The organism is Erwinia sp. MMLR14_017 (assembly GCF_033657285.1).
GTDB lineage: Bacteria > Pseudomonadota > Gammaproteobacteria > Enterobacterales > Enterobacteriaceae > Erwinia.
In genome coordinates this window covers 56,460-114,130 of sequence record NZ_JAWVWP010000008.1, presented here as the reverse complement: position 1 = coordinate 114,130, position 57,671 = coordinate 56,460, and the positions used below count along the sequence as shown (strand labels likewise).

At 54.2% G+C, this 57,671-nt stretch carries 52 protein-coding genes (1 of these 52 only partly in view); 10 read left to right on the top strand and 42 right to left on the bottom strand.

Annotation, left to right across the window (positions count from 1 at the left end):
- From SD961_RS14540 to ndk, 12 genes are all read right to left on the bottom strand, one after another.
- A protein-coding gene (locus tag SD961_RS14540; protein WP_318791056.1) for a ShlB/FhaC/HecB family hemolysin secretion/activation protein crosses the window boundary here: on the bottom strand, positions 1–958 show its 5' portion. 743 nt of this gene lie to the left of the window's left edge; the window shows 958 of its 1,701 coding nt (coding positions 1–958); it begins with the start codon at positions 956–958; its stop codon lies beyond the left edge, outside the window.
- Positions 959–1,554: 596 nt separating this feature from the next.
- Complete coding sequence (locus tag SD961_RS14535; RefSeq protein WP_318791055.1) at positions 1,555–3,987, bottom strand: glucose/quinate/shikimate family membrane-bound PQQ-dependent dehydrogenase; 2,433 nt, start codon at positions 3,985–3,987, stop codon at positions 1,555–1,557.
- A 523-nt stretch (positions 3,988–4,510) separates the two neighbouring features.
- Positions 4,511–4,738 (bottom strand): zinc ribbon domain-containing protein, encoded by a 228-nt coding sequence (locus SD961_RS14530; RefSeq protein WP_318791054.1) that lies wholly within the window; start codon positions 4,736–4,738, stop codon positions 4,511–4,513.
- A 57-nt stretch (positions 4,739–4,795) separates the two neighbouring features.
- Entirely contained in the window at positions 4,796–6,289 is a 1,494-nt protein-coding gene (gene der / locus SD961_RS14525; protein WP_318791053.1) for a ribosome biogenesis GTPase Der, read from the bottom strand.
- Between the two features lie 155 nt (positions 6,290–6,444).
- Positions 6,445–7,626: an outer membrane protein assembly factor BamB gene (gene bamB / locus SD961_RS14520; RefSeq protein ID WP_318791052.1), complete on the bottom strand. Its 1,182-nt coding sequence runs from the start codon at positions 7,624–7,626 to the stop codon at positions 6,445–6,447.
- Between the two features lie 46 nt (positions 7,627–7,672).
- Positions 7,673–8,293: a YfgM family protein gene (locus tag SD961_RS14515; RefSeq protein ID WP_318791051.1), complete on the bottom strand. Its 621-nt coding sequence runs from the start codon at positions 8,291–8,293 to the stop codon at positions 7,673–7,675.
- A 30-nt stretch (positions 8,294–8,323) separates the two neighbouring features.
- On the bottom strand, positions 8,324–9,598 hold the full coding sequence (gene hisS / locus SD961_RS14510) for a histidine--tRNA ligase (RefSeq protein ID WP_318791050.1): 1,275 nt from the start codon (positions 9,596–9,598) through the stop codon (positions 8,324–8,326).
- Positions 9,599–9,692: 94 nt separating this feature from the next.
- A complete protein-coding gene (ispG, locus tag SD961_RS14505; protein ID WP_318791049.1) occupies positions 9,693–10,814 on the bottom strand; it encodes a flavodoxin-dependent (E)-4-hydroxy-3-methylbut-2-enyl-diphosphate synthase in 1,122 nt (373 codons plus the stop codon).
- Positions 10,815–10,852: 38 nt separating this feature from the next.
- Positions 10,853–11,839 (bottom strand): cytoskeleton protein RodZ, encoded by a 987-nt coding sequence (rodZ, locus tag SD961_RS14500; protein ID WP_318791048.1) that lies wholly within the window; start codon positions 11,837–11,839, stop codon positions 10,853–10,855.
- Entirely contained in the window at positions 11,829–12,560 is a 732-nt protein-coding gene (gene pilW, locus SD961_RS14495; protein WP_318791047.1) for a type IV pilus biogenesis/stability protein PilW, read from the bottom strand. The genes rodZ and pilW overlap by 11 nt, the downstream gene beginning before the upstream one ends.
- A gap of 83 nt (positions 12,561–12,643) precedes the next feature.
- Positions 12,644–13,813, bottom strand: a complete 1,170-nt coding sequence (locus SD961_RS14490) for a bifunctional tRNA (adenosine(37)-C2)-methyltransferase TrmG/ribosomal RNA large subunit methyltransferase RlmN (RefSeq protein WP_318791046.1) — start codon at positions 13,811–13,813, stop codon at positions 12,644–12,646.
- 181 nt (positions 13,814–13,994) lie between these two features.
- On the bottom strand, positions 13,995–14,426 hold the full coding sequence (ndk, locus tag SD961_RS14485) for a nucleoside-diphosphate kinase (RefSeq protein WP_013203396.1): 432 nt from the start codon (positions 14,424–14,426) through the stop codon (positions 13,995–13,997).
- Between the two features lie 422 nt (positions 14,427–14,848).
- On the opposite strand from ndk, the gene sseA reads away from it, so the two are divergent.
- Positions 14,849–15,694 carry a 3-mercaptopyruvate sulfurtransferase gene (sseA, locus tag SD961_RS14480; protein ID WP_318791045.1) on the top strand — a complete coding sequence of 282 codons (846 nt, stop codon included), beginning with the start codon at positions 14,849–14,851 and terminating at the stop codon, positions 15,692–15,694.
- A 211-nt stretch (positions 15,695–15,905) separates the two neighbouring features.
- Here the strand turns inward: sseA and sseB are convergent, their stop codons facing one another.
- From sseB to trmJ, 5 genes are all read right to left on the bottom strand, one after another.
- Positions 15,906–16,685 carry an enhanced serine sensitivity protein SseB gene (gene sseB, locus SD961_RS14475; protein ID WP_318791044.1) on the bottom strand — a complete coding sequence of 260 codons (780 nt, stop codon included), beginning with the start codon at positions 16,683–16,685 and terminating at the stop codon, positions 15,906–15,908.
- A 142-nt stretch (positions 16,686–16,827) separates the two neighbouring features.
- Positions 16,828–18,111, bottom strand: coding sequence for an aminopeptidase PepB (gene pepB, locus SD961_RS14470; RefSeq protein WP_318791043.1), 1,284 nt, complete (start codon positions 18,109–18,111; stop codon positions 16,828–16,830).
- A gap of 164 nt (positions 18,112–18,275) precedes the next feature.
- Positions 18,276–19,490, bottom strand: coding sequence for an IscS subfamily cysteine desulfurase (locus SD961_RS14465; RefSeq protein WP_318791042.1), 1,215 nt, complete (start codon positions 19,488–19,490; stop codon positions 18,276–18,278).
- 137 nt (positions 19,491–19,627) lie between these two features.
- Positions 19,628–20,125 (bottom strand): Fe-S cluster assembly transcriptional regulator IscR, encoded by a 498-nt coding sequence (gene iscR / locus SD961_RS14460; protein WP_318791040.1) that lies wholly within the window; start codon positions 20,123–20,125, stop codon positions 19,628–19,630.
- A 167-nt stretch (positions 20,126–20,292) separates the two neighbouring features.
- The gene (trmJ, locus tag SD961_RS14455) at positions 20,293–21,021 is read right to left on the bottom strand and encodes a tRNA (cytosine(32)/uridine(32)-2'-O)-methyltransferase TrmJ (RefSeq protein WP_318791039.1); all 729 of its coding nucleotides are present in this window, start codon (positions 21,019–21,021) and stop codon (positions 20,293–20,295) included.
- 118 nt (positions 21,022–21,139) lie between these two features.
- Here trmJ and suhB point away from each other — a divergent pair, with 118 nt between their 5' ends.
- Both suhB and SD961_RS14445 read left to right on the top strand, forming a co-directional pair.
- On the top strand, positions 21,140–21,943 hold the full coding sequence (gene suhB, locus SD961_RS14450) for an inositol-1-monophosphatase (protein WP_318791038.1): 804 nt from the start codon (positions 21,140–21,142) through the stop codon (positions 21,941–21,943).
- Between the two features lie 28 nt (positions 21,944–21,971).
- Positions 21,972–22,139 carry a hypothetical protein gene (locus SD961_RS14445; RefSeq protein ID WP_318791037.1) on the top strand — a complete coding sequence of 56 codons (168 nt, stop codon included), beginning with the start codon at positions 21,972–21,974 and terminating at the stop codon, positions 22,137–22,139.
- Positions 22,140–22,145: 6 nt separating this feature from the next.
- On the opposite strand, the gene SD961_RS14440 is transcribed toward SD961_RS14445, so the two are convergent.
- Both SD961_RS14440 and SD961_RS14435 read right to left on the bottom strand, forming a co-directional pair.
- Complete coding sequence (locus SD961_RS14440) at positions 22,146–23,144, bottom strand: nickel/cobalt transporter (RefSeq protein WP_318791036.1); 999 nt, start codon at positions 23,142–23,144, stop codon at positions 22,146–22,148.
- A complete protein-coding gene (locus SD961_RS14435; RefSeq protein WP_412916685.1) occupies positions 23,135–23,782 on the bottom strand; it encodes a DUF1007 family protein in 648 nt (215 codons plus the stop codon). Before SD961_RS14435 ends, SD961_RS14440 begins: the two co-directional genes overlap by 10 nt.
- 136 nt (positions 23,783–23,918) lie before the next feature.
- Between SD961_RS14435 and csiE the strand changes: the two genes are divergently transcribed.
- On the top strand, positions 23,919–25,187 hold the full coding sequence (gene csiE, locus SD961_RS14430; protein WP_412916686.1) for a stationary phase inducible protein CsiE: 1,269 nt from the start codon (positions 23,919–23,921) through the stop codon (positions 25,185–25,187).
- A 5-nt stretch (positions 25,188–25,192) separates the two neighbouring features.
- Here the strand turns inward: csiE and SD961_RS14425 are convergent, their stop codons facing one another.
- Both SD961_RS14425 and glyA read right to left on the bottom strand, forming a co-directional pair.
- A complete protein-coding gene (locus tag SD961_RS14425) occupies positions 25,193–26,329 on the bottom strand; it encodes a 3-phenylpropionate MFS transporter (RefSeq protein ID WP_318791034.1) in 1,137 nt (378 codons plus the stop codon).
- Positions 26,330–26,438: 109 nt separating this feature from the next.
- Entirely contained in the window at positions 26,439–27,692 is a 1,254-nt protein-coding gene (gene glyA, locus SD961_RS14420) for a serine hydroxymethyltransferase (RefSeq protein WP_318791033.1), read from the bottom strand.
- 334 nt (positions 27,693–28,026) lie between these two features.
- Between glyA and hmpA the strand changes: the two genes are divergently transcribed.
- On the top strand, positions 28,027–29,211 hold the full coding sequence (gene hmpA / locus SD961_RS14415) for an NO-inducible flavohemoprotein (RefSeq protein ID WP_318791032.1): 1,185 nt from the start codon (positions 28,027–28,029) through the stop codon (positions 29,209–29,211).
- 68 nt (positions 29,212–29,279) lie between these two features.
- Here hmpA and glnB read toward each other — a convergent pair whose 3' ends face one another.
- The 6 genes from glnB to purL all read right to left on the bottom strand — a co-directional run bounded on the left by glnB (position 29,280) and on the right by purL (position 38,471).
- Positions 29,280–29,618 (bottom strand): nitrogen regulatory protein P-II, encoded by a 339-nt coding sequence (gene glnB, locus SD961_RS14410; protein ID WP_013203412.1) that lies wholly within the window; start codon positions 29,616–29,618, stop codon positions 29,280–29,282.
- Between the two features lie 140 nt (positions 29,619–29,758).
- A complete protein-coding gene (gene glrR, locus SD961_RS14405) occupies positions 29,759–31,093 on the bottom strand; it encodes a two-component system response regulator GlrR (protein ID WP_318791031.1) in 1,335 nt (444 codons plus the stop codon).
- Positions 31,090–31,797: a two-component system QseEF-associated lipoprotein QseG gene (gene qseG / locus SD961_RS14400; RefSeq protein ID WP_318791030.1), complete on the bottom strand. Its 708-nt coding sequence runs from the start codon at positions 31,795–31,797 to the stop codon at positions 31,090–31,092. The genes glrR and qseG overlap by 4 nt, the downstream gene beginning before the upstream one ends.
- A gap of 2 nt (positions 31,798–31,799) precedes the next feature.
- A complete protein-coding gene (locus tag SD961_RS14395) occupies positions 31,800–33,227 on the bottom strand; it encodes a HAMP domain-containing sensor histidine kinase (protein WP_318791029.1) in 1,428 nt (475 codons plus the stop codon).
- Positions 33,228–33,259: 32 nt separating this feature from the next.
- Positions 33,260–33,925 carry an epoxyqueuosine reductase QueH gene (locus SD961_RS14390; protein WP_318791028.1) on the bottom strand — a complete coding sequence of 222 codons (666 nt, stop codon included), beginning with the start codon at positions 33,923–33,925 and terminating at the stop codon, positions 33,260–33,262.
- Positions 33,926–34,580: 655 nt separating this feature from the next.
- Entirely contained in the window at positions 34,581–38,471 is a 3,891-nt protein-coding gene (gene purL, locus SD961_RS14385) for a phosphoribosylformylglycinamidine synthase (protein WP_318791027.1), read from the bottom strand.
- A gap of 265 nt (positions 38,472–38,736) precedes the next feature.
- Between purL and mltF the strand changes: the two genes are divergently transcribed.
- A complete protein-coding gene (gene mltF, locus SD961_RS14380; protein ID WP_318791026.1) occupies positions 38,737–40,194 on the top strand; it encodes a membrane-bound lytic murein transglycosylase MltF in 1,458 nt (485 codons plus the stop codon).
- Between the two features lie 187 nt (positions 40,195–40,381).
- On the opposite strand, the gene tadA is transcribed toward mltF, so the two are convergent.
- Both tadA and yfhb read right to left on the bottom strand, forming a co-directional pair.
- Positions 40,382–40,894 (bottom strand): tRNA adenosine(34) deaminase TadA, encoded by a 513-nt coding sequence (gene tadA, locus SD961_RS14375; protein ID WP_318791025.1) that lies wholly within the window; start codon positions 40,892–40,894, stop codon positions 40,382–40,384.
- Between the two features lie 39 nt (positions 40,895–40,933).
- The gene (gene yfhb / locus SD961_RS14370) at positions 40,934–41,572 is read right to left on the bottom strand and encodes a phosphatidylglycerophosphatase C (protein ID WP_318791024.1); all 639 of its coding nucleotides are present in this window, start codon (positions 41,570–41,572) and stop codon (positions 40,934–40,936) included.
- Positions 41,573–41,873: 301 nt separating this feature from the next.
- On the opposite strand from yfhb, the gene SD961_RS14365 reads away from it, so the two are divergent.
- Entirely contained in the window at positions 41,874–42,713 is an 840-nt protein-coding gene (locus SD961_RS14365; RefSeq protein WP_318791023.1) for a MurR/RpiR family transcriptional regulator, read from the top strand.
- A gap of 57 nt (positions 42,714–42,770) precedes the next feature.
- On the top strand, positions 42,771–43,025 hold the full coding sequence (locus SD961_RS14360) for a YfhL family 4Fe-4S dicluster ferredoxin (protein WP_318791022.1): 255 nt from the start codon (positions 42,771–42,773) through the stop codon (positions 43,023–43,025).
- 136 nt (positions 43,026–43,161) lie between these two features.
- On the opposite strand, the gene acpS is transcribed toward SD961_RS14360, so the two are convergent.
- The 11 genes from acpS to rpoE form a co-directional block, all read right to left on the bottom strand.
- Positions 43,162–43,542 carry a holo-ACP synthase gene (gene acpS / locus SD961_RS14355; RefSeq protein WP_306211241.1) on the bottom strand — a complete coding sequence of 127 codons (381 nt, stop codon included), beginning with the start codon at positions 43,540–43,542 and terminating at the stop codon, positions 43,162–43,164.
- Positions 43,542–44,273, bottom strand: coding sequence for a pyridoxine 5'-phosphate synthase (gene pdxJ, locus SD961_RS14350; RefSeq protein ID WP_318791021.1), 732 nt, complete (start codon positions 44,271–44,273; stop codon positions 43,542–43,544). The genes acpS and pdxJ overlap by 1 nt, the downstream gene beginning before the upstream one ends.
- A gap of 67 nt (positions 44,274–44,340) precedes the next feature.
- Positions 44,341–45,075 carry a DNA repair protein RecO gene (gene recO, locus SD961_RS14345; RefSeq protein WP_318791020.1) on the bottom strand — a complete coding sequence of 245 codons (735 nt, stop codon included), beginning with the start codon at positions 45,073–45,075 and terminating at the stop codon, positions 44,341–44,343.
- A 5-nt stretch (positions 45,076–45,080) separates the two neighbouring features.
- Entirely contained in the window at positions 45,081–45,986 is a 906-nt protein-coding gene (gene era / locus SD961_RS14340; RefSeq protein ID WP_306211235.1) for a GTPase Era, read from the bottom strand.
- Positions 45,983–46,663, bottom strand: a complete 681-nt coding sequence (rnc, locus tag SD961_RS14335; protein WP_306211233.1) for a ribonuclease III — start codon at positions 46,661–46,663, stop codon at positions 45,983–45,985. The genes era and rnc overlap by 4 nt, the downstream gene beginning before the upstream one ends.
- A 136-nt stretch (positions 46,664–46,799) precedes the next feature.
- Positions 46,800–47,762: a signal peptidase I gene (gene lepB / locus SD961_RS14330; protein ID WP_318791019.1), complete on the bottom strand. Its 963-nt coding sequence runs from the start codon at positions 47,760–47,762 to the stop codon at positions 46,800–46,802.
- A 26-nt stretch (positions 47,763–47,788) separates the two neighbouring features.
- Positions 47,789–49,588 carry a translation elongation factor 4 gene (lepA, locus tag SD961_RS14325; RefSeq protein ID WP_306211229.1) on the bottom strand — a complete coding sequence of 600 codons (1,800 nt, stop codon included), beginning with the start codon at positions 49,586–49,588 and terminating at the stop codon, positions 47,789–47,791.
- A gap of 315 nt (positions 49,589–49,903) precedes the next feature.
- Positions 49,904–50,368, bottom strand: a complete 465-nt coding sequence (gene rseC / locus SD961_RS14320; protein ID WP_318791018.1) for a SoxR-reducing system protein RseC — start codon at positions 50,366–50,368, stop codon at positions 49,904–49,906.
- Positions 50,365–51,321: a sigma-E factor regulatory protein RseB gene (rseB, locus tag SD961_RS14315; protein ID WP_318791017.1), complete on the bottom strand. Its 957-nt coding sequence runs from the start codon at positions 51,319–51,321 to the stop codon at positions 50,365–50,367. Before rseB ends, rseC begins: the two co-directional genes overlap by 4 nt.
- Entirely contained in the window at positions 51,321–51,980 is a 660-nt protein-coding gene (rseA, locus tag SD961_RS14310) for an anti-sigma-E factor RseA (protein WP_318791016.1), read from the bottom strand. Before rseA ends, rseB begins: the two co-directional genes overlap by 1 nt.
- Before the next feature lie 30 nt (positions 51,981–52,010).
- Positions 52,011–52,586: an RNA polymerase sigma factor RpoE gene (gene rpoE, locus SD961_RS14305; RefSeq protein WP_318791015.1), complete on the bottom strand. Its 576-nt coding sequence runs from the start codon at positions 52,584–52,586 to the stop codon at positions 52,011–52,013.
- A gap of 464 nt (positions 52,587–53,050) precedes the next feature.
- Here rpoE and nadB point away from each other — a divergent pair, with 464 nt between their 5' ends.
- A complete protein-coding gene (gene nadB / locus SD961_RS14300) occupies positions 53,051–54,655 on the top strand; it encodes an L-aspartate oxidase (protein WP_318791014.1) in 1,605 nt (534 codons plus the stop codon).
- Here the strand turns inward: nadB and trmN are convergent.
- The gene (gene trmN, locus SD961_RS14295; protein WP_318791013.1) at positions 54,652–55,389 is read right to left on the bottom strand and encodes a tRNA(1)(Val) (adenine(37)-N(6))-methyltransferase TrmN; all 738 of its coding nucleotides are present in this window, start codon (positions 55,387–55,389) and stop codon (positions 54,652–54,654) included. The two genes, nadB and trmN, sit on opposite strands and share 4 nt — an antisense overlap.
- A 132-nt stretch (positions 55,390–55,521) precedes the next feature.
- Between trmN and srmB the strand changes: the two genes are divergently transcribed.
- Positions 55,522–56,850, top strand: coding sequence for an ATP-dependent RNA helicase SrmB (srmB, locus tag SD961_RS14290; protein WP_318791012.1), 1,329 nt, complete (start codon positions 55,522–55,524; stop codon positions 56,848–56,850).
- Between the two features lie 245 nt (positions 56,851–57,095).
- Here srmB and grcA read toward each other — a convergent pair whose 3' ends face one another.
- Positions 57,096–57,479 (bottom strand): autonomous glycyl radical cofactor GrcA, encoded by a 384-nt coding sequence (gene grcA, locus SD961_RS14285; RefSeq protein ID WP_306211214.1) that lies wholly within the window; start codon positions 57,477–57,479, stop codon positions 57,096–57,098.
- Positions 57,480–57,671 lie beyond the last annotated feature (192 nt).

Below are 57,671 nucleotides of genomic sequence, written 5' to 3'. Positions count from 1 at the left end.
AGCGGTAATCTTCCGTCAGGCCAGCGACCGTCTGATGATAGTGATAGTCGCTGCCGGTTAAAGAGAGCGACCACCAGCCCACCGGGACAGACCACCAGGCGCTGAGGTTCTGGTTGCTTTTCTCCCCTCCGGGCTGTAAATCGTGGGTGAGTGAAAACCAGAACAGATCGCTGAGCGCCAGTGGATTATCAAGAGAGAGCGTCAGCCCGCCCTGATAGCGTCCGGTAGCGACGGTGCCGGAATCATCCAGCGACAAACCAAGCCGCCAGAACTTACTCTGCTGGCGGGAAATAATAATATCGCTCTCGCCCGGCTGCTCAGCCGGAACAATTTCCATCTGCGCCTGAACGGTTGGCAGGCGCTGCAGGTTTTCCAGCCCCTGTTCAATATCACGCAAATCAAGCAAATTGCCGTCATGAGGGGGAAAAGCGCTGTAGGGCCAGAACCATCGGCTGCTATCCGGCGTCATGACCACATAGCGAATTTTGCCGGGTAGTATGGCCAATTGCAGATAACCGCTTTTCAAATCCTGCGCGGGAGCGAGTACACGAGTTGTGGTCCAGCCATGATAAATAATCCGGTTCTGCAGCGAGCTCATCAGCAAGTTAATCCCCCGACTGCCGAGGCATTTTCCAACCGCCTGATCAGCCAGTTTTTGCAACGGCAACCAGTACGGCAGCGCATCCTGGCCTTTCAGCGTCACATTATTAATCCTGAAACAGGGCGTTTCGGCGGGAAAGGTAATCTTACCGTAAGCCGTCATGGGCACAGATAAGCGTACATCGGGCACGGGCGGAGTCAGTTGCTCTTCCAGCGCCTGCTGGCGCTGCTGCTGCAGAAGGAATTGCTCATCGCCGGGGGCGGCACAGACAGGCGGCAAAGCGGCAAAAAAACCCAAAACCGAAAATAAAAACAGCAGAAAATAGTTATTACTGCGGGATACTAAGTTGAATTTCATTCTTGACGTCATCCGTGACAGACAATAATAGTTCTAAAAAAACCAACAAATCCTGTATATACCAGGGAATTATTAATATATAGCCCTGTAAAAACAAGTAGAAAAAACCTAAATTGTCTTAGAAAGCAGCATTAGGTAATAACTATTCCGCTGCCGCCCCAATAATTTAAAAAAAATAAAAATCAATATTGACCTTATTTTCATAATAAATCACCTGGCCGTATAAAATACATGGAGATTCGAGCGCAGCTCAAAAAAATCAATAACTTATTATAAATTCAGGGTATTAAAGGATAATGCGGGTATGGAAAAAATAAATAATATAAATTTATCTTATCGAAATTGCTAAAGCTTTCCTAAGGCAAACAGACTGACAGTCTTTGCGCGGCATACGCGCAGAGATTCCTTTTATATTAATCCTTTACGCAGTAATTTTGAGGAGAATTTTTCTGTCTAAAGGTTACTACGTCAATAGTGTAGCGACTACTATCGCTTCACTATAAAAAACTGCACCTTATTCAGTTGGGAACCCAACTTTTGGGGTGCAGTTCAACTCATGAAAGCATTTTGTGTTTCAATAAAGTGCTTTTACGCGCTTACTTATCCAGTGCGTAGGCGATCACATAATCACCGCGATCTGGCGACTGACGCGCACCGCCAGCAGAGATCAGGATGTACTGCTTACCTGTTTTCGGCGACTTATAGCTGACTGGTCCGCCCTGGCTACCGACTGGCAGACGGGCTTTCCATACCTCTTTACCGGTTGCGGTATCGAATGCACGCAGATAGTAGTCCTGCGTACCCGCGATAAACACCAGCCCACCCTGCGTTGCCAGTGAACCACCCAGTGATGGCATACCAACTGGCATTTGCGCGTGCATCTTAATACCAAACGGACCGGTATCCTGCACGGTGCCCAGCGGAACCTGCCACACCAGCTTCTGCGTTTTCAGGTTAATTGCTGAAAGCGTTCCAAATGGCGGTTTCTGGCAGGGAATGCCCAGCGGGGACATAAAGCGGTTTTTGTTCACGGCATAAGGCGTCCCTTTCAACGGCACAGCGCCCATACCGGTATTGATTGCTTCACCGCCGTTGCTGCCACGAGCGATAGCACCCGTGTTCGCCGGGATCATCTGTACCCAGAGGCCCAGACGCATATCGTTCACAAAGATCAGATTGTTGTTAGGGTCAGTAGAGAGGCTGCCCCAGTTCATCCCACCCAGTGAACCCGGGAAGCTCAGCGATTTATCTGTGCCCGGCACGGTGTACAGCCCGTCATAACGCATTGATTTGAACGCGATGCGACACACCAGCTGATCAAATGGCGTTGCGCCCCACATATCAGACTCTTTCAGCGTTTCCGCGCCAATCTGCGGCATGCCCACGGATTTAGGCTGAGTGGCAGGATACTCTTCGCCCGGGATAGTCCCTTTTTTAACAGGAACTTCTTTGACTTCCGTCAGCGGCTTGCCGGTCATACGATCCAGTACATAGATCTGACCCGCTTTGGTGCCAAAGACCACGGCAGGTTTAGTGCTGCCATCTTTTTGTGGGAAATCGATCAGGCTTGGCTGCATCGGGATATCAAAATCCCACAGATCGTTATGAACGGTCTGATAAACCCATTTCTCTTTACCTGTTGTGGCATCAAGAGCAAGGATAGAAGCACCATATTTGTGATCTAACGGTGTCCGGTTAGCTCCCCACAGGTCTACTGATGAGCTACCCATTGGCATGAATACCGTATTCATTGCCGCGTCATAGGACATTGGAGCCCAGGAGTTTGGCGTACTGCGGACGTAATGCTCACCTGCTTTCAACTTGTAGTTGGGATCTTCATTACCGGCATCGAATGCCCAGCGCACCTCTCCGGTGATGACATCGAAACCACGCAGCACCCCGCCCGGCATATCAGTCTGAACGTTATCTGCAACACGGCCTCCTACCACAACGGTAGTTCCCGCTAAGGTTGGGGCAGAGGTCAGCTGATATTTAGGATCCTGAGCATCACCCAGACCCGCTTTCAGATCGACCACGCCTTTGTTGCCAAAGCTCTGACACAGTTCGCCATTATCTGCGTTAACGGCGATCAGACGCGCATCAATGGTATTCATCAACAGGCGACGCTGACAGGTTTCACCTGCAGGCAGTGACACTGCGGTCACTGGCGTTGAATCAGGCGCGGTAGGCTGCGTCAGCGGTTTCGTTGCGTCGAAATAAGCCAGTCCCCGGCAGCGGTTCCACACTTCTGCCTGGGCATTTATTTCACGTTTCCAGATCTCTTTACCGGTATCGGCATTGACCGCTATGACATTGTTATGCGGTGTACAAAGGTAAAGCACATCTCCGATTTGCAACGGCGTCTGCTGATCTTCAGCACCATTGCCGGTAGGGCTTTCCGGGATATCGCCAGTATGGAAAGTCCAGGCTACTTTCAGATCTTTTACGTTGTCGCGGGTAATTTGATCCAGGGCGACAAAACGGCTGCCGCCAGGAGTATTACCGTAGTTGTCCCAGTTTTTCTGCTCAGAGGCTTTATCAACCGGCTTCAGCGGCAGCTCCTCGCCGTTAGCCACCACAGGATGCGGCTGGAACATGCCCACCAGGGTGGCGACCATGCCCACAGCTAATGCGGCAGAAATTGCCCAGGCTGGTTTAGCCGCAGAGGGCTTGCCTTCGCGCTTACGCAGCGCAGGCAGCGTGATCAGCGCCAGCAGCAGCAGGCCGGCAAGCGTCATCAGACGCGATACCAGCGGCCAGAAATCCATTCCGACCTCCTGCACCGCCCAGATCGCCGAGCCAATAAACACCAAGGCAAAAATCAGTACGGCTGAGGATTTACGGCGGAAGAACTGAATAGCGGAAAGCACGGTGAAGAGACCGGCAATAACGAAATACCAGCTGCCGCCCAGTGAAACCAGTTTTCCACCAGCAATCACAAAGAAAAGGCCGGTTGCCAGTAAGACTAACCCCAGCACGACGCACCAGAGGCTCAACCCTTTCGAGGGTCGGGCATTCATTTGAGACATGGTAAAAATACTCCTGACTGAATAGGGCTTCAGCACAATCTTCGCTCTGGATCTCTACCAATTTTGCCAGGGTTGACCGGAAACGGAGGGAGAGGAAAATTATCTTTAGACGCTAAATTCATTAACAATTCGCTACGGGCTCACCCCGTCCATTGTCAACCAAAGCCACGGTTGCCGCGCCATGCGGCGGTTTAATAGCTCTGGTTAACCAAAAAATTGTACCACGTGGTTCATAAATAAATAAACAGAAAGTTAACAACTCTTATTCTTTCGCCATGTTTTGCCAAAACCGTTCAGCGCTATAAAAACGATAAGAAATCATTACTTAAGAAAATTATTTATTTTTATTAATAGAGAGAAGCCAATAACGGCAAAGAGTGCAGGGTTTTATTTATAGTGAAAAAGCGGACTTTCCAGTAGAAATAAGACAATTAAACAGGAGGTAACTTAATAAGAATAGTGCCGGGCAGCTAAAAAGAAAGAGACGATGGAAGATTAATTGCTGGCGAGGAAATATCAGCACTCATAACGTTTCAGATAACGGCACAAATTCTATTCGTTTTTTTGAAATCAGGCCATGACCCGCAGGACAAAAATAGTCCACGGCTCCGCAGGCTTTGAGGATCTGAACCGGCTGCCTGCAGTCGGGACATATGGCCTGCTTCGCAAAATCGTGATTGCACTCTGCACAATGGAAATGCGTAGCCATCGACGTCAGGGGCTGGTGGCACAAGGGACAGGGTTGGCTCATTTTATTCTCCAGGGTTGAAATCCTGAAACAAAGGGGGCCTGAAGGCCCCCTTACGGATTAACGTTTGTTTTTCTTTAAATGACTCATCAAACGCTTACGTTTGCGCTGCTGGTTTGGTGTCAGCAGGTTACGCTTGCCTTCATAAGGGTTATCCCCTTCTTTGAACTGAATGCGAATTGGCGTTCCCATTACTTCCAGCGAGCGGCGGAAGTAGTTCATCAGGTAGCGCTTGTAGGAATCCGCCAGATCTTTCACCTGGTTACCGTGAATAACCACTATCGGTGGGTTATAGCCACCCGCGTGAGCATATTTCAGCTTCACGCGGCGGCCACGCACCAGCGGTGGCTGGTGATCATCGGCTGCCATGTTCATGATACGGGTCAGCAGAGAGGTGCTGACGCGGCGCGTGGAACAGTCATAGGCTTCCGTGACTGACTCAAACAGGTTGCCCACGCCGCTGCCATGCAGGGCAGAGATAAAGTGAATACGGGCAAAGTCGATAAAGCCCAGACGGAAGTCCAGCGTCTCTTTCACTTCGTCACGCACTTCCTGTGACAGGCCATCCCATTTGTTGACCACGATCACCAGCGAACGTCCGCTGTTAAGGATAAAACCAAGCAGGGAGAGATCCTGATCGGAAATCCCTTCATGGGCATCGATAACCAACATCACCACATTAGCGTCTTCTATCGCCTGTAGCGTCTTGATAACCGAGAATTTTTCTACCGTTTCCGTGATTTTTCCGCGCTTACGCACGCCAGCAGTATCGATAAGGATATATTCGCGACCATCGCGCTCCATCGGGATATAGATACTGTCACGCGTGGTGCCGGGCATGTCATACACCACCACCCGCTCTTCACCAAGGATTCGGTTGGTCAGCGTTGATTTACCGACGTTTGGCCGGCCTACTATTGCCAGCTTGATCGGCAGATCCAGCGGGTTAAAATCATCTTCCGCTTCGGCGGCTTCCTGCTCGCCCTTCTCTGCGGCTTCCAGATCGGCCCAGTAAGCGGCGTTCTCTTCTTCTTCCGTCAGCGGCGCGGCTTCAACAACCTTATCCATATAGGGGAGCAGCACCGTTTCCAGCAGGCTGGTTACGCCACGGCCGTGAGAGGCCGCGATGGCATGGATATCGCCTAACCCTAATGAATAGAAATCGGCAACGGCAGAGTCAGGATCCATGCCATCGGTTTTATTGGCGACAAGGAAGGTGGGTTTCTGACGCGAACGCAGGTGCTGTGCAATTGCTTTATCGGCTGGCATCAGACCTGCACGGGCATCAACCATAAACAGCACCACGTCAGCTTCTTCAATCGCCAACAGAGACTGCTCGGCCATGCGCGTTTCCACGCCCTCTTCGTTACCATCGATACCGCCGGTATCGATGCAGATAAACTCCTGCCCTTCCACTTCAGCACGACCATACTTACGGTCGCGCGTTAGTCCGGGAAAATCCGCCACCAGCGCATCTCGCGTGTGCGTTAAACGGTTAAACAGGGTGGATTTTCCCACATTGGGACGCCCGACCAGCGCGACCACAGGTACCATATTGAAGCCTCATTACAAAATTAAGCGCCTGATGTGCACAGGCAAAAACGCGATGCACACACTGGCTGAAGGCGTAAGAATACCACGCCCGGAGAAAAACGAAACGGCCCCTGACGAATCAGGAGCCGTTGCAGATAAGTTCAGACTGGAAAAAGTTAGCGTGTGAACGCGTAAACTTCGCCGCCTTTAGCCTGAATTAACAACTTATCACTGGCCACAACAGGCTCAGTCTGGAAGCCGGAACTGTCCACTTCCTGCTGGGCAACAAAGCGTCCGTCGTCTGTGTTGAGCCAGTGCAGATAACCTTCGCCATCACCCACGACCAGGTAGCCATTATAGAGCACTGGCGAAGTCAGATTGCGGTGCAGCAGATCGCTCTGACGCCACACTGTTACGCCGCCCTCGGTGCTCAGCGCTATCACACGGTCATCCTGATCAATCAGGTAGATGCGACCACCGTCAACAATCATGTCATGGACGGAGCCGATTTCACGCTTCCACATAATCTGGCCTGAACGCAGATCCATCGCCGTCAGGTTGCCGTTATAGGCCAGAGCGTAGACCACTCCGTTGACCACAACTGGCGTGGTATCCACATCGGACAGACGATCGATTTCTGTTGCGCCGCTCGGCTGAGAAATACGCTGCTGCCAGATAATCTGACCCTGATTCATCATTACCGCGCTTACGCGTCCGTTGTCACCACCCACAATAGCCGCGCCGAAAGCAGCGGTAGGGGCAGATTCACCACGCAGAGAGAGCGCCGGCACGTCCAGGTTAACGGACCACTTCACTGCACCGCTGGTTTGATCCAGACCCTGCAGCATGCCGTTGCTGGTATGAACCAGCACCAGGCCGTCGCTGACTACCGGACGGGAAAGCACTTCTCCGGCCGCTTTGGTCTGCCAGGCAATGGAACCGTCGCTGCTATTCAGCGCATAAACCTGCGCACGTTCGCTGCCCAGGTAAACATGCCCACCATCAACGGTTACGCCGCCAGAAATCAGCGCCGGACGGTTGCTGGAGAAGAAGCCGGTTTTTTCCGAAAGGTCGACTTTCCACTGCTCTTTACCGTCGCCCGCATTCAGCGCTTTCACGATACCATGGCGATCGGCCGCATAGACGGTATTCTCTGCCCAGGCCGGATGCAGGTTGGAGTAGTAATCACCTACGCCATCCCCTACTGAAGTGCTCCAGACTTTTTCCGGGGTAAACTGATTTTCAACTTTTGGTAACGGCGACATTTTGACCACGTCTTCTTCACCGCTGAACCATGAACATCCGCTGAGTAGTGTGACTGAAATCAGTCCCGGCAGAAGTATCTTACGCAATTCCATGAAATCCCTCTTGAGCCTGTTGAGGCAAATTTATACCGCGGGGTGCTTAACCGGGTAAATTATTCATTTTCATCTGCAGCATCTCTTTCAGCGCCGGAGACGCGTCAGAGGCAATGCCTTTACTCCAGGCATCACGCGCGCCTTTCGCATCACCCTTGCTGAGCAGGGCTTCACCGCGTACGTCGGCAACGATCGCCGTCCAGCCGTCACCTTTGATCTGGTCGAGCGTTTTTACCGCGTCATCCGGTTTCTTCTGCTCAAGCTGAATACGCGCCAGACGCAAATTTAATACCGCCTGCAGATTCGCGTCCTGAGTAGCTTTCAGACCGCTTTGCAGCTGGCTGGCGGCTTTATCCAACTGGTTGCCATCAACATAGCGTTTAGCCAGATCCAGAGAGGCAAGCGCACCGTAAGTATTGCTGTTTTCGCTGGCAAATTTGGCGGCGGCATCCAGCGTTTCAGGCTTGCTGGTATCAAGTGCGCTGGAGATCTGCTGATAGGTCGCAGAGGCCTGACGGCTGCTGCCATCTTCATGGCTGCTCCAGTAGCGCCAGCCAGCCAGAGCACCAATGCCGATAATCACGCCTATAACTAATGCCTTACCGTTTTGGGCAAAAAAGCCGCGTAACGCATCTACCTGTTCGTTTTCATTGCTATAAACTTCCACGCAAACCTTCTCCTTTAAAACGCGACTGGCCTACTTCAGCATTGCTGCAAGCGTTGCGGCAGCATCACGCTGTGCCAGCGTTTGTTGCTCGCCATTACGTAAATCTTTAATCGTCACTTCGCCTTTAGCCACTTCATCTTCACCCAGCATCAGGGCCACACGGGCGCCCCATTTATCTGCACGGGCAAACTGCTTCTTGAAGTTGCCGCCGCCAAAGTTGCTCATCAGCTTCAGTGACGGATCCGCATCACGAATTTGCTCAGCCAGCAGCATGGCGGCAGACTGCACGCCCTGCCCTGAAGCGATAACATAGACATCGACAATGCGCGTCGGTTCAAATTCCGGATTAACGGCCTGAACCAGCAGCACCAGGCGTTCAAGCCCCATCGCAAAACCAACCGCTGGCGTGGCACGCCCGCCAAGCTGTTCTACCAGACCGTCATAACGACCACCGCCACACACGGTTCCCTGGGAACCCAGACTGGAGGTGACCCATTCAAAGACAGTGCGGTTGTAGTAATCCAGGCCGCGCACCAGACGCTGATTTACGGTGTAGGCAATTCCTGCCGCATCCAGCAGCTGGCAAAGGCCAGCAAAGTGTTCACGCGATTCCTCATCAAGGTAATCGCTTAATTCAGGCGCTGAGTTAAGCAGCGTCTGAATATCGGGGTTTTTACTGTCAAGTACCCGCAGTGGGTTGGTGTACATGCGCCGTTTGCAGTCCTCATCCAGCACATCCTGATGCTGCTCCAGGAAAGCGATCAGCGCCTCACGGTACGCTGCACGTGCTTCCAGCGATCCAATAGAGTTCAGTTCCAGATTAACGTGCTCTGCAATGCCCAACGCTTTCCACCAGCGAGCCGTCATCATGATCAGCTCTGCATCAACGTCCGGCCCCTGCAAGCCAAAGACCTCCACGCCCATCTGGTGAAACTGGCGATAGCGCCCTTTTTGTGGACGCTCATAGCGGAACATGGGGCCAACATACCAGAGACGCTGTTCCTGATTGTACAGCAGACCGTGTTCGATACCCGCACGCACGCAGCCAGCGGTGCCTTCCGGACGCAGCGTCAGGCTTTCGCCGTTGCGGTCCTCAAAGGTATACATCTCTTTCTCAACCACGTCAGTGACTTCACCGATAGCGCGTTTGAATAACGGGGTCTGCTCTACAATCGGCAGGCGGATTTCGCTGTAACCGTAGCCGGCCAGCACCTGCTTGAGGATCTGCTCAATGCGTTGCCACACAACGGTTTCCGCAGGAAGGTAATCATTCATGCCGCGGATAGCCTGGATATTTTTAGCCACTTTATTCTCTTCTTAACTCAGGGGCGGGATAAGTGAGGAAACGGGCAACATAAATTCCGTCACCCTGCTTGCTACATCCGCCCAAAATAGCGATTTATTTTTCTAAATGCTGGATAGCAATGCGGCGGCTTTCGTCCATCATCGCGGCTTTCGCACGGATTCGGGCTTCCAGCTGGTCGATCATGTCGTCGTTATCCAGACGTTCACGCAGACGGACACCATCTTCATAGAATCCACTTTTCTTGTTGCTGCCGGTAACACCCAGTGTGGAAACCAGCGCTTCGCCCGGCCCATTCACCACGCAGCCAATGATGGAGATATCCATTGGCGTAACAATGTCTTCGAGCCGCTGCTCAAGCGCATTCACCGTACCGATGACGTCAAACTCCTGGCGCGAACAGGTTGGGCAGGCAATAAAGTTGATACCGCGTGAACGGATACGCAGCGATTTAAGAATATCGAAACCAACCTTAACCTCTTCTACCGGATCTGCCGCCAGCGAGATGCGCAGCGTATCGCCGATCCCTTCAGAAAGCAGCAGCCCCAGGCCGATCGCGGATTTTACCGATCCCGCACGTGCGCCGCCGGCTTCGGTGATACCCAGGTGCAGAGGTTGATCGATCTCTTTAGCCAGCAGACGATAAGACTCTACGGCAAGGAAAACGTCGGAGGCTTTAACGCTGACCTTAAACTGATCGAAGTTAAGACGATCGAGATGATCGACATGACGCATCGCGGATTCAAGCAGAGCCTGCGGCGTAGGTTCGCCAAATTTCTCCTGCAGATCTTTTTCCAGCGATCCGGCATTCACGCCGATACGGATAGGAATGTTGTAATGCCTTGCGCAATCCACCACCTGGCGAATACGCTCTTCATTGCCGATGTTACCGGGGTTGATGCGCAGGCAGTCAACGCCATATTCGGCCACTTTCAGGGCAATGCGGTAGTCAAAATGGATATCGGCCACCAGCGGGACGTTAACCTGCTGTTTAATGAGACGAAAAGCCTCTGCGGCGTCCATAGTAGGAACGGACACGCGAACGATATCGACACCGACACGCTCAAGCGCTTTGATTTGATTGACCGTCGCCGCAACATCAGTAGTGCGCGTGTTGGTCATTGACTGAACGGCGATCGGGGCTCCGTCGCCTACCGGCACCTTGCCGACGTAAATACGGGTAGATTTGCGACGGGTAATGGGGGCCTGGTTATGCATATTCTCTCTCCACAATTCTTCGCGACCAGAAAGAGGCGTTATTGCGCACCGACTGACAGGCGAGCTACCTGATTAGTCCGGATGAAACGACTCAGATCAACCGGCTGTCCCTGATACTGGATATGGACGGCACCCGGAGCACCAATTTTCAGGCGATAAGGGGCGGTACCAGCCAGGCTGAGTTTACCACCACTACGCTGCATTCCGCTGAACAGTTTTTTGCCGGTGGCATCGCTGACTTCCAGCCAGCAATCTTTATCAAAGTTCATCACCAGCGCGTTAGCATCGGCCGCAGGCGCACTCACGCCTGCTGACCCGGTTGGCATCTGACTGTTAGCCATATTGTCTACCGGTGCCTGAGAAGGCGAAACGGCAACGGGCTGAGCGTTGGTTGCAGCGTTACTGGCTGGAGCCTGCGGCGCAGCGGATGCGGATGGAGCCGCAGTTTCAACAGGCGTCTGGGCTGAGGTATCAGCAGGCGCGCTTTGTGCGGCCGTGTTATCGGCCGACATAGCATCATTGCTGCTGTTATCCCCCAGCGGGATCGACTGGCTGTTATCGCCGCTGCTTGCCGAATTTTGATCGGCCATTGATACCAGATCGTCCTGCGCGGCCTTATGATTCTGCCACCACCAGGCGCCAGTCAACCCAACCACCACAAACAGGACCAGCCAGGTGAAAATCATTAGCCAGCCATCGCGCTTTTTACGGCGTTTGCCCAGTGAAAAGCTCTGCATCGGTGCCACTTTCGCGGCACGAACAGGGGCCTGCTTCTCCATCATCGGCAGCAGTTCCTCTTCAGGAACATGAACCAGACGGGCATAAGAACGGATATAACCCCGCAGGAAAGTCGATGCCAGATCGGCTGGTGACTTGTCCTCTTCAATATCGCGGACGGTGGAAAGTTTCAGGCAGAGGCGTTCAGCAACGTTCTGCTGTGTCAGTCCCATTTGCTCACGGGCACCGCGCAGGCGCTCGCCTGTTGAATTTATTGCTGATTTATCTTGAGTGGCTTCAGTATTCATTAGCTAAATAGTGCAGGTGCTGTATCGATTGTGGAAAATTTCGCGCCAGTTGCTCTCCCGCAAGCTTTACGCCTTCGGGATGCTGCGCCAGCGCGGCGAAGCGAATCTCTAACCACAAACTTTCTGCCGAAGCAGCAAAGTTGTGTTGATAAGTATCTAGCAGAAGACGCGCTATCTCCTGCTCATGCTTTCCAAATCGCCTTTCGGCTTCTGCCAGCAGTGCTCTGCCCCTGGCCTCAGCGTGTTGTGTCGCTTCGACCAGCGCGGCCCGTGCCTTATCCTGTTCTCCGGCCAGCAGATAACAGTATCCGGCATTTTCCCTTGCGTCAGCGCGAGCGCCGATTTCAGGCAATTCAGCCGCTTTGCTGAACTGCTGCTGAGCCGCATCATACTGCCCTAAACGACAGAGAAACGCACCGTAATTATTGAATACATCACGGTTTTGTCCCGCCAGCCGCAGTGCTTTTTGATAACGTCCGCCTGCTTCAGTCCAGTCTCCCGAACGCTGGTAATAACGTGCCATCGCCAGCTGTACCCGATAATCTTTTGGTGCCAGCTCCTCCGCCTGCTGCAAATTACGCTGGGCGGCGGGTAGGTTATCAAGTAACAGATAATCAAGCCCCAGCTGAAGCCGGGTCTGAACCCGTTCATTACGTTGCGGCACTGTCACGCAGCCTGCCAGCACAACAACGGCCAGCCAGCATGGGAATCCTTTACCCATATTACCTCCTGATAAGTACTCAGCGTTATGGTACGCCTTTCACATCAGGGCTGACAGCGCCAGTGATAGCAGAAGCTCAGGTTTCAGAGCGCTTTCACAGAAATGGCTTCACCCGCCATCTTTTTGCGCAGCGTACGCTTGGTACGGTCAATAACCTCACCGGCAAGCTGTCCGCAGGCGGCATCGATGTCATCACCACGCGTCTTACGCACAATAGTGGTAAAACCGTAATCCATCAACACTTTAGAAAAACGATCGATGCGGCTGTTGGAACTGCGGCCATAAGGTGCGCCCGGGAAGGGGTTCCAGGGGATCAGGTTGATTTTACATGGCGTGTTTTTAAGCAGCGCAGCTAACTCATGGGCATTATCCGTGCTGTCGTTAACGTGATCGAGCATGACATACTCAATAGTTACACGGCCCTGATTAGCGTTAGATTTGGCAATATAACGGCTCACTGCCGCTAAAAAGGTCTCAATATTGTATTTCTTATTGATCGGCACGATTTCGTCACGAATGGCGTCATTGGGCGCATGCAGAGAGATGGCCAGCGCGACATCAATCATATCACCGAGTTTATCCAGCGCAGGCACCACGCCTGAAGTGGAAAGCGTCACGCGTCGTTTTGATAAACCAAAGCCGAAATCATCCAGCATGATTTCCATCGCTGGCACCACGTTATTCAGGTTGAGCAGAGGTTCACCCATACCCATCATTACCACATTGGTAATGGGACGCTGGCCGGTGATTTTAGAGGCGCCAATGATTTTAGCCGCACGCCAGACCTGCCCGATAATTTCGGAAACACGTAGGTTACGGTTAAAGCCCTGCTGTGCGGTGGAGCAGAATTTGCACTCCAGTGCGCAGCCCACCTGGGAGGAAACGCACAGGGTGGCACGATCTTTTTCGGGAATGTAGACCGTTTCAACCTGCTGCCCGCCTACGGTGATCGCCCATTTGATGGTGCCATCGGCAGAACGCTGCTCTTCTGCAACTTCGGGAGCACGGATTTCGGCCAGCTCTTTCAGCTTGCCACGGAAAACTTTGTTGATGTCCGTCATTTCATCAAAATCATCACAGCAGTAATGATAGATCCACTTCATCACCTGATCGGCACGGAACGGCTTCTCGCCCAGGCTGGCGAAAAATTCGCGCATTTGCTGGCGGTTCAGATCAAGCAGGTTGATTTTTTCTTTTTTTGGCGTGGCAACAACAACGGATGCGGACGACGGACTCACAATAGATTCAGACATAATTTTCTCTGGCCTCGTTATTACACGTTATGGCTCTGGGGAATGGGAAGTAGATAAAACGCCCCTGCTGAGCAAGCTCAGGTCAGGGGCGCATTATCATACAAGCGTGTGGCTACAGGTTAAAGTGCGTCACGGAAATAAATTGTAAACGCCCTGCGCTTCACGTCAGGCAATTATTCTCTTAGCGAGTGCGTGGGCACACTTCGCCTTCGCCGAAGAAATAGGCGATTTCGCGCGCAGCGGACTCAGCAGAGTCAGAACCGTGGGTTGCGTTTTCAGTGAAGCTGTCTGCGTAATCTGCACGCAGAGTGCCTGCCAGAGCGTTAGCTGGGTTAGTTGCACCCATCAGGTCACGGTGACGCTGAACGGCGTTTTCGCCTTCCAGCACAGAGACCACAACCGGGCCAGAAGTCATGAACTCTACCAGACCGTCGAAGAACGGTTTGCCCTGGTGTTCAGCGTAGAAACCTTCAGCCTGTTCTTTGCTCAGGTGCAGCATTTTGCTGCCGACGATTTTGAAGCCAGCGCTTTCAAAACGGTTGAAGATGGCACCAATAACGTTTTTTGCCACCGCGTTCGGTTTTACGATAGAAAAAGTACGTTCGATAGTCATATGGACCCCTGTTTGATGTCGAGTTTGACCGGTGAAAAGGCTCTCCGGCCTGGAAAATGGCGCCGATTATAGGGGGCATCGCCGCCCTTGCCTACCGGATATTCAACAATTTAGTAAAAAACGCGATCTTAAAATCCACAATATTGCAGTGGCTTATTAAATTCTTACCTGTTACTGCAACCCACCATTGGATTCAAGCCGAAAGATTACCTGGCCCGCAGCCCCGCGGATAGCCCGTCAAGTGATCTTTCAGAACTGTGCCGTAATATTATGCTGTTTTGCGGTGTATTTGCGCTGATATTTGCGTAGTGCGTTCAACTTCATAAGGAATATCAACCGGCCAATCCGGAACACCTTGTGATGGCGCATAAGATGGTTAACACTGACGTTCATCTCTTTTCATTCCTTCAAGCGAGGCCGTTATGTCATCCTCCTTCTTTGTCACCGTCGGGTGGCTTGCTGAACACCTTACTGACCCGGATCTGCAAATTTTAGATGCGCGCATGCTGCCGCCGGGACAGGAAAGCGTGAGAAATATTCAGGCTGAATATCTGGCTAAACATCTGCCGGGCGCGCCGTTCTTTGATATTGAAGCGCTGTCGGATCACACCAGCCTTTATCCCCATATGTTACCCAGAGCCGAAACCTTTGCCGTAGCAATGCGGGAGCTGGGCGTAAACAGTGACAAACACCTTGTGGTTTACGATGAGGGAAATCTGTTTTCGGCCCCCCGAGCCTGGTGGATGCTGCGCGAGTTTGGCGTGGCTAAGGTTTCGATTCTGGCGGGCGGCCTTAAAGGTTGGGAAGAGGCAGGACTCACGCTGGATAGCGGTGCTGTTGAGCTTCCGGAAGGGGAATTTGAAGCCCGCTTTGATCAGAGAGTGGTGAAGCGGTTGACGGACGTACTGTTGATCAGCCATGAGGGCGGTGCGCAGATTGTGGATGCCAGAGCGGCAAACCGCTTCCGGGGTGAAGTGGATGAGCCTCGTCCGGGTCTGCATCGTGGCCGCATTCCCGGGAGTCTTAATGTCCCCTGGAATACGCTGGTAGAAAACGGAGAGCTTAAGCCTGCCTCGGCTCTCAGAGAGATTTTCAGCCAGCAAGGCGTTGACCTGACGCAGCCGATTGTCACCAGTTGCGGTTCGGGCGTCACGGCCGTTGTGGTGATCCTGGCGCTGACCACACTGGGTGTTGAAAACGTCAAGCTGTATGACGGCTCCTGGGGGGAGTGGGGAAGCCGTGATGACCTGCCCATCGCCACAGGCTGAGCAAACAGCAAAGAAAAAGGCGTCTCCTTGCAGGATACGCCTTGCTGAGTACGGCTGCGATTCGCATTTCCCGGATTAACGCTACTTCCGGCCAGCTCACTTTTCACTGGCTGCCACTCAGTTACTCAGTTACTCAGTTACTCAGTTACTCAGTTACTCAGTTACTCAGTTACTCAGTTACTCAGGAAAAGAGTGTGTCAGCACTGATGGGCTACGAAGGGATATTTTTTACCTTGAATTCCCGCAGGAAACTTCCCCATTTACGCTCATAAAACGGCGTAATGTGTGCGGTAAAAAAGTGGCTGATGCCTTTCTCATTCTCTACCACTTCGCAAATATCAACCGGCTCATCTTCTAACAGCGTATCCGTTGCCACGCTGCCTGCCGCCTGAATAATCGTCTCTATATTACTCTCGGCCTCAATGCCGATCAGCAGGTTCGGCTTCTCTTCAGAAGACTCTTTAATATGGGCAACATAGGCTCTGCGCACCTGCTTGTATTTGGCAAACAGCTGGGTCAGGGAGTCGATCATCTGTGCTGGCGGTTCAGCAATTTCTGACAACAGCAGTGAGGTTCCGCCTTCCAGCACAGTTTGCTGGCTCAGGGCATTAGCGCCTTCCCCTAACAGACTGGTGATTTCCCGTGGAGAGAACTCTTTGCCGGCGGGCAATTTCGGGTTGAGAAACAACGTTTCTCCCATCGTCATTTCAAACAGCGTGCGTACCGGCATCACCAGAAACGACTGTTCCTCTGTCACCGCCTGTTCCAGCGCCTCTACAGAGGTGAAAAAGGGAATGATGCTGGTGCCGTCATCTTTTTCCCAGTGCTGCAGGTCAACCGGAGTCTCTGCTGTCACCTGCGCCTGCTCCGGGCTTTCACCCGGCACCCAGACGCTGGCATCCATGAGCAGAGTGAAAAACTCAGGGCGGTGGGCGGGTTCAGTTGCCGCCAGTTTAAGCACCTCTTCAAGGCGCTGGTTGGATTGGTTCATTTATTCGTTCCGCTCATCACGCGGGCGGGAATGCCCCGCCTCATAAGGTAGCTCAGCGCTGCCTCAAATTGTTTGCTGCGATTTTGAGAGCAGCCATAAGCTGCTCGTCTGTTTTCTGCCGCTCAAGCCGTCAGAGCGACCTCTATTTCAGCAGCAGATCCGCAACGGTACGCACGCCCAGCCCCGTTGCGCCAGCTGACCACTGGTCAACGGCGCCTTTACGATAGGTCGCTGAACAGTCGATATGCAGCCAACCTTTCTGATAATTTTTCACAAAATGTGACAAAAAGGCTGCCGCTGAGCTGGCACCAGCCGTATGGGAAGGTGCAGCAATATTATTCAGATCGGCAAAGTTAGAAGGCAGATAGCTGCGATGGAATTCTGCCAGCGGCAGGCGCCAGAATGGCTCATTTTCACTCTCGGCACTGCTCAGCAACGACCGGGCAAGCTCATCATCAAAGCTGAACAGCGCGTGATAGTCATTGCCCAGCGCCGTTTTAGCCGCACCGGTCAGGGTCGCAGCATCGATCAGCAGTTCAGGATTTTGTTCACTGGCATCAATCAGGCCGTCGGCCAGCACCAGTCGCCCTTCTGCATCGGTGTTCATCACTTCAACGGTTTTACCATTGCGATAGCTGATGATATCCCCCAGGCGGAACGCATTGCCGCTGACCATGTTGTCGGCACAGCAAAGGTATAACTTGACGCGTTTGGTTAAACCACGGTTGATAGCTAACGCCAGCGAGCCTGCCAGAGTAGCAGCGCCACCCATATCAGACTTCATGGAATCCATTGAACCACTGGGCTTCAGGCTGTAGCCGCCAGTATCAAAAGTAATGCCCTTCCCTACCAAACAGGCAAAAACGGGCGCATTTTCATCCCCTGTCGGGTTGAAATCGAGCGCCAGCAGCGCCGGGCTACGGGTTGATCCCCGGCCTACGGTGTGCAGTCCCATATAGCCTTGTTGACGCAGGTCATCCCCTTTGGTGATGCGATAGCTCACCGCCTCACCACCTGCCTCACTGAGCAAATCTACGGCTCTCTGCGCCAATTGCGAAGGGCTGAGATCTTCCGCTGGCAGATTGATGGTATCGCGCACCCAGTTGATGATTTTCATCCGGCGGTCAAATTCTGCGCGATCGCTCTCATTCAGTGTGGCCCACTCAACGGTACGCTCCCCTTTCGGGCTGCGATAGCCTTGCCAGAAAGCCCAGCTTTTTTCTAAATCCCACTCTCCGTCGAGCGCAACGTGGCGAATGCCCTGGGCATCAATTTTGCGTGCTGCACGCTGAATGGTAATGAGGGGATCGCTGCCGGTGAGATGAATAGTCATTCCGTTGTCGTTACTGGTCAGGGTCGCTTTTTCGCCCCAGCGTGCGTCTGCCGCTGCCGTTGACAGTGTTATTTTCATTGGTGTGGTTGTCATCGCATGGCTCCTTACAGGGTTCAATGATTATCCGTCCTTAAAACGGTCGGTCACTACAATAAACCTTTATTGGCGTTCGTCTAACTCAGACTTTCAGAAAACAGGGAAAAACGGGCTGAATCAACATTCAGCCCGCAGGAGGTTTCGTTTACAAAGTATTAAAATCAGGCGTGAACAGCAAGATTATGGCTGTCTCGTCCGGAGGATTTGAACGCCAGCCACTCGGGAGAAAGCGCCCGCAGGCGGCCTATCGATTTCTGCAGCAGCTGAATGGCATAGTCGATCTCCTCTTCCGTGGTGAATCGTCCCAGCGAGAAACGCAGCGAGCTGTGGGCCAGTTCGTCGTTGATACCCAAAGCGCGTAACACGTAAGAAGGCTCCAGGCTGGCTGAGGTACAGGCAGATCCTGAAGAGAGCGCCAGATCCTTAAGGGTCATGATTAGCGATTCGCCGTCCACAAAACTAAAGCTGACGTTGAGAATATTTGGCGCGCCAGCAGCCAGATCGCCATTGAGACTGACTTCCTCTATAGCTGAGAGACCCTGCCAGAGTTTGAGGCGAAGTTCACCCAGACGGGCCATTTCACTCTGCATCTCTTCTTTCGCAATACGAAAAGCTTCGCCCATCCCTACAATCTGATGCACAGGCAGCGTGCCGGATCGCATTCCGCGCTCGTGTCCGCCACCGTGGATCTGCGCTTCCAGCCGGATACGTGGCTTACGCCGCACGTATAATCCGCCGATCCCTTTTGGGCCATAGAGCTTATGCGCGGAGAAAGAGAGGAGATCGACCGGGATCGTGCTGACATCCAGCGGCAATTTACCGACGCTTTGGGTAGCATCAGAGTGAAAAAGGACTCCCCGCGACTGGCAAAGTTCAGCGATTCTGGCCAGATCCTGCACCACGCCGGTTTCATTATTCACCTGCATAATGGAGACCAGAATGGTCTCTTCACGTATCGCGGCCTGTAGCTTTTGCAGATCAATCACGCCGTTGCTTTCCGGCGCAAGATAAGTTACTTCAAATCCTTCGCGCTCAAGCTGAATGCAGGTGTCCAGCACCGCTTTATGCTCGGTCTGGCTGGTGATGATGTGGTTGCCTTTCTCTCGCAGGTTGTGCGCTACCCCTTTGATAGCAAGGTTATCCGATTCAGTTGCGCCAGAGGTAAAGACAATTTCACGTGGATCGGCACCAATCAGATCGGCGACCTGATTACGGGCAACATCCACCGCCTCTTCAGCCTGCCAGCCAAAACGGTGAGAACGCGAAGCGGGATTTCCGAAGGTGCCGTCCAGGGTCAGGCACGCCATCATTTTGGTGGCAACACGAGGATCGACAGGGGTTGTGGCGGCATAATCGAGGTAAATCGGTACTTTCATTGCGCTTGAACTCCATACATCAGGGCAAAATGTAAGTCATTCACTGCGTACCGATTATAAAGTTATTCCGCCGCCACGGGCGGTGACTGTCACCTGAGTCCGCAGGCTACAGGTGACAGGTTCGCCTCAGGCGACAATCAGGCACGCAGATTGACGTTAATGGTTTCATGTACGCGGCCAGTAGAGACGCGCGCTTTTTCAGTGTTGTTCTGACGATCGGCCACATCCAGAATATCCTGGTTGTTGACCAGCTCGGCAAGGGTGATATTGTTAAGGAAGTCGCTAATGCGCTCGCTCAGGTCACGCCAGAGCACGTGAGTCAGGCAACGTTCGCCACCCTGACATCCCTCTTTACCCTGACATTTGGTCGCATCAACGGATTCATCAACGGCAGTGATCACCGCGCCAACAGCAATGGCATCCGATGCTTTACCCAACAGATAACCACCGCCCGGACCACGAACGCTGGCTACCAGGCCGTTTTTACGCAAACGAGAGAAGAGCTGCTCCAGATAAGAGAGGGAGATGCCCTGACGCTCTGAAATATCAGCTAATGGCACAGGCCCCTGGTGAGAGTGAAGTGCAACATCAAGCATAGCAGTAACGGCATAACGGCCTTTGGATGTCAGTCTCATGGCGTAAACGACCTCAGTTGTACCCTGGTGGGGTGTTAACAAAATATGGAGGCAAGTCTGACATTCCCGAGTAAATTGGTCAAGTATTTAACCTGGTAAAACACTCAAGTATTTAACCAAGTGTTTTACTCAACTATTCACTCACTTTTAGCTGGCCGTTGAAGGCGTTACTTATTGCTTCCAGGCTTTTCCAGAGAAGAAAGCATGCCCCGGAGGATATTCAACTCATCCCGCTCCGGGCGCGCCCGGGTATAGAGACGGCGCATTTTGCTCATCACCTGGCCCGGACTGCCTTCACGAATAAAGCCGCTGTTGATCATCATTTTTTCCATGTGCTGATAGAAACGTTCAAGATCGTCCACCAGCGGATAGGGTGACTCTTCATACTCGGGCTGCGCGGTTTCCTGCGACTGCAGAAACGCCATCCGTACCTCATAGGCGATGATCTGCACGGCCATAGCCAGATTCAGCGAACTGTATTCCGGGTTAGCGGCAATAGCCACATGATAATGGCACTTCTGCAGCTCCTCGTTGGTCAGGCCAACACGCTCGCGGCCAAACACCAGCGCAACAGGCGCCTGCTGCCCTTCCTCTACACTCTTGATACCGCATTCACGCGGATCGAGCATGGGCCAGGGTAGCGAACGGGAACGGGCACTGGTCCCTACTACCAGACTACAGCCGCTCAGGGCTTCGTCGAGCGTGTCCACGATATGCGCTTCGCCAATCACATCACTGGCGCCAGCAGCCAGCGCTATTGCCTGAGAGTCAGGCTTCACAAGCGGGTTAACCAGATAAAGGTTGGTCAGGCCCATGGTTTTCATCGCGCGTGCGACGGAGCCCATGTTGCCGGTGTGAGAAGTTTCCACCAGCACAATACGAATGTTCTGCAGCATAGGAGTTCATGTCTGTGAGATAATTTGAAGATGCTATCATATTTTCAGGACATTTTACGATCTCCCTGCTATAATCCGCGCCGTTTTCCCGTTCTTTAACATCCAGTGAGAGATAACGATGCATCCAATGCTCAACATTGCCGTGCGCGCTGCGCGCAAGGCCGGAAATTTAATTGCCAAGAATTATGAAACCCCGGACGCTGTCGAAGCGAGCCAGAAAGGCACCAACGACTTCGTTACCAATGTTGACCGCGACGCCGAGCGCCAGATTATTGAGGTGATTCGCAAGTCCTATCCGAAACACACCATTATTACTGAAGAGAGTGGTGAGTTAGCCGGTGAAGACCCGGATGTACAATGGGTTATCGATCCACTGGATGGCACCACCAACTTCATCAAACGTCTTCCTCACTTCTCCGTCTCTATCGCCGTGCGCATTAAAGGCCGCACTGAAGTCGCCGTGGTTTACGATCCAATGCGCAATGAGCTGTTCAGCGCGGTTCGTGGCCAGGGCACACAGCTTAACGGTTATCGCCTGCGCGGCAGCACCGCACGCGATCTGGACGGCACCATTCTGGCGACCGGTTTCCCGTTCAAACTGAAGCAGCACGCCACGCCTTACATCAACATCGTAGGTAAGCTGTTTACGCAATGTGCAGATTTCCGCCGTACCGGGTCAGCCGCGCTGGATCTGGCTTACGTAGCGGCAGGCCGCGTTGATGGCTATTTTGAAATTGGCCTGAAGCCGTGGGATTTTGCTGCTGGCGAACTGCTGGTTCGTGAAGCTGGCGGTCTGGTGACGGACTTTGTCGGTGCCCACGGTTACCTGACCTCTGGCAACATCGTTGCCGGTAACCCACGCGTGGTTAAAGCGATGCTGGCAACCATGCGTGAAGAGTTGAGCGAAGCGCTGAAGCGCTAAGCCTCACCTGCGGCCGAAGCGATTCGGAGTGCGCAGCAGAGTCTGCGCACTGGAGAGGGGCTGTTATCTGCTGGACGAAGCGATTCGTCCGTTGCTCTCCACATGGCTGCACTATTTTACCGGGAGCGGTGTTATTCGCTCCGGTTACTCCCTTCCTGTCACCGCCCTGCCTTTCTGCTACCTCTGTTTCCAATAAAACCTGTTATAAGAACATCGGTCTGATACCACCGGAGATCGCCGGTTGCGCACTCAGCCATAGCATTATGCCAGCCGCCACCAGCATTACGCCTCCAGCCAGAGATAATCCTGACCAGCACACTTTTTGCCAGCCCGCAGGCGGCGTCCCCCGGCTCAGCTTCAGCGCCAGCGCTCTGGAAACCTGAACTACCAACGCCATAGCCGATACGGTCAGCGCCGTGCCGGTAGCCATCGCCAGCGCCGACAGAATGCCCCAGCCGTAGACGCCAATCACCTTTGAAAACAACAGCATCATGATTGCGCCTGAACAGGGGCGAAGCCCCATCGACAGCACCACCATGGCTTTGGTTTTTGCCGTAACCGCTTTATCCAGCATCTGACTGTCGGGCACATGCTGATGCCCACAGCCACAGCTTTCGCTGTGCTGATGGGTCGGTATGATGCGCTGGAACCTGACTGGCGGTGAGGGGCGCAGCGCCTGCCAGATAGTGCGTAAGGCGCGCCAGCAAAGCCACAAACCCAGCCCCACTACCAGCAAATAGCTCGCTTTTTCCAGCCAGAAACTGCTGAGATGTAGCTGACGGGATGAAAGCCCCAGTACAACCAGCATCACGGTGACCAGCAGAATAGCCACCAACCCCTGAACCAGCGCGGCCGCGAGCGTTAGTTGCAGACTGGTTTTTACTTTTGTCGGATGCGTGGCCAGAAAGGTCGCTATCACCACTTTCCCATGCCCTGGTCCCAGCGCGTGCAATATGCCGTAAACCAGGCTGAAGCCCATCAGCGTCAGCCCCGCCTGCTGTGGATGGCTGGCTACCTGCTGAAGTAGGGCCGTCATTTGTTGATGCAGCGTTTTCTGCCACAGCACGCTCTGCAACAGGATCTGTGGCCAGTGCTGCCAGACGGCAAAACCCGCCGAACTAAACGCCAGCACTAATACAAACAGCGGCCAGGCCTGCAGCCAGCTTCGTCTGGCGCGAGAGGGAGAAAAGTTTACCGACATGTCAGGGTTACCGTCTGCGCGAACTGCCTTCCCAGATCCATCTCCTCTGGCGGCGCGTCAGCCTTATCCAACGAGAGCGCATACGCCTGCATGGAGGAATCAGGCTTCGGCGTGTTTAAAGTGAACTGGCAGCGGTTAGCCAGTTCTGGCGGCATATGCAAAGATTTTTCAGAGTCGTAATACATATCAACAAAGTAGGTTGGGTCAAAAGTCGAAAACGTATAGCGCTTTCCCGTCAGGGGCTGCGGCTCGGCCAGCGGCAGGATAAAGTCCAGCACCGCCTGATGTCCCTGGCGTGAAAGGTGATATTCCGGCGGCAAATTATCAAATTTCACCGGTTTCCCCTGATGCCAGAACTCGCTGAAATAATGCTGTCCCAGCACGTTGGCCATCACTTCCGCAGCCAGCTTTTTCCATATCACGGAATCAGGCTTTGCCTGACCAGCGTCATAAAGTAGATCGGCAGAAGTTATCTCATCCATCACCCAGTGCATTTTCAGGCCGGTGAGGCGATCTTCCTTATGCACCGGCGTCACTTGCATATCAATAAAGCTGTGCGGATGCCCCCAGGCGAAGGGCACCAGCCCCAGCGACAATAGCGCTGTCGCCAGCTTAATGGAAAGGTTATAACGTAACAATTTAACTTCCTTCTCCTGCTAAGGCAAAAATTCTGTGATCTGGCTGGAAAGCTATAAAAAAAACTGGCTGCTTTTCTCTGACAGCCGGTCAGGCAGGCTATGCTAAGCGATGTCACTTTTACTGGGATTGCAGATGATGAGCTTACCCTCACCCGAGCCTTCTGCCCTTTCCAGTCCGCAACGTCATTGCCATTTGCTTTTACTGCTTTATCTCCCTGAGCTCACCGTAACCCTGGAGTCAATCTCAGAGATTAATCGGGTCGATCGGTCAGTCACCCGGCAAGATATAGCGGAGGTGGAAGCAGAAATCCAGCGCTATCACCGGCTTGCCCTGCAACAGGAAGCTGGAGGAGCTTACCGGATAAGCGGTGCGGAACTGGATCAGCGGCTGTGTCTGTTTCACTGGCTACGCCGGGCGCTGCGGCTTGCCCCTGAATTTGTGCAGGCGCATTTTGCCCCGCAGGTAAAGCTTCAGCTCAGAAAAAAGCAGATAGAAAAAGTGCTTTACGACGAGCATAACCTGCTGGCGCTGGTGCAACACTGCTCGCAGCGGCTTTCACGCAAATTTACCGAACGGGATTGCTATTTCCTGCAGCTTTTTATGCAGCATTCGCTCTGCCGTCAGACCAGCACCACATTCAGTGAAGCTCAGCTTGCCTGGCTCTCCGCCCGTATTGAGCATCAGGTTGCCGAAGAAGTTGTGCATCACTGGCAAAAGCGCGGTAAAACGGCTCCGCACAGCAGCGAGATTGGCCTGTTCGCCCTGCTGTTCAGCCAGATGCATGTACCCAGCGCCAGCGATGTCCGCCATGAGTATGAGCATCAGCTTTTAGAAGCTGTCCGCCAGATGATTGAGCGCTTTCAGGCGCTTTCCGGCATGCACTTCAGCGACGATCGGGGGCTGAGCGATCAGCTTTATACTCATCTTTCTCAGGCGCTTGAACGGGCGCTGTTTGGCGTGGGGATCGATCAAAGCCTGACTGAAGAAGTCACCCGCCTCTATCCCCGGCTGTTGCGAACAACCCAGGCTGCGGTAGCAGGGTTTGAACAACAGTACGCGCTCACTTTCTCTCAGGAGGAGATGGGGCTAATCGCCATCATTTTTGGTGCCTGGCTGATGCAGGAGAGCGCTTTGCAGGAGAAGCAGGTGCTGCTGTTAACCGGCAAAGACCCTGAGCTGGAGCGGGAAGTTGAACAGCAGCTCAGGGAGCTGACGTTGCTGCCGCTGAACATCAAATATCTGGACGTAACGGAATTTCAGCGCAACAGTGCGCCAAAAGGGACTGCGCTGGTGATCACCCCTTATGCTACGCCCCTGCCGCTTTATTCCCCGCCGTTGATCCATGCAGAACTTCCGCTACAGGCACATCAACAGCAGCGCATCCGGCAGCTGCTGGAGTCCTGATCCGATCAGGCCGCTTTGGGCCGCATAAACAAGGCTGGCAGCACTATCAGTGCCATCACCCAAAATACATTCCCTTGCAGATGCTGGAACAACACGCCAACGACCATGGTCATCACGGCTATTCCGCCCCCCATCGCCAGCGCGGAGTAGACCGCCTGCAGGCGGATCACTTCGCCCCCTTCACGGGCTGCGATAAAGCGCATGGCCGCCAGATGGCAAACGGTGAAGCTGCCGCAGTGCAGGATCTGCGCCACAATCAGCCAGGGTAAGGCGGTGGTAGAAGCCATCAGGCTCCAGCGTACCAGGGCGCACACGCCTGAAAGCAGCAGCAGATCCCGTGCCCCCCAGCGGCGGAAAAGGCGGTTGCTGGAGGCGAATACCACGATTTCCGCCACCACGCCCAGTGACCAGAGATAACCGACCACGCTGGCCGAATAGCCCGCCTCCTGCCAGTAGATGGCACTGAAGCCATAATAGGCCGCATGCGCGCCCTGCATCAGCGTCACGCAGAGCAGGAACCGCCAGACCGTATTCTCTTGCAGCATTCGTTGCCAGTCTGCCCAGCCCGCCCGCTCAGTCTGTTTGACACTCCCCAGCGGCATCACCGAAGGCCGTAACAGCATGCCACCCGTCATGGCGACGATGCCGGCACACAGCATCACCAGAATAGCCTGCGTGGAGAAAGCGCTGACCAGGACGCCCGTTAACGCCGAGCTGATGACAAAGGCCAGCGAACCCCACAGCCGCACCGGTCCGTAGGGCATTCCTATCTGTTGTTGCCAGGTTGCGGCCAGCGCATCGCTCAGGGGAACCAGAGGAGAGAAGAAGAGGTTAAAGCCGACCATCACCAGCAGCAGCCAGACCCAGAAGGCGCTTATCCAGAAGCTGAGCGCAAAAAATAGCGCCAGCATCGCCAGCAGGCGCAGCGCGGTGATCAGTTGGGCAGGATGGGTAACGCGGGAGGCAATCAGCAGGCTGCCAAGGAAACGGGCAATCATGCCACAGCCCAGCAGCAGACCAATTTTTTCCGGCTCAAGGCCGCTGCCTTTCAGCCAGACGCCCCAGAAAGGGAGCCAGACACCGTAAGCAAAAAAATAGGTAAAGTAGCCCAGACCGAGCCAGTATGCTGAACGAATCGCCATGTTCCCTCCGGTTTTGAGCGCTACTTTCTCAGAGGTCAGGCTTAAGATCAATTAACGGGGCCTCAGGCCCCGTTAATGTCGCTTACAACTGCCGGAACGTTACGCGTTGTTATGCGTAGACCGGGAAGCGAGCACAGATTTCCAGAACCTGCTTCTTAACCCGTTCCTGTGTGCCTTCATCGCCGATATTGTCAAGAATGTCGCTGATCCAGCCAGCTAATTCACGGACTTCTGCTTCCTTGAAGCCACGACGGGTCACGGCAGGCGAACCAATACGGATACCTGAAGTCACAAACGGGCTTTTGGGATCGTTTGGCACGCTGTTTTTGTTCACAGTAATGTTAGCGCGACCCAGAGCGGCATCCGCCTCTTTACCGGTCAGGTTTTTATCCACCAGATCCAGCAGGAAAAGGTGGTTATGGGTGCCGCCAGAAACCACGTTGTAGCCGCGCTCCAGGAACACTTCCACCATCGCTTTAGCGTTTTTCGCCACCTGTTGCTGATAAACCTTGAATTCAGGCTCCATCGCTTCTTTCAGCGCTACCGCTTTACCGGCAATCACGTGCATCAGTGGGCCGCCCTGGCCGCCAGGGAACACGGCAGAGTTCAGCTTCTTATAGAGATCTTCATCGCCGCCTTTTGCCAGGATCAGGCCGCCACGCGGACCCGCCAGGGTTTTATGGGTAGTGGTGGTCACGATATGGGCATGAGGAACCGGGTTTGGATAGACGTCAGCGGCGATAAGGCCAGCCACGTGCGCCATATCCACAAACAGCCAGGCTCCGATGCTGTCTGCGATTTCACGCATTTTTGCCCAGTCACAGATGCCGGAGTAGGCAGAGAAACCACCAATAATCATTTTAGGCTTGTGTTTCTGAGCCTGTGCAGCGAGATCTTCGTAATCAATTTTGCCGGTTTCGTCGATGCCGTAAGGCACCACGTTATAGAGCTTGCCGGAGAGGTTTACCGGAGAGCCGTGGGTCAGGTGACCACCGTGTGCCAGGTTCATCCCCAGAATGGTGTCGCCCGGCTGCAGCAGCGCGGTGTAAACAGCGAAGTTAGCCTGAGAGCCGGAGTGCGGCTGGACGTTAGCGTAATCAGCGCCAAACAGCTCTTTTGCACGGTCAATCGCCAATTGCTCAACGATATCGACATACTCACAGCCGCCGTAGTAGCGCTTGCCCGGATAGCCTTCGGCATATTTGTTGGTCAGTTGAGAACCCTGCGCCTGCATGACACGTGGACTGGTGTAGTTTTCTGAAGCAATCAGTTCAATGTGCTCTTCCTGACGCACTTTTTCCTGCTCCATTGCCTGCCATAACTCGGCATCATAGTCGGCAATATTCATATCACGCTTTAGCATCCGCATCTCCTGACTGGCTAACAAAATATTCGGTATTGAACGGCCCGTGTGGGCGAAGGCCAACAGTGTAAACTGTTTTACCTGCTGAAGGGTAGCCACAAAGCGTGTTTTATACGCAAACGATTGGCCTGCCGTCTGGCAAGGGTTTTATACGGTTTTTGCAACCTTTTACAGCGGGAATTTTCATCATCTCCAACCTGTGGATTTTTCATCTTTGCGGCTCCGATCGCAGCGTTAAATGTCCCTGGGGATTAAAGGTGCATTTACAATGCATATTAAAGAGCTATAAGATGCATTTAAAATGCAACTTTAGATAACCCGCAGGGAGTCACCTATGTTAGATGCTAAAACTATCGCCATCGTTAAATCCACAATTCCGGCGCTGCTGGCAACGGGTCCCAGCCTTACGGCACACTTTTACGATCGCATGTTCAGCCATAACCCGGAGCTGAAAGATATTTTTAATATGAGCAACCAGCGTAACGGCAACCAGCGTGAAGCGCTGTTTAATGCCATCTGTGCCTATGCCAGCAATATTGAAAATCTTGCGGTTCTTTTACCGGCAGTGGAGAAAATAGCGCAAAAGCACACCAGCTTTGCCATTCAGCCTGACCAGTATCAGATAGTCGGCAGGCATCTGCTGGCCACGCTGGATGAGATGTTAAGCCCGGGGGAAGAGGTACTGAATGCCTGGGGCGAGGCGTATGGCGTGCTGGCAAACGTGTTTATCCAGCGCGAAGCGCAGCTTTATCAGCAAGCGGAGAACCAAAAAGGGGGCTGGCGGACACCACGCACGTTTCGCATCAGCGAAATCACCGTGGAGAGTGAAGTCATCAAAAGCTTTATCCTCAGCCCGGCAGATGGCGAACCGGTAGCGGATTATCAGCCAGGCCAGTATCTCGGCGTATGGCTGCGCAACAAAACGTTTGCCAATCAGGAGATTCGCCAGTATTCCCTGACCCGCGCACCGAATGGTCGTGACTACCGTATTGCCGTACGTCATGAACCGGGAGGCACCGTTTCTGGCTGGCTGCATCAGCATGCACAACCGGGTGATGAACTTCAGCTGGCGGTGCCTGCAGGAGATTTCTTTATGGATATCGCCCCAGAGACGCCGGTCACGCTGATTTCTGCTGGTGTTGGCCAGACGCCGATGCTGGCAATGCTGGATGTGCTGGCTTCCCGCCAGCACCCTTCCCTGGTGCAGTGGTTCCATGCGGCCGATAACGGCAAGCGGCACGCGTTCCGGGATGAAGTAGCCAACACGTCGCAACGGCTACCGCAATTTTCACAGCATATCTGGTATCGCGCGCCCCTTGAGCAGGATAGCGGCAAGTATGACAGTGAAGGCATCATGGATTTACTGCCGATAGAGAGCCAGCTGAGCGATACGGCCTGTCACTACTATCTCTGCGGGCCAGTGGCCTTTATGCAGCATATTGCGCAGCAGCTGATTACGCTGGGTATTGATTCTTCTCGCATCCACTATGAAGTTTTTGGTCCCCACAAAGTTCTGTAAAGCCCAAAAATGACATCGCCGCCCTGAAAAGGACGGCGATGGCTGACATTAAGCAGAAGAGGCGAAGATCAGATTGCCTCTTCGTCTTCCTCACCGGTACGAATACGCACCACGCGCGCCACATCAAAGACGAAGATTTTGCCGTCGCCGATTTTACCGGTCTGCGCGGTTCTCATAATGGCTTCCACGCAGGTATCCACGATATCGTCAGCAATCACCAGCTCAATCTTCACCTTCGGCAAAAAATCGACCATATACTCAGCGCCGCGATAGAGTTCGGTATGGCCTTTCTGACGGCCAAAACCTTTCACTTCGGTCACGGTCATTCCGGTGATCCCGACTTCAGCCAGCGCTTCACGCACGTCGTCGAGTTTGAATGGTTTGATAATTGCATCAATTTTTTTCATGGCAGACCCTTTTCATTCCCTCCGCGGCCGGAGAGTAATCTAATCAGTATACGTTCAGCGGACAGCTACCGCTGCGCGGTCTGTCTCTTTTTCAGCGTGTTAAGCTAACATATCTCAGCCGTGATGCGGCACAGAAAAAACTACTCTTTGAAATCAGAGGCATCCAGCTCGTGTCGTGACAGCAGCTTATAGAACTCCGTGCGGTTACGCCCGGCAAGGCGTGCGGCGTGCGTCACGTTGCCTTTGGTCATCTGCAGCAGCTTTCTTAAATAGTTGAGTTCAAACTGATTTCTGGCCTCGGCAAAGGTCGGCAACGCCGTACTTTCCCCGACCAGCGCCTGCTCTACCAGCGCCTCGCCAATTACCGGGGCTGAGGTCAGCGCGACGCACTGCTCAATCACGTTAACCAGCTGACGAACGTTGCCCGGCCAGCTGGCAGCCACCAGCCTCTTCATGGCGTCGGTGGAAAAACTGCGTACAAAAGGCTTATGGCGTTCTGCCGCCTGCTTCAGCAGATGATTTGCCAACAGAGGAATATCCTCTGCCCGCTCATGCAGTGCCGGGATTTTCAGATTCACAACGTTGAGGCGGTAAAAGAGATCTTCGCGGAACTCTTTCTTCTCCATTGCTTTTGGCAGATCGCGATGCGTGGCTGACAGTATACGCACGTTGATATCCTGATCGTGGTTGCTGCCCAGCGGCCGAACTTTACGCTCCTGAAGAACCCGCAACAGTTTTACCTGCAGCGCCTGAGGCATATCGCCGATTTCGTCAAGAAACAGGGTGCCCCCTTCCGCCGCCTGGAACAGTCCTTCACGGCTGCTCACGGCACCGGTGAAGGCCCCTTTGGCATGGCCGAAAAGTTCTGACTCAAGCAGCTGCTCCGGCAGCGCCCCACAGTTAATGGCGATAAAGGCGTGGCCAGCGCGCGGGCTGGCGGCGTGAATAGCCTGCGCGAGAATTTCCTTGCCGGTGCCGCTCTGCCCGTTGATCAGGACACTGACATCCGACTGCGCCACCATTCTTGCCTGTTCCAGTAAACGCAGCATCACCGGACTGCGGGTGACAATATTCTCCCGCCAGGCATCATCACTGGCTGGCGCACGGTGCGCCAGCGCCTGATCGATAGCGCTGTAGAGCGCATCGCGGTCAACAGGTTTGGTCAGGAAGCTGAAAACGCCCTGCTGGGTAGCGGATACCGCTTCCGGAATGGAACCGTGTGCGGTGAGAATGATCACCGGCATACCGGGCTGCTGTTTCTGCACTTCACCGAAGAGGGCCAGACCGTTCATCTCATCCATGCGCAGATCGCTGATCACCAGATCGATTTTTTCACGCTGTAACAGACGCAGCGCTTCAGGCCCACTGGCTGCCGTCTGAACCGTGAAGCCTTCACTGGTCAGACGCATGCCCAGCAGTTTCAACAGGCTGGGATCGTCGTCTACCAGCAGTAAATTGGCTGACTTTTTGATCATGGCTGGGCCGCATCCTCTGAGGTTGATGCCGGGGGCGCGGTTTCTGTCCCGTCGCTTTTCTCCGTATGGCTGTTATCGGAGCTATCGGGTGACCGTCTGGAAGAGAGCTGTCGTTCGATATCGGTTAAAGATTCCAGCTTACGCCGGGTTACATTGAGTTCAGCATTCAGTTTGACCTGCTGCTGCCGCAGAGCGTCCAGCTCTGCATCACTGGTTTGTTGCAGATGATGATAACGGGTTCGCTCTTCAGAAAGTTGCAGCAGCCCCATCTGGTCTTCACGCCAGAGCTGGATCAGCGGTCTGACGGAGGAAGGAAAACTGGCGCTAAACTCATCCAGACGCAGCATAAATTGCCTTCTTTCAACCGGCGTAACGTTGCCATTGGCTAATAACACCCCCTGCTTAAAGGCGCTTTGCCAATTGTCGGCAGGCCAGCGGCGCGCTTCTGCACGCGCTTCCGTAGGGGAAAGGCGCACGGCGCAGTCCATGCTCCGCAGCCAGTAAAGCGAGTTGGAGATCGCTCTGCTTGTGTCGATCTCCCAGATACGTTCACAATCAACCAGCTGGAAATCGACAATTTTGATTTCGGGCTCCGCCAGCGGCTTTCCGTTAACGGTCAGGGCCGATTCGGGAGGTTTGCTGCTACAGGCTGCCAGCAACAGCGCCAGCAAGGTAACGGCTGCGGAAAAGGCGCGCTTTCTCATTATTATGCATTCCCGACAATGGCGTTGAGTTCGATACGAAAACAGACATCAGCCTGGTCAGTCGTTATCAGCTGTAAATCACCCTGCAGACGATGAATACAGTCTCTGGCGATACTGAGGCCCAGCCCACTGCCCTTCACCGCCCCTTTGCGCTGCTGATTCCCCTGGAAAAAAGGCTCAAAAATCATTTTCTTTTCACTTTCCGGGATCGGGCTGCCGGTATTTGCGACTTCAATCAATACCTTCCGGCCCTGCTGCTGAGTGCGGATCCAGATAGTACCGGAATCCCCGCCGTAGTGTATCGCATTCGAATAAAGATTATCGATGGCGCGGGTCAGCAGCGTGGCGTCAGCCCGGCAGGCCGTTACCGGCAGCGTAACCTCGGTTTGCATCATTTTGGCCCTGGCCGTCAGGCTGTGTGAGCTGACGATGCTGCTGATAAGTGGCTCCAGCTGTACCTCGCCCATCGCTACGGGCGCTTCAGAGAGTTTACGGTTGTAGTCCAGCAGCTGTTCAATCAGCCGCTGCAGATGGCGGCTGCTCTGATCCAGAATGGTGACTACCTCCAGCTGATCGGGCGTCAGGGCGCCGACCACCTCATCCGCCAGCAGCGCTGTGCCTTCACGCATACTGGCGAGCGGGGTTTTCAGTTCATGAGAAATGTGCCGCAAAAATTCATGCCGCTGCGACTCCAGCCAGGCCAGCCGTTCACTGAGCCAGAGGATCCGCTGTCCCAGCGAACGCAGTTCGCGCGGGCCTTTAGAGGCGAGATTATGACTGAGCGGCCTGCCCTCACCCAGACGGTTGATCATCCTCTCTACGGCTTTAACCGGGCCAATGATCATGCGGGTGAAAAGCAGTACCAATCCCAGGCTGAGCAGAAAAAGGATCAGCGCCTGCCAGCCAAAATACTGGCCGCGTTCAGCAATTTCCCGCTGCAACTGCAAACCACGGGAGAACACCACTTCACGCGTTGACTGAACCAGTTGAGCATTCGCTTCAGAGAAGGTTTCCAGAGCTGTAGCAGAAGCTTTAACCGGATTACTGTTATCGCAGCTGATTTTACCCAGCAGGTTCAGCGAGCGATGCAGGGTATCGGAAATCCGGCTGTCGGGCAGGACCGATGCCTGCGCATCCAGCATCTGAGCATATTTTGTGCGTTGGGTTTGATAGAGGTTGGCGAGCATCGGATCGTCCAGCACGCAATATTGCCGGTAGCTGCGCTCCAGCTCCAGCGCTGTTCTCGCCATCGCCTCGCTGCGGCGGACGTCAGTCAGGGTGGTACGGTTGGTATCCGCCGCCCTTTCACTCAGCGCCGAAAGGCTTTCCCAGGCCTGCCAGGCCAGTACCAGCAGAGGCAGCAAAACCAGCAGGAACGCCATCAATACCAGCTGACGCAGGGAACGGGGGAACAAGCGCCATTTTTTCACAGGTGTCTCTCAGTTAACGCGCTAAGGCGAAATTACTCTGTATTCTCTTTTCCGTAGAATACTTTGCCCAATTTTATCAGAGGCCTGCCCATGCTTTTGCGATGCTTGTTGCTGTCACGCAGTGAATAAACGCATCCGCAATACTCCTGCTGATAAAACTGTTCACGCTTACTGATCTCAATCATACGTGATGCGCCGCCCTGCTTGCGCCAGTTATAATCCCAGTAAACCATACCAGGATAGCGGCTGGCAGCCCGCGCGCCACAATCGTTAATCTGCTGCATATCTTTCCAGCGGGAGATCCCCAGAGAGCTGCTGATCACGCTGAAGCCATTTTCTGCAGCATAGAGAGCGGTGCGTTCAAAGCGCATATCGAAACACATCGTGCAACGTATGCCGCGCTCCGGCTCCCACTCCATCCCTTTCGCCCTGGCGAACCAGTTATCTGTATCATAATCCGCATCAATAAAAGGGATCCCCTGCTTGTCAGCAAAGCGGATGTTCTCCTCTTTGCGGATGAGATACTCCTTGTGAGGATGAATATTCGGATTGTAGAAAAAAATGGTGTAATCGATACCTGAAGCCTGGATAGCCTCCATGACTTCACCGGAACAGGGAGCACAGCAGGAATGGAGCAAAAGCTTATCAGCCCCCTGCGGTAGTTCAAGCTTTGCGCGTTTAAATGCAGGAATTGTCATAGAAATACGTTTATATAGAGCGAAGTTTTTTAGTGTAGCACCGATTAATAGTGCTCCAAAAGAGAAGGTGGCGGGGAATTGCTCCACTCTGAAAGGGCCAGCGCTGCATCAGCCCCTACTAAGAGGAGAGCCTGAAGCCGCAAACAAAAACGGCAGATTCAGAGAATCTGCCGTTCGGGCTGTGAGGATAATCATCATCACAGAAAATAGGTGGTGCCTAACTCAACGTTGCGTCCGAAGTTTGATAACGTCACAAAGTGAACGATTATCGGTCTGGTGGACGGCAGGCACCGTATTGTGCGTCATTCTGGATGTTATGAAGCGCTTGACCGCTTTCGCAGGGCTGTCGTAACCAGGTGAATGAGCCACTGCAGAGATATTAGCAACAAGCGTGCCAACTTGGCGATTTATTTTTAAACCACTAATAATTAAGTTAAATTTATTTTCATAACTAAAGTGTTTTGAGAAGCCGGACCTGTTGGTCAAAAGAAACTGTCGCCAATTGGAAACATGCTTAGGATTATTCGCAGACAAGCAATAAAAACAATGAGTTATATGTCTCCTTTTGGAGACATGCGCTTACCCTCTCTGTCGCAATAAAGCAACACCGGCGATATAAAGCACAAGGGCAACCAGATGGTTGCCCTTGAAGGATTTAGCCGAGTTGCTTACGCGCATTGCGGAAGATGCGCATCCATGGGCTGTCTTCGCCCCACTCTTCCGGGTGCCATGAGTTGCTCACGGTACGGAATACGCGCTCCGGGTGCGGCATCATGATGGTGACCCGGCCGCTTTCATTGGTGACCGCCGTGATCCCGTTGGGTGATCCGTTAGGGTTCGCCGGGTACTGCTGAGTCACCTTGCCGAGGTTATCCACAAAGCGCAACGCCACCAGGCCTTTATGCTCCAGGGAGGCCAGGTGCGTCTCATCACGCACTTCCACAAAGCCTTCGCCATGAGAGACGGCGATTGGCATACGCGATCCCACCATGCCGTCCAGCATCAGGGAGGGACTGGCGGCCACTTCAACCAGGCTGAAACGTGCTTCAAAGCGCTCGGACTGGTTGCGCACAAAGCGCGGCCAGGCTTCGCTGCCCGGAATAAGTTCGCGCAGGTTAGACATCATCTGACAGCCATTACAGACGCCCAGCGCCAGCGTTTGCGGACGATGGAAGAAGGTTTCGAACTCATCACGCACGCGGGAGTTGAAGAGAATAGACTTCGCCCAGCCTTCGCCTGCGCCCAGTACGTCTCCGTAGGAGAAGCCGCCACAGGCTACCAGCGTCTGGAACTCTTCCAAACCACGACGTCCCGCCAGCAGGTCGCTCATATGCACGTCCACCGCATCGTAGCCAGCGCGGTGGAAAGCGGCGGCCATTTCAATGTGGGAGTTAACGCCCTGCTCGCGCAGAACCGCCACTTTCGGACGCACGCCGGTAGCGATATAAGGCGCGGCGATGTCCTCTTCCGGCCTGAAGGTCAGCGCAACGTTGAGGCCCGGATCGAGATCGTTCTTTTTGGCTTCATGTTCCTGATCGGCACACGCCGGGTTATCGCGCAGACGCTGCATCTGCCAGGTGGTTTCAGCCCACCAGGTGCGCAGCGTCGTGCGGCTTTCGCTGTAGAGAGCAGACTCACCAGAAGTAATGACGAAGCGGTCACCAGGCAGAGCTTTGCCCAGCAAGTGCACGCAGTCGCCCAGGCCATGTTCGGCAAACACCTGCTCAACCTGAGCACGCTCGGCAGCAGCAACCTGGATCACGGCACCCAACTCTTCATTGAACAGCGCAGCCAGCGCATCGCTGCCCAGGGAAGCGATATCCGCCTCGATGCCGCAGTGTCCGGTAAAGGCCATCTCGGCCAGCGTAACCAGCAGACCGCCGTCGGAACGGTCGTGATAAGCCAGCAGTTTGCCAGCAGCCACCAGTGCCTGCATGGCGTTAAAGAAGCCAGCCAGCTGCTGTGCATCACGGACGTCGGCAGGCTTATCCCCCAACTGACGATAAACCTGAGAGAGCGCGGTTGCGCCCAGCGCATTTTTGCCCTGCCCCAGATCGATCAGCAACAGGACATTGTCCTGCTGCGGCTGAAGCTGAGGCGTTACGGTACGGCGAACATCTTCCACACGGGCGAAGGCGGTGATCACCAGCGACAGGGGAGAGGTCATCTCACGCTGTTCAGTACCGTGCTGCCAGCGGGTTTTCATCGACATGGAGTCTTTGCCCACCGGAATAGTGATGCCCAGCGCCGGACAAAGTTCTTCACCCACGGCCTTCACCGCCTCATAGAGTCCGGCATCCTCACCAGGGTGGCCAGCAGCAGCCATCCAGTTTGCCGAAAGCTTGATGCGCTTAAGCGAACCAATCTGCGTGGCGGCAATGTTAGTCAGCGCCTCACCCACCGCCAGACGGCCTGATGCAGCAAAGTCCAGCAGCGCAACAGGGGCACGCTCGCCCAGCGCCATCGCTTCACCGTAGTAGCTGTCCAGGCTGGCGGTGGTCACCGCGCAGTTGGCTACCGGGATCTGCCATGGCCCTACCATCTGGTCACGGGCAACCATACCGGTAACGGAACGGTCGCCAATGGTGATCAGGAAGGTTTTCTCTGCGACCGCAGGCAGATGCAGCACGCGCTTCACCGCATCGGCCACGGTAATGCCTTCGCGTGCCAGCGGCTGGCCCTGCACTTTCAGCGTCCTGACGTCGCGAGTCATTTTCGGGGTTTTCCCCAGCAGGACATCCAGCGGCATATCAATAGGTTTGTTATCGAAATGGCTGTCGGAGAGCGACAGATGCAGCTCTTCCGTGGCTTCTCCGATCACCGCATAAGGTGCGCGCTCACGTTTGCAGAGGGCATCAAACAGTGCAAGCTTCTCGGGCGCTACCGCCATCACGTAACGTTCCTGGGATTCGTTACACCAGACTTCCAGCGGGCTCATGCCTGGCTCATCATTCAGGATGTCGCGCAGATTGAAGCGGCCACCGCGTTCGCCATCACTCACCAGCTCCGGCATGGCGTTGGAAAGCCCGCCTGCACCAACGTCATGGATAAAGAGGATCGGGTTGTCCTGACCCAGCTCCCAGCAGCGGTCAATCACTTCCTGGCAGCGACGTTCCATCTCCGGATTGTCGCGCTGTACGGAAGCAAAATCGAGATCGGCATCAGACTGGCCAGAAGCCATAGAGGAGGCCGCTCCGCCGCCCAGGCCGATATTCATCGCCGGGCCACCCAGGACAATCAGTTTGGCCCCCACGGTGATTTCGCCTTTCTGCACGTGGTCAGCACGGATGTTGCCAATGCCGCCCGCCAGCATAATCGGCTTGTGGTAGCCGCGCAGCTCAACACCGTTGTGGCTGTTCACCTGCTCTTCATAGGTACGGAAATAGCCGTTCAGGGCCGGACGGCCAAACTCGTTGTTGAACGCCGCGCCGCCCAGCGGGCCTTCGGTCATGATATCCAGCGCCGTAACAATGCGCTCTGGTTTACCGAAATCTTCTTCCCACGGCTGTTCAAAGCCCGGAATGCGCAGGTTAGAAACCGAGAAGCCCACCAGGCCCGCTTTAGGTTTAGCGCCACGGCCCGTTGCGCCTTCGTCACGGATCTCCCCACCGGAACCGGTTGCGGCTCCCGGCCAGGGTGAAATGGCAGTCGGGTGGTTATGCGTTTCCACCTTCATCAGGATATGCGTCTCTTCCTGATGGAAATCGTACTGGCCCCGCTCTGCATCCGCATAGAAGCGGCCCACCTGCGAGCCCTCCATCACCGCTGCGTTGTCTTTATAGGCAGAGAGCACGTGATCGGGGGTTTTCTCAAAGGTGTTTTTGATCATTTTGAACAGCGATTTAGGCTGTTGCTCGCCATCAATAATCCAGTCGGCGTTGAAAATTTTGTGACGGCAGTGCTCGGAGTTTGCCTGGGCAAACATGTAAAGCTCAATATCGTTCGGGTTGCGCCCAAGCTTCTCAAAAGCGGCCAGCAGATAGTCGATTTCATCATCGGCCAGCGCCAGGCCCAGTTTACGGTTGGCCTTGTCGAGCGCCTCACGCCCTTCACCCAGAACATCGACGCTTTGCAGCGGCGAAGGCTGGTGATGAGCAAACAGCTGCTCAGCCTGGCTCAGTTCACTGAGGACCACTTCCATCATCCTGTCGTGCAGCAGAGAAGCCAGCTGGCTCCACTGGGCTTCAGTCAACTGAGGGGCCTGCACATAGAACGCCAGACCGCGCTCCAGACGAAGCACCTGAGGCAGATCGCAGTTATGGGCGATATCAGTCGCTTTAGAAGACCACGGAGAAATGGTGCCAGGACGCGGCGTAACCAGAATCAGTCGGCCTTCCGGCGTATGTTCGGCGAGAGAGGGGCCATATTTCAGCAGGCGCTGTAAACGGGCTTTTTCATCAGCGGACAGCGGCGCGCTGACATCGGCAAAATGGACGTACTCGGCGTAAATGTCACTCACCGGCAGGTGAGCATCCTGAAAGCGGGCCAGCAGTTTAGTAATACGAAATGCCGACAGAGCGGGCGAACCACGCAGAATTTCCATCATCAAAATCTCTCGTCAGAGCGTCGGGCGACGCTTCTTTGGGCGCAACAGGGAAAGCGGGCGCTATTATAGAGAATCCGCACCCGTTACGAAACCGTTTGCGTGGAATTTATCGCACCAGGGAATTGGCTGAAATTCACACAATATCGGATTAATTCAGTTGCAGAGGTCCACCGAGTTGCGCAAAATGCCCCACGCTCAGGATCCATTATAGAGATCAAATACTGCCGTTACAGACAGAACCTGAGAGCGACCGAGAGATAACTATTTGAAACGCCTAAAATTTAATTATCTGTTTATCGGGCTGGTCACCCTGTTGCTTGCGCTGGCGTTGTGGCCATCAATCCCCTGGTATGGGGGGCAACAGGACCAGACAGAACAGATAAAATCACGGGGAGTGCTGCGTGTCAGCACCTTAAATAACCCGCTGACTTACTACACCATCAATAAAGCCCCGGCCGGAATGGATTACGAGCTGGCGAAACGCTTCGCCGATTATCTGGGCGTAAAGCTGCAAATCACCGTCCGGCAAAACCTCAGCGACCTGTTTGACGATCTTGAAGATGATAAAGCGGACATTCTGGCGGCGGGACTGATTTATAACAATGACCGCTTGTCCCACTTCCGCACCGGTCCGACTTACTATTCCGTTTCCCAGCAGCTGGTTTACCGGATGGGCAAGCCACGGCCAAAGAACCTCGGTGACATTCATGGCCGGCTGACGGTTGCCTCTGATTCTGCCTATCTTTCCACGCTTCGCGGCATCAAGCAGAACCAGTATCCGGATCTCGACTGGGCTATCTCTACCGATCAGAGTCCCAGCGCCCTGCTGGAAGCGGTGGCGGATGGCAAGCTTGATTACACCGTCGGCGATTCTGTTTCGATTGCTCTGTTGCAGCGCATTCATCCTCAGCTGGCTGTGGCTTTCGATATCACTGAAGAAGAGCCGATTACCTGGTATATGCAGCGCGACCGGGATGACAGCCTGAATGCTGCCCTGCTGGACTACTTCAATCAGATGGGTGAAGAAGGCGCGATGGCCAGGCTGGATGAGAAGTATCTCGGCCATGTGGGTACGTTTGATTACGTTGATACGCGGACTTTCCTGCGGGCGATTGATGGCACGCTGCCCGATATTCGTCCGCTGTTTGAAAAATACGCTACCGGCATCGACTGGCGTCTGCTGGCCGCAATCTCCTATCAGGAGTCACACTGGAATCCTCAGGCCACTTCTCCTACCGGCGTACGCGGCATGATGATGCTGACCCGCAACACGGCTGAAAGTCTGGATGTCAGCGACAGAACCGACCCGGAACAGAGTATTCGGGGCGGCAGCGAGTACCTGATGCGCATGATGGAAAAAGTGCCGCAAACCATTCCGGAAGATGAACGGATCTGGTTTGCCCTTGCCGCTTACAATATGGGTTACGCCCATATGCTCGATGTGCGCAAGCTGACGGAAAAGCAGAAAGGCAATCCGGACAGCTGGGCTGATGTTAAGCTGCGGCTACCGATGCTGAGCCAGAAACGCTATTACAGCCAGACTAATTACGGCTATGCGCGCGGCCAGGAAGCCTACAATTATGTGGAGAATATTCGTCTCTATCAGATGAGCCTGGTCGGCTATCTGCAGGATCAGGAGCGTAAGCTGGCGCAACGGGCGGCTTATGAAGCGGAAATGGGCGATGGCTATCCGGTTGTGGAGCCGAAGATAGCCCTCAATTAACCGGGCAGCGATCTGCCTGCGCTTAAATGGCTGCTGCTTACAGGCCGCTCATTGACGGCAGCTGTTTGTAAGCCCCGCTATTTTTCCCTGAGAGCGTAGTGGTTTATAAATACCTGTAAGCCTGGGACGGCTGATTGCAAACCTTAGCTGCGGGGAATGGCCGGAAGCCAGTTATCACTTCTGGCCGCTACAGCCCGTCATCCACCAGCGCCTGCCGCTGTTTTCGCAGCGCCTTTTTCTCTGCGCGACGATGGCGGAAGAAATCGCTCAGCATGCCCGCACACTCTTCCGCCAGAACTCCCTGTTCGATTTTTATCTGATGATTCATGCCCGGATGTCCCAGCACATCCATCAACGACCCGGCCGCCCCGGTCTTTTCATCGCGCGCGCCAAACACCAGACGGCCAATCCGGCTGTGGATCATCGCCCCGGCACACATCACGCAGGGTTCCAGCGTCACGTATAAGGTCGTATCCAGCAGACGATAGTTCTGCAGCACTTTCCCGCCCTGCCGTAATGCCATAATTTCTGCATGGGCGGTAGGATCGTGATGACCAATAGGCCGGTTCCAGCCCTCGCCTATCACCCTGTTGCCCTGAACCAGCACGGCCCCGACGGGGACTTCACCCTCTTCCCAGGCACGACGCGCAAGCTGCAACGCATGATGCATCCAGACTTCATCACTTACTCTTTCGCTCACCTGAGTCTCCTGCCAAAAATCGCGGCACAGTATACCCTGTTACTCAAGCTGTTGCAGTTCACCCTGCGGCGTGACGCGCCAGCGATGCTGACAGAAAAACAGCAGCGGGTTGTCCTGCTTGCTGTCGCTATAGCCGCTGTAGAGCTGTAACGGAGTACCGAGCTGCTCTTCCAGCCTTGCCACTTTCTCATGCCCCAGGCAGCGCATTGAGAGAACACGCCCACCAAAGCCCCGGCTCATCTGGCTGGCGATCAGTTTTACCTTGGGCAAAAAGGCGGAGTCGAAATAGACCTGCTGCACCAGCGGCTGCGGTGAGCCGGTAATCAGCCAGACGTCGGCATCGGAACTGTTGAGATATTCAGTCAGACGCTGTTGCACCACCGGAAATGCCGTGACCCGTTGACGGAACCACAGCGCAAAGGCATTCTCACGCGCCGTCAGGCTCTTTTCGCTGTGACCGAAAGTGATTGACCACAAAAGCAGACTCATCGGCCAGCGGGCCGCACGCCCTTTAATCAGCAGTCCGGCGCCAATAACGGGCAGTAACGGCACCACCAGCAGCAGGTTGAGCGGCTGGCGCCACAGCAGATAGCGCATAAAGGTGCCGAACATATCCTGCTGATGCAGCGTGCCATCTAAATCAAAAAATACTACGCGTCGTTCCTGACCGGTTATCAAACATGACTCCTCAGGGTGGTTGATCCCCTTAATCGGCTTTAAGAACTACAGGCGAAATGCTCTCGGCCCGGAAGATGGTTACCTTAACAGAGATATGATTGAGCAGCAGCGGTTACCTGCCCAATTCGCCTGCTTACCGGGTAAGTGTAGACAAGCGGGATAAGGATCCGCAGCACTAAACAGAGAGTTAAGCTAATTTTAATCATGGCATGCGATACAACGGCCGATAAACTGACGGTCAGGTCTCCAGCAAGCTATGATCAGAGCCGATCAATCAGGCTGATAAATCAGAGGAATAACGATGAGTTCACTGCTGCGCATCCGCCAGCTCTATCCGGGACTGGCGATGAATGAACGCCGACTGGCCGATTATCTTCTTTCACAGCCCGATCACGCCCGCCACCTCAGTTCACAAAAGCTGGCTGAGGAGTCTGGTGTCAGCCAGTCAAGCGTAGTGAAATTTGCCCAAAAGCTCGGTTACAAAGGCTTTCCCGCCTTAAAGCTGGCGCTGAGTGAATCGCTGGCAGATAAAGATGCCATCACCGTTCATAACCTGATCCTGAGCGACGATCCGCTCAAGATAGTGGGGGAAAAGTTGCTGACCGAGAAGCAGTCCGCTATCCGTGCCACGCTGGATATCAACAGTGAAGAGATGCTGGTGGAGACGCTGCGCCTGCTCCGTTCAGCAAACCGCATCGTGCTGGTGGGCATCGGCGCTTCGGGACTGGTGGCGAAAGATTTTTCCTGGAAGCTGATGAAAATAGGCATCAATGCAGTGGCCGAGCAGGATATGCATGCCCTGCTGTCCAGCGTACAGGCGCTGAATCCAGGCGACCTGCTACTGGCTATCTCCTATACCGGCGAACGCCGGGAGATAAACCTGGCGGCACAGGAAGCGCAACGCGCCGGGGCCAATGTACTGGCTTTCACCGGCTTTACGCCCAATACCTTGCAGCAGTGCGCCACCCATTGCCTCTACACGGTGGCAGAAGAGCAGATGACCCGCAGCGCCGCCATCTCCTCCACCACCGCGCAGCTGACGCTGACCGATCTGCTGTTTATGGCGCTGATCCAACGCGATCCCGAACGCGCTTCCAGCCATATCCGGCACAGCGAAGCGCTGGTTAAAAAGCTGGTCTGACGGAGTGAGGCGCGTATAATACCCGCGCACTTTATCCTGATACTGATTGAGAGAGTTATGGCGCTGCTTATCACTAAGAAATGCATTAATTGCGATATGTGTGAGCCTGAGTGTCCCAATCAGGCTATCTCAATGGGCGAGGCGATTTATGAGATTGATGCCAGCCGGTGTACTGAATGCGTGGGCCATTACGATACCCCCACCTGCCAGCAGGTTTGCCCTATTGTGAACACGATTGTGACCGATCCGGCTCACCGTGAAAGCAGCGACGCACTCTGGGAGAAGTTCGTGGTGTTGCACCACGGGGCATAATGGGGAACAGCCGGGCGGCGCGGGGCCACCCGGTGAGACGATCAACGCTCGCTACTGCTTCAGACGAACAGGACGCTTATGCTGAAGAGTATAATAGTCTCCTGCCATGGATCCCCGGACGATAATCTGGTTCTGCTCAGCTTTCAATAATCACCGTGGCGCAGGCGTAATGACGCTCATCCGCCAGCGTGACGTGAACGTGAACCACGCCCAGTTTTTTCGCCACTTCCTCTGCCTGCAGGAAAAACCGTAGTCCGGGCTTGCCCAGCGCATCGTTGTAGACTTCAAACTGATTAAACGCCAGACCACCGCGGATACCGGTGCCAAAGGCTTTTGCCGCCGCTTCCTTCACGGCAAAACGCTTGGCGAGGAAACGCACCGGTTGCTGGTGAGCCTGATACTGCGCCCACTCATTTTCGCTGAGAACGCGTTTTGCCAGCCTGTCGCCGGAGCGGGAGATGACCCCTTCGATGCGGGAAATTTCCACAATATCCGTGCCAAGCCCCAGAATAGCCATTAGCGGCGCGCTTCCCGCATCAGCGCCTTCATCTCTTTAACGGCATCCGCCAGACCACTCATTACCGCCCGGCCAATAATGGCATGGCCGATGTTCAGCTCGTGCATCTGTGGCAGCGCCGCAATCGGCTGCACGTTATGGTAGGTCAGGCCATGTCCGGCATTGACCTTCAATCCTTTGCCAGCGGCATAGGCAGCCGCATCCCTGATGCGGGCAAACTCTGCCTGACGCTCCCGCCCTTCTTCCGCTTCAGCATAGGCACCGGTGTGAATTTCAATATAAGGCGCGCCGGAAGCCATTGCCGCGTCAATCTGACGATGGTCAGCATCAATAAACAGGGAAACCTGAATGCCAGCCTCAGCCAGACGCGTGACCGCATAGGTCACTTTCTCCAGCTGACCGGCAACATCCAGCCCGCCTTCGGTGGTGACCTCTTCACGTTTCTCGGGAACCAGACAGCAGAAGTGCGGTTTGATCTCGCAGGCAATATCGACCATTTCGTCGGTCACGGCCATTTCAAGATTCATGCGGGTCTGGATAGTCTGCCGCAGAATGCGCACATCGCGGTCGGTGATATGGCGACGGTCTTCGCGCAAATGCACGGTGATACCATCGGCTCCCGCCTGCTCTGAAACAAAGGCCGCCTGTACCGGGTCGGGATAGTTGGTACCCCGTGCGTTACGCACGGTGGCCACGTGATCGATATTGACGCCTAACAACAGTTCAGCCATGACAATCCTCGGAAATTTACAAACAGTGACCACAGTGTACAACGTCCCGGACGCTGACCGGAATGCCCTACTCTTCCCCGGACTGCACGCCTGCGCGTTTTTTCGGCACGAACTGACGGAACAGCTCCTGGCTCTTGAGCGGTTTTCCGCCAAGATAGGGCTTAAGGGCGATGCGGGTAAAGCGCTTAGCTGCGCGCAACGTATCGCTGTCGGGGAAGCTTCGCTCTTCTAACGCCCGCATATGGCGGCCGGTAAACGTGTTGTTATTCTTCACCAGGCTGGCGATAAACCCTTTCTCTTCCCGATAGGTATAGGTCATCTCATCAGAGACTTCTTCTCCGCTGCCTGCACAATGCAGAAAATCCACGCCGTAACCCAGATGACCCAGCATTGCCAGCTCAAAGCGTCTGAGCGCCGGTTCCGGCGAGGCGGTGACGGCAGCCAATTCCTGCAAACAGTAGAGATAATCGAAGAAGAGTTCGGTGAAGGCGGTTTCCTGCTCCAGCACACGCGACAGCAGTTCGTTCACGTAGAGGCCGCAGTAGAGGGTAATACCGGAGAGAGGAAGTGCCAGAGAGATTGGTTCAGCGCCACGGAGCGTTTTAACTTCGCCCCGCCCGCCCCAGCGTACCAACAGCGGCGTAAAGGGCTGTAGCGCACCTTTCAGGCTGGAGCGCTTGCCCCGGGCGCCTTTTGCCAGCACCCGGATACGACCATAATTCTCAGAAAAAATATCGAGCAGCAGGCTGGACTCGCTGTAAGGGCGTCCATGCAGGACGAATGCGCGCTGCCAGCCTTCCATCAGGATCAGAGGTCGTCAGTATAGCCCAGGCTTCGCAGAGCACGCTCATCATCTGCCCAGCCAGACTTCACTTTAACCCACAGTTCAAGATGCACTTTCATCTCGAACATCTCTTCCATATCTTTACGGGCTTCAATACCGATAGTTTTGATCTTGGCGCCTTTATTGCCAATAACCATTTTTTTCTGGCCTTCACGCTCAACCAGAATCAGGCCATGAATGTCATAACCGCCGCGCGCGTTAGTGACAAACTGTTCAATCTCAACCGTAACGGAGTAAGGCAGTTCCGCGCCCAGGAAACGCATCAGCTTTTCGCGGATGATCTCCGACGCCATAAAGCGCTGTGAGCGATCGGTAATGTGATCTTCCGGGAAGTGATGCACCGCTTCCGGCAGACGCTTACGCACTATGCTGGCAATGGTATCCACATTTTTGCCGCTTTCAGCGGAGATCGGCACCACATCCATAAAGTCCATCTGCTGGCTGAGGAACTGCATATGCGGCAGCAGAATACTTTTGTCGGTAATGTTGTCGACCTTGTTGATCGCCAGCAGAACCGGCACTTTATTATCTTTCAGCTTGTTGACCACCATTTCGTCATCGGCGGTCCAGCGGGTGCCTTCAACCACAAAAATTACCAGCTCAACATCGCCGATGGAGCTGCTGGCCGCACGGTTCATCAGGCGGTTAATCGCCCTTTTTTCTTCCATATGCAGACCGGGGGTATCCACGTAAATTGCCTGATAAGGCCCTTCAGTATGGATGCCCATAATACGGTGACGCGTGGTTTGTGGCTTACGTGAGGTAATAGAGATCTTCTGGCCCAGTAGCTGGTTCAGTAAGGTCGATTTCCCGACGTTTGGGCGGCCTACAATAGCAATGAAGCCGCAATGGGGGGTTTGTTCGCTCATTCAAGTCCTAGCTTAATCAGCGCCTGTTCGGCGGCTGCCTGCTCAGCTTTACGACGGCTGGAGCCGGTTCCTACAACCGGGTCCGCCATGCCGCTTACCTGGCAGTGAATAGTAAATTCCTGGTCATGCGCTTCGCCACGCACCTGCACCACCAGATAGGAGGGCAGCGGCAGATGGCGACCCTGCAGATATTCCTGCAGACGCGTTTTTGGATCTTTCTGTTTGTCGCCGGGGCTAATCTGCTCCAGTCGGCTGGCGTACCAGTCGAGGATCAGTTTTTCTACCGTCTGAATATCGCTATCCAGGAAGACGCCGCCAATCAGCGCTTCTACAGTATCGGCGAGGATAGATTCACGACGGAAACCGCCGCTTTTCAGCTCACCAGGCCCAAGACGCAGGCATTCGCCCAGGTCAAACTCACGGGCCATCTCAGCCAGCGTATTGCCGCGCACCAGCGTGGCACGCATGCGGCTCATATCCCCTTCATCAACACGAGGAAAACGGTGATAGAGCGCGTTAGCAATGACGTAGCTGAGGATCGAGTCGCCCAGAAATTCCAGTCTTTCGTTATGTTTACTGCTGGCGCTACGGTGAGTGAGCGCCTGCTGCAACAGTTCCTGATGGGTAAAAGTGTAGCCCAACTTTCGCTGAAGCCTGTTTATTACGATGGGGTTCATGTGTTACCAATATCTGAATGCGTCAAGTGTTCTGCACACGGAACAGGGCTGGCCAGGCCAACACGAAACTGTTTCGTGTGCAGTGGCTGCCCCGCAGGACAACCACCCATTTTACTGCCGGTACCCAGAGGTACCCTTAGTGAATACCACCAATGCGGCTGAGACGAACGCCGGTTGGCCACTGCCCTTCCTGCTTATCAAAGCTCATCCAGATGGCTGTGGCTTTACCTACCAGGTTTTTCTCTGGCACAAAGCCCCAGTAACGACTGTCTGCACTGTTGTCGCGGTTGTCGCCCATCATGAAGTACATGCCTTCAGGTACCACCCAGCTTGACTGAGGCTGACCAGGCTGCTGGTAATAAGAGCTTGCCTGACTTTGCGCCTGCGTCACCAGCAGAATACGGTGAGTCACCTCTCCCAGCGTTTCGTTACGGGTAGCCAGACGCAGCCCACCGCGCATTGAATCGCCCTGAGGCATCTCATAGAACCCATTGCCCACTTCGTTACCATCAAACCCGCTGAAGGTCTGAATAAAGTCGCTTGGCTGCACGTCGGAATAGGTTACCGGCACCGCTTTATCACAATTCTGCTCTGCACAGGTCGGATTAATGGTCACGGTTTTGCTTTGCGGATCGTAACTCACGTGGTCACCCGGCAGGCCGACAACACGCTTGATGTAGTCCAGGCTCGGATCTTTAGGATATTTAAAAACAGCTATATCGCCACGTTCAGGGTGCCCGGTTGGGATCAGCGTCGTCTGAGTGATGGGATCTTTGATTCCATAGGCAAATTTCTCTACCAGAATGAAATCCCCGATCAGCAGCGTCGGCATCATCGATCCAGAAGGGATCTGGAAAGGCTCATAGATAAATGAACGCACCACAAACACCAGCAGCAGCACAGGGAAAACTGACGCTGCCGTCTCCACCCAGCCTGGCTGTTTGGCGGCTTTATTCTGTTCTCCGGCGCTGCCCGCTGCTGCTGCGGCGGTGGCCTGTTTAGCTTTGCGGGCCGGAGCCCACTTAAATTTATCAAAGCACCAGATAATGCCGGTGATCAGGGTCGCTATCGCCAAAATCAGGGCGAACATATTAGCCATTCCAGTTCCCTCGTAGCCCTGGGGCTTTATTTACTGTCTTTACCGACATGGAGAATGGCAAGGAACGCTTCCTGCGGGAGTTCAACGTTACCCACCTGCTTCATACGTTTCTTACCGTCTTTCTGCTTCTGCAACAGTTTTTTCTTACGGCTGACGTCACCGCCGTAGCATTTCGCCAGTACGTTTTTACGCAGCTGTTTCACGGTAGAACGGGCGATAATGTGGTTACCAATGGCTGCCTGAATCGCAATGTCGAACTGCTGACGCGGGATCAGATCTTTCATCTTCTCTACCAGGTCACGGCCACGATACTGCGCGTTGTCATGGTGGGTAATCAGCGCCAGCGCATCGACGCGCTCGCCGTTGATTAACACGTCAACACGCACCATGTTGGAAGCCTGGAAGCGTTTGAAGTTGTAATCCAGCGAGGCGTAACCGCGCGACGTGGATTTCAACCGGTCAAAGAAGTCCAGCACCACTTCCGCCATGGGAATTTCGTAGGTCAGAGCAACCTGATTGCCGTGATAGACCATGTTGGTCTGCACGCCACGCTTCTCGATACACAAGGTGATGACGTTACCCAGGAACTCCTGCGGCATCAGCATGTGACACTCGGCAATCGGCTCACGCAGCTCTTCAATATTATTCAGCGGTGGAAGCTTGCCCGGGCTGTCTACATAGACGGTTTCACCATCGGTAGTGGCCACTTCATAGACAACCGTCGGTGCAGTGGTGATCAGGTCCAGATCGTATTCACGCTCCAGACGCTCCTGAATGATCTCCATGTGCAGCAGGCCCAGGAAGCCACAACGGAAGCCGAAGCCCAGCGCCGTGGAACTCTCTGGCTCATAGAACAGGGAAGCATCGTTCAGGCTCAGCTTGCCCAGCGCATCGCGGAAGGCTTCATAGTCGTCAGAGCTGATAGGGAACAAACCGGCATAAACCTGTGGCTTCACTTTCTTGAAGCCAGGCAACGCTTTAGAGGCAGGATTACGCGACAGCGTCAGGGTATCCCCTACCGGCGCGCCCAGGATGTCTTTAATTGCGCAGACCAGCCAGCCTACTTCACCGCAGTTCAGCGCATCACGATCGACGCGTTTCGGCGTAAAGATGCCCAGACGGTCGGCGTTGTACACCTGGCCAGTGCTCATGACTTTGACCTTGTCGCCTTTACGCAGCGTACCGTTCTTAACGCGGATCAGCGAGACAACGCCCAGGTAGTTATCAAACCAGGAGTCGATAATCAGCGCCTGAAGAGGGCCTTCCGGGTCACCTTCCGGCGGCGGAATATCACGCACCAGGCGTTCAAGCACGTCCGGTACGCCCACGCCCGTTTTGGCAGAGCAGCGCACGGCATCCGTGGCATCGATCCCGACGATATCTTCAATTTCCTGCGCCACACGATCCGGATCGGCCGCGGGCAGATCGATCTTGTTCAGTACCGGTACAACTTCCAGATCCATTTCCATCGCGGTATAGCAGTTTGCCAGCGTCTGGGCTTCAACACCCTGCCCGGCATCCACAACCAGCAACGCACCTTCACAAGCCGCCAGCGAGCGGGAGACTTCATAGGAGAAGTCAACATGGCCTGGGGTATCGATAAAATTGAGCTGGTAAGTTTCACCGTCCGGCGCGTGGTAAGCGAGGGTGACGCTCTGCGCCTTAATGGTAATGCCACGCTCACGCTCCAGATCCATCGAGTCCAGAACCTGCGCAGCCATTTCACGTTCGGTCAGGCCACCGCAAATTTGAATCAAACGGTCTGAGAGCGTAGATTTACCGTGGTCGATATGCGCGATGACAGAAAAGTTTCTTATATGCTTCATTTATATGAATATTTTCGCTTAAACGTTCGGTTTAATTCTCGCGGTGGACACAGCTATCAACACAGAGTGCAATGTACCCGCCATCAATGAGCACGCATCTTACACTGTTAGCCCCCTGCACGAAAGAATTCACATACATAGCAGGGCATCAAATTCGTAACTGTGTCTCTTAATTTACCTGGAGATTGTCTCCGTTCTCCGCCCGTTTCCACCACGCAAGAGATTTACGCGCTTAACGCTGACAAAGCGCGCCAGGCGCGTTTAGTTAATGGATTCACAGAGAGATAACTGCCGCTGAGGCGGCAGCAGAGGGATTCAGCGGTCTGTTTCAACGCGCAGCGCGTCCGGAGGCAAAGCGACACTCAGAATGACAGGCTGGAAAGAGGCAGATTTCCCCAGGTAAGAGGACAAACCTTTCGCCACGATGAAACCACCAACGCCCCCTAATAAGGCGCCAGCAACGGAGGCCATGTCGCTGTGGAACAGTGCCTGAAACAGGCCGGCAACCAGGAACAGCCCCACCAGCGGCGTCATATAAACCAGCAACGCCGAACTGAGCAGACTTTTTTCCGCTATCCCCAGCTCAATACGTTGTCCAGCGGCAAGCGGCTCCGCGCTGGCGACTTTCATCACGTGCGCATTCTTGGGTCCCAGCTTATTCAGCATATGGCTGCCACACCCTTTGCGGGCTGAACAGCTGCTGCAGGAGGTTTTCATTTCCGAATGCAGCGTAGCCACGCCGTTCTGCCACGACACAACCGTAGCCCATTCTCTCATCATGGTGTCGATCCTAAAGTGACCGCATCTGCGATACGTTTAGCGGTTGAGGGTGGCAGTTCGCCTACCACCGTTATTTCCGCATTATTACGTATTTCAGTCTGCACCGTACGACGTCCGGTGCGCATTAGCTGAGAGGCGCCGTTTTTATCTGCTGCGCTGACGTTGATTGAGAAACTGAACAGGCCATCAGAATAGAGTCGTGACTCAACGGGTTTGTTCAACGACGGGATCTGACGGCGGCTCTGCGTCACCTCTTTCATCCCCATCGGCAACCAGCCAGCTTTCCAGTTAAGGGTGGCTTTCTCACTGGCAGGCACGGAAAGAGAGGGAGGAAGCGTCGCCTTTTCCAGACCCTGCATCATGCCGCGCACGCCTTCATCCACGGCAAAGCTGATAACCCGATACTGCTCCAGCGTTTCACCGTCGCGATCCAGTAAATCTACGCGCAGAGGCAGTTTAGTTTCACTATCCAGCCAGACAATATAGCTGTAGCGCGTTCCGTCTCGCGCCACGATACGGATCACTTCGCACATCTGGTCGGCTATGCGGGCGCGCCCTACCGGTACAAAATCGTAGTTTTCCACCAGCTTGCGGAAATCGGCATACACCAGCGAAGGAAGAGAGTCGACAATATGGTCGCCAGCCAGAGTAAAAGGCTCCAGACCGGGTTCGAAGTAGCTGATTTCGCCGCCACGCTGGATGATCTCACGGCGCGGGCCATCCATCTGCAGCAGCTGAGCAAACACTTTGTTGTTCAGAACGGCATGACGATAGCGCAGGGATTCGATTCCCAGCCTTGAGACATTGATATAGGCGAATTCATAACTGAGAGACTGGCTGGCCTGCTCCATCTGTTGCAAGAGCGCCCCGGGGGGAGTTGCTTCCGCCGGGGCGACACTGGAGTACATCAGGCTGCCAGCCATTAGGCTGACGGCACACCAAAGTTGCTTCATTACTGCTGCTGAATTCCTAACGACTGGTTACCCGGCACCTGAACGGCAGCCTGCTGAGCAGGCGCCTGTTCAAACTGGAGCTGGTTAGAGTGCAGGCGGCGCTGCAGTTCATAATCTTGCAGCATAGCATTAACCCGACGGCGCGAATCCTGCACCTGCTGCGAAGCGCTGCTGTTGGTATTGCTGTTTGCGTTCTCAGAAGGCACGCCCAGACTGACAGGAGAAGCCTGGCCCATCATCGGCAGCGTATTGAACACTGGCGAGTCGGACTCACTCTGGCCTGGTTGTGGTTGGTTATAGTGCTGGACGCCAACAATGACCGCCAGTGATACGCAGGCGGCGACACCGACCTGAGTGAGTTGCGCAGCCCACGGACGGGCTTTATGCCAGAACGGCATAGACGCATAACGCTCTGGTTTCGGTTGCGCTTCAGGGATCAGCGTCGTGGTTTTGTTGACCGGCTCAAGTTCGATGGCGGCGGCAACGCGTGCAGCGATATCGAAATGCATAACCTGACCAACATCTCCACGCAGGGTATCGCGGATCAGGTGATAGCTTTCCCAGTTTTTCTGCAGCATCGCGTCTTTAGACAATGCGGACAAAACTTCATTATCTAAAGTTTCGCCATCCATTAAAGCGGAAAGTTGTTCTTTCTGCATGCCTCAGTACCCTTCCTGTTTACGCTATGACTAGCGTTGGATAAGCGGTTGAATTTTATTGTCAATAGCCTCTCGTGCACGGAAAATACGGGAACGTACCGTTCCTACCGGACACTCCATGATGACCGCTATCTCTTCATAGCTCAGGCCATCCAACTCCCTGAGCGTGATCGCCATACGGAGATCTTCAGGCAGCGTCTCAATGGTGCGAAAAACTATTTGTTTCAATTCTTCAGACAACATTAAGTTCTCTGGGTTCGAAATTTCTTTCAGTGCACCGGCACTTTCAAAGTTTTCAGCATCGATCGCATCCACATCGCTGGCCGGTGGACGGCGCCCCTGAGCAACCAAATAATTTTTAGCCGTGTTGACGGCTATCCTGTAGAGCCAGGTATAAAAGGCACTGTCGCCGCGGAAAGATTCCAGCGCACGATAAGCTTTTATAAATGATTCCTGCACTACATCAGGCACATCTCCTGAGGGCACATAGCGGGAAACCAGACTCGCCACCTTATGCTGGTAGCGCACCACCAGTAAGTTAAATGACTTCTGATCCCCTTTCTGTACTCGCTCAACGAGAACCTGGTCCGTTAGCTGCTCGCTCATCCGAGGTAATGTCTCCCCAAAGCTTTTTCCACGCGTTTATGAACTACCCGCAATAACTTCAATTCGAGCAAGCATGCGCTTTGAGTGGTCATCATGAGTAAAGTTCCGTTGCGCCGTTATATTTGTGATGTTTTATCGGGACGGACAACCAGCGATCATTTTTATGATTTCTGACTGGTTAAAGCAGCCACTGCTTCCTTTGCTCTTCAGCCTGCTGGCGTAAGAGCCCCGTTTACGCCGCAGAGTAACGCAAGAAGGCCGTTTTTTCACCTTTAAATCACGGTAATTCAATCCTGTTCGCATTATTTAAACCAGGGTCGCGAGAATCGATCGGAATTGCCTCAGGCAGGAAACGGCAAAATCAGTTTCAGGTCACACTCTGCTTATGGACAACGGAAAAGGCTTCATCTCTTTTGCGGCTGAGTGTATGCTCGGCAAACAACCTGTTTAGTAAATTAAACATCATGACCCTTTCTTCCGATTATAGCTGTGACGTTCTTATCATAGGCAGCGGTGCCGCCGGGTTAACCCTCGCCCTGCGGCTGGCTGAGAAACACCAGGTGACGGTTTTGAGCAAAGGCCCGGTAAGCGAAGGGTCCACCTTCTACGCTCAGGGCGGGATTGCGGCCGTTTTTGATGAAACAGACAGCATTGAGTCGCACGTTGAAGATACCCTGATTGCTGGCGGTGGCCTGTGTGACCGGGAGGCAGTTTCCTTTATCGCCAGCAATGCGCGTCATTGCGTGCAGTGGCTGATTGATAACGGCATGTTGTTTGATAAGGAAAACCCCGGAGCGATCGATGGGCGTTATCATCTCACCCGCGAAGGGGGTCACAGCCACCGGCGGATCCTGCACAGCGCCGACGCCACAGGCCGGGCGGTTGAGACCACGCTGGTCAGCCAGGCATTAAGCCATCCCAACATCCAAATCATTGAGCGCAGCAATGCGGTCGATTTGATCGTTTCCGATAAGATCGGCCTGCCCGGCGAACGTCGCGTGGTCGGCGCCTATATCTGGAACCGTAAACGGGAGAAAGTTGAAACCTGCCGCGCCCGCTCTGTGGTGCTGGCTACTGGCGGCGCGGCTAAGGTTTATCAGTACACCACCAATCCGGATGTCGCGTCCGGCGATGGCATAGCGATGGCTTGGCGCGCAGGATGTAGGGTAGCCAATCTGGAATTCAATCAGTTCCATCCCACCTGTCTGTTCCATCCTGAAGCGAGAAACTTTCTGTTAACGGAAGCGCTGCGTGGCGAAGGTGCCCTCCTCAGGCGGCCAGATGGCAGTCGCTTTATGCCGGATTTCGATCCACGGGCAGAACTGGCCCCGCGTGATATCGTCGCCCGCGCCATCGACCATGAGATGAAGCGCCTGGGCGCGGACTGCATGTATCTGGATATCAGCCATAAGCCGGCTGAATTTATTCAGGCTCACTTCCCGATGATCGATGAAAAATTACGCACGCTGGGCTTCGACCTGACTAAAGAGCCGATCCCTATCGTGCCTGCCGCCCACTATACCTGCGGCGGCGTGGTGGTTGATCGGCAGGGCCGCACCGACATCGCGGGGCTGTATGCGATTGGAGAAGTCAGCTATACCGGTCTGCATGGCGCAAATCGCCTGGCTTCTAACTCTCTGCTGGAGTGCCTGGTGTATGGCTGGTCAGCAGCAGAAGATATTGATCGCCATCTGCAGCAGGCGATCATGCCGGAACAGTTACCTGAATGGGATGAGAGTCGCGTAGATGATTCCGATGAGCGAGTGGTAATCCAGCATAACTGGCACGAGCTGCGTCTGCTGATGTGGGATTATGTGGGTATTGTACGTACTACCAAGCGTCTGGAGCGGGCGCTCCGGCGTATCACTATGCTTCAGCAGGAGATTGACGACTATTACGCCAACTTCCGCATCTCCAATAACTTGCTGGAATTACGCAATCTGGTGCAGGTTGCAGAGCTGATTGTCCGCTGCGCGATGGCGAGAAAAGAGAGTCGCGGGCTGCATTTTACCCTCGACTATCCCGACATGCTGCCGGAAGCAAAACCGACTCTGCTCTGCCCTGATTAACGGAACAGATAAAAATCACGGGTCAGGCTGCAATGCGCTTCAGAGTAGTTGTGGTCAGGCCCACGGATCGTCATGCGATCGGAAAACAGTTCCCCTGGCGCAGGTGAAAGAGCCAGCAACACGCGGTTGGGCGGGCGCATCTCAGTATCGGAGATATCGGTGCGGCAATGAAGATGCCAGCCCCGCTGCTCTGCCAGTTCCACCAGCTTATCCCCCGCTGCCGCTGGCAGCACCACGCAGAAAAAACCCTCTTCGGTAATCAACGCTTCGGCACAGGTCAGCAATAGTTCATGTGTTAAATCGGTGGTATAACGGGCGGAAGCACGTTCAGGGCTGGCACAGTCAACGCCGGGTGTAAAATAGGGCGGATTACTGACAATCAGGGAATAGCGCTGCTCCGTGGTTTTCGACCAGTGCAGAATATCATCCTGCCAGATATGAATGCGTTCGGCCCAGGGGGAAGCGGCCGCATTTTCGCGCGCCTGGTCAGCAGCCTGCTCATCCAGCTCAACGGCATCGATCTGCACCTCCTGTCCGGTGCGCTGCGCCAGCATCAGGGCTATTAAGCCGCTGCCGGTGCCAATATCCAGTACCCGCTGCGCACCTGCAACCGGCGCCCAGGCACCCAGCAGAACGCCATCTGTTCCCACCTTCATCGCACAACGATCGTGGGCAACAAAAAATTGCTTGAAGGTAAACCCGTTGGCACGCAAAACCGCTTTCTGTTGAGACATTTGACTGACCTGAAGTGGAAACGGCGCTAGCATAGGACAATAAACAGATCAGGAAAAGTCATTCAGACCACACAAACAGATGAAGATCGTGTTCAATCTGTCTATAATCAGCGCCCCAAACTGAGGTAGACCATGACTGTAACCACTTTTTCCGAACTCGAACTTGATGAAAGCCTGCTGAAAGCTCTGCAGGAAAAGGGCTATACGCGCCCTACGGCTATCCAGGCCGCTGCGATCCCGCCTGCACTGGAGGGTCGTGACGTTCTGGGTTCGGCACCAACCGGTACAGGCAAAACGGCGGCTTATCTGCTGCCCGTGCTTCAGCATCTGCTCGATTTCCCGCGTAAAAAATCGGGTCCGCCCCGCATTCTGATTGTCACCCCGACCCGTGAACTGGCGATGCAGGTTGCTGACCAGGCGCGTGAGCTGGCGAAATATACCCATCTGGATATCGCGACGATAACCGGTGGTGTGGCGTACATGAACCACGCGGAAGTGTTCAGCGAAAATCAGGACATAGTCGTTGCGACCACGGGCCGTCTGCTGCAGTACATCAAAGAAGAGAACTTTGACTGCCGCGCGGTAGAGACGTTAATCCTCGATGAAGCGGATCGCATGCTGGACATGGGTTTCGCACAGGATATCGAAACCATTGCAGCCGAAACGCGCTGGCGTAACCAGACGTTGCTGTTCTCTGCCACGCTGGAAGGCGATGCGATTAAAGATTTCTCCGAGCGTCTGCTGAATGAGCCAGAAGAGATTGAAGCGGACCCGGCCCGTCGTGAACGCAAAAAGATTCAGCAGTGGTACTACCGTGCTGATGATATCAAGCATAAAACGGCGCTGCTTATTCATATGCTGAAGCAGCCAGAGGTGACCCGTTCCGTGGTGTTTGTGCGTAAACGTGAGCGAGTGCACGAGCTGTGCGGCTGGCTGCGTGAAGCGGGCATCAACACCAGCTATCTGGAAGGTGAACTGGAGCAGTTCAAGCGTAACGAAGCGATCAAACGCGTTGTCGATGGTCGTGTGAACGTGCTGGTTGCAACCGATGTGGCCGCACGTGGCATCGACATCGAAGATGTCAGCCACGTATTTAACTTTGATATGCCGCGTACCTCAGACACTTACCTGCACCGTATTGGCCGCACCGGCCGCGCCGGTAAAAAAGGTATCGCCATTTCTCTGGTAGAAGCGCATGACAACGTATTGCTGGGTAAAGTTACCCGCTATATCAAAGAGCCGCTGAAATCACGCACCATTGATGAGCTGCGCCCTACCACGCGCCCGCCAAGCGAAAAGCTGAACGGAAAGCCTTCTAAAAAGGTGTTGGCGAAGCGTCAGGAGAAGAAAGAGAGCGAGCAGAAAGAGAGCAAGCCGCGCGCGAAAGAGCGTCATCGCGATACCAAAAATATTGGTAAGCGCCGCAAGCCTGTGGCAGCGAAAACGGACAGTGCTGAATAAACACACCGCGCTACAAAAAACCGCCTCCTGGAGGCGGTTTTTTTATGGTCTGAATCGGGGGAAACGCGCGGTTGCTCTGCTACTCCCGCCGGAACCCCTTTTTTTAGCCGATCAGGTCATCAGGGCACTGATGAAGCGAGCTATTTAAGCTTTATTTTCATCAACCTGACAGGGGCAGGCAGATGGTGTTGTTTTCACCACCCGCTCCCCTTGCGCCTCCGTGAAGCGCCTTTTAACGGCTTTAATTAAAGGCTTTCAGTAAAGGTGCGGGCAATTACGTCGCGCTGCTGCTCTGGCGTCAATGAATTGAAACGCACCGCGTAACCAGAAACGCGGATAGTCAGCTGCGGATATTTTTCCGGGTGCTCTACAGCATCCTGTAACGTTTCACGACGCAGTACGTTAACGTTGAGATGCTGGCCGCCTTCCACGCGCACTTCTGGTTTAACTTCTAAGGGAATCTCACGATATTCGATCTTACCCAGCTCACTGACTGGCACGATCTGATCTTCGCTGTAGCCTGCTTTAGCGCATACGCAGCGGGCTTCCGCTTTCTCATCATCTAACAGCCAGAATGAGTTCAGCAATGCGTGATTGGATGCTTGAGTAATCTGAATTCCGGTAATCATAATTATGCCTCCAGGCAGTAACGGCTGACCAAAGCCAGCGGGTAAGAAAGGGGGTGCGCCTGACCTATCCGATCTGTATAACAGCACCGTTATGCGGCTTCTTTGACCAAAATCAATATTTTACTGCCCCTTATGCGGCTATTAAAATCAACTAATTGATTTAGTTTAGTTTTAGGCGATCCACGCTTTAAT

Bases quoted from the DNA above. Each gene is read 5' to 3' on its own strand.
- pepB (WP_318791043.1), bottom strand. From the start codon at position 18,111: ATGACAACCACACCAATGAAAATAACACTGTCAACGGCAGCGGCAGAC.
- ispG (WP_318791049.1), bottom strand. From the start codon at position 10,814: ATGCATAACCAGGCCCCCATTACCCGTCGCAAATCTACCCGTATTTAC.
- qseG (WP_318791030.1), bottom strand. From the start codon at position 31,797: ATGAGAAAGCGCGCCTTTTCCGCAGCCGTTACCTTGCTGGCGCTGTTG.
- era (WP_306211235.1), bottom strand. From the start codon at position 45,986: ATGAGCGAACAAACCCCCCATTGCGGCTTCATTGCTATTGTAGGCCGC.
- rseA (WP_318791016.1), bottom strand. From the start codon at position 51,980: ATGCAGAAAGAACAACTTTCCGCTTTAATGGATGGCGAAACTTTAGAT.
- sseA (WP_318791045.1), top strand. From the start codon at position 14,849: ATGTCATCCTCCTTCTTTGTCACCGTCGGGTGGCTTGCTGAACACCTT.
- trmJ (WP_318791039.1), bottom strand. From the start codon at position 21,021: ATGCTGCAGAACATTCGTATTGTGCTGGTGGAAACTTCTCACACCGGC.
- SD961_RS14535 (WP_318791055.1), bottom strand. From the start codon at position 3,987: ATGTCTCAAATGAATGCCCGACCCTCGAAAGGGTTGAGCCTCTGGTGC.
- SD961_RS14465 (WP_318791042.1), bottom strand. From the start codon at position 19,490: ATGAAAGTACCGATTTACCTCGATTATGCCGCCACAACCCCTGTCGAT.
- sseB (WP_318791044.1), bottom strand. From the start codon at position 16,685: ATGAACCAATCCAACCAGCGCCTTGAAGAGGTGCTTAAACTGGCGGCA.
- lepB (WP_318791019.1), bottom strand. From the start codon at position 47,762: ATGGCTAATATGTTCGCCCTGATTTTGGCGATAGCGACCCTGATCACC.
- rodZ (WP_318791048.1), bottom strand. From the start codon at position 11,839: ATGAATACTGAAGCCACTCAAGATAAATCAGCAATAAATTCAACAGGC.
- rseC (WP_318791018.1), bottom strand. From the start codon at position 50,368: ATGATGAGAGAATGGGCTACGGTTGTGTCGTGGCAGAACGGCGTGGCT.
- acpS (WP_306211241.1), bottom strand. From the start codon at position 43,542: ATGGCTATTCTGGGGCTTGGCACGGATATTGTGGAAATTTCCCGCATC.
- suhB (WP_318791038.1), top strand. From the start codon at position 21,140: ATGCATCCAATGCTCAACATTGCCGTGCGCGCTGCGCGCAAGGCCGGA.
- nadB (WP_318791014.1), top strand. From the start codon at position 53,051: ATGACCCTTTCTTCCGATTATAGCTGTGACGTTCTTATCATAGGCAGC.
- SD961_RS14425 (WP_318791034.1), bottom strand. From the start codon at position 26,329: ATGGCGATTCGTTCAGCATACTGGCTCGGTCTGGGCTACTTTACCTAT.
- purL (WP_318791027.1), bottom strand. From the start codon at position 38,471: ATGATGGAAATTCTGCGTGGTTCGCCCGCTCTGTCGGCATTTCGTATT.
- glrR (WP_318791031.1), bottom strand. From the start codon at position 31,093: ATGATCAAAAAGTCAGCCAATTTACTGCTGGTAGACGACGATCCCAGC.
- glnB (WP_013203412.1), bottom strand. From the start codon at position 29,618: ATGAAAAAAATTGATGCAATTATCAAACCATTCAAACTCGACGACGTG.
- rnc (WP_306211233.1), bottom strand. From the start codon at position 46,663: ATGAACCCCATCGTAATAAACAGGCTTCAGCGAAAGTTGGGCTACACT.
- SD961_RS14530 (WP_318791054.1), bottom strand. From the start codon at position 4,738: ATGAGCCAACCCTGTCCCTTGTGCCACCAGCCCCTGACGTCGATGGCT.
- rpoE (WP_318791015.1), bottom strand. From the start codon at position 52,586: ATGAGCGAGCAGCTAACGGACCAGGTTCTCGTTGAGCGAGTACAGAAA.
- SD961_RS14365 (WP_318791023.1), top strand. From the start codon at position 41,874: ATGAGTTCACTGCTGCGCATCCGCCAGCTCTATCCGGGACTGGCGATG.
- hmpA (WP_318791032.1), top strand. From the start codon at position 28,027: ATGTTAGATGCTAAAACTATCGCCATCGTTAAATCCACAATTCCGGCG.
- SD961_RS14390 (WP_318791028.1), bottom strand. From the start codon at position 33,925: ATGACAATTCCTGCATTTAAACGCGCAAAGCTTGAACTACCGCAGGGG.
- SD961_RS14490 (WP_318791046.1), bottom strand. From the start codon at position 13,813: ATGTCTGAATCTATTGTGAGTCCGTCGTCCGCATCCGTTGTTGTTGCC.
- recO (WP_318791020.1), bottom strand. From the start codon at position 45,075: ATGGAAGGCTGGCAGCGCGCATTCGTCCTGCATGGACGCCCTTACAGC.
- grcA (WP_306211214.1), bottom strand. From the start codon at position 57,479: ATGATTACCGGAATTCAGATTACTCAAGCATCCAATCACGCATTGCTG.
- srmB (WP_318791012.1), top strand. From the start codon at position 55,522: ATGACTGTAACCACTTTTTCCGAACTCGAACTTGATGAAAGCCTGCTG.
- rseB (WP_318791017.1), bottom strand. From the start codon at position 51,321: ATGAAGCAACTTTGGTGTGCCGTCAGCCTAATGGCTGGCAGCCTGATG.
- trmN (WP_318791013.1), bottom strand. From the start codon at position 55,389: ATGTCTCAACAGAAAGCGGTTTTGCGTGCCAACGGGTTTACCTTCAAG.
- der (WP_318791053.1), bottom strand. From the start codon at position 6,289: ATGGTACCTGTGGTCGCGCTGGTCGGGCGTCCCAATGTGGGAAAATCC.
- iscR (WP_318791040.1), bottom strand. From the start codon at position 20,125: ATGAGACTGACATCCAAAGGCCGTTATGCCGTTACTGCTATGCTTGAT.
- SD961_RS14360 (WP_318791022.1), top strand. From the start codon at position 42,771: ATGGCGCTGCTTATCACTAAGAAATGCATTAATTGCGATATGTGTGAG.
- SD961_RS14440 (WP_318791036.1), bottom strand. From the start codon at position 23,144: ATGTCGGTAAACTTTTCTCCCTCTCGCGCCAGACGAAGCTGGCTGCAG.
- lepA (WP_306211229.1), bottom strand. From the start codon at position 49,588: ATGAAGCATATAAGAAACTTTTCTGTCATCGCGCATATCGACCACGGT.
- csiE (WP_412916686.1), top strand. From the start codon at position 23,919: ATGAGCTTACCCTCACCCGAGCCTTCTGCCCTTTCCAGTCCGCAACGT.
- glyA (WP_318791033.1), bottom strand. From the start codon at position 27,692: ATGCTAAAGCGTGATATGAATATTGCCGACTATGATGCCGAGTTATGG.
- pilW (WP_318791047.1), bottom strand. From the start codon at position 12,560: ATGGGTAAAGGATTCCCATGCTGGCTGGCCGTTGTTGTGCTGGCAGGC.
- bamB (WP_318791052.1), bottom strand. From the start codon at position 7,626: ATGGAATTGCGTAAGATACTTCTGCCGGGACTGATTTCAGTCACACTA.
- ndk (WP_013203396.1), bottom strand. From the start codon at position 14,426: ATGACTATCGAACGTACTTTTTCTATCGTAAAACCGAACGCGGTGGCA.
- pdxJ (WP_318791021.1), bottom strand. From the start codon at position 44,273: ATGGCTGAACTGTTGTTAGGCGTCAATATCGATCACGTGGCCACCGTG.